Consider the following 51,296-nt stretch of genomic DNA (forward strand, 5'->3'; position numbering starts at 1 on the left):
CTGATTGCTGATTGCTGATTGCTGATTGCTGATTGCTGATTGCTGATTGCTGATTGCTGATTTAGAACAAGAACAACTATTCAAATTATCAACAGTATATTTAATAGAGTTTATCCAGCATATAGCTTTATTAATAAGTACATTAGATTCGGGAAAATCCCAGGTCATAGGAATAGCCTGTCGTTTGAATGTCTGCATTACCTGTTCACCTGAAGGTTTCCAAGTCGCTGTAGTGCTATTGAAATCTGCCAGTCTATCTACCGCAAACGCCAAATACACCGCCACTGCTTCGGCAAAAGCTGTGGCGCCTGTGCCGCCTTGCGCCAGACCGATGCCGTCGTCCGTCATCCCGGCAGCGCGGGCGTCGGCGCTGATGCGCTCTTTGGCTTCCTGCACCAAATCGGAAAAGGTGGACAACGCGGTCAGTTGGCGGGCGGTAAAGAGTTCCGACCATTGCGTGATGCCGTAGCCGCGTCCCGATACCAAATCCTTGCAATCCTGATTCATAGCCATATCCGGCTGCCAGCCCGGTTGGGCGCTGTGGGCAATGGCTTCCATTTCGGCAGTTGGTGACAGATAAACACGGCCATTTTTCCCTTCGGCGACGATCGCCATCAGGCGTTGCCCGACGCGTTTTTGCTTGAACTCTTCGCGGATATGCGCCTGATTGAGCGGGCTGCCTGAGAGTAGGCAGGTGAAATTGGCGCCGCGCGCCGCTTTGGTACCGTTTTTTGCCGCTGCCGGCGGTTTACCCATCTTGACGGTGAAGCGGTAGTCATCGCCGCTAATCACCGGCTGGACATACACTTCTTTGTCTTTTTTGCTCGACAGGATGAAGCTGGACACCAGCGGCACCTGGCAATGGGAAAAGGCGGGGTTGGCGCTTTTTACGGTGCGCGCCCACAGCCAGGCGATGACGGTGAGTTTTTGGCCGAGCAGGGGTTTGAGGTCGGGACGCGTGGCGCACATCTCGGCGGTGATGGTGATTGTCGGGTAGAGGTGGCCGATGCGCTTTACCGCTTCGTCGCGCATCCAGTGGCCGTAGCGGCGCACGGTTTCGGCGAGGCCGCTGGCGCCCGGCCAGTCTTGTGTGGTGCCGCATGGTGTTTCGCCGACGGGTAGTGGGCCGATGGGGGCAATGCCGGCAAAACGCGGCGGGATGTCGAGCATGGCTTTGTTGATCATCACCGCCACGGGGTTGAGGTCGCTGGCGTAAGCGGCAAGGCCGAGGCGCTGCGCTTCCAGTGGCAGGGCACCGCCACCGGCGAAGGGATCATGGAAGGCGGGCAGGACTTCCGGATTAAAGAGGGTGGCGGCCTGCGGGTGTTTTTTGTTGAGCTCGCAGGTTTCGCGCCAGCTCGCCCAAATGGCGTCGTTGGCGCGCTTGAGGACGTCGGGGTTGTTGCTGTTTTCCCATTTCACCAGCTCGCGGATGATATCGAACAACTGCTCGCGACGGATTTCAGCGGCTTTTTTGTTGACGCCGCGCCGAAAGCCCTTGCCGACCTCATAGCCGGGATCGTTCACCATCTGCGCGAAGATCACGGCGCGGGCGGCGGCGAGCGGCCGTCGTGCCCACCACAGATGGATGCCGCGCGGATGTGCGCCAATGCCGGGCATCTTTTCGTATGCACTGGCCTTGTTGATGTCATCCAGCGGCAGGGCGACTTCGATCAGTTTTTTCGGGATGTGGATGGGGTGCATGGTGCGGATCCTGGTGGGCGGGCGGCTATTGTAGCCCTGTGCACGGGTGGGGCAATGATGGCATTGGGGCGAGAGCACGACAGATGGACATATGCCGGTGGACAGCCGTTTTTCTATAATGCCAACCGTGACATAAACCAAGCGTTTTATATGGATTTTATCTGTAAAGATACTGCTGCTTTATTCGAGGGCAAGCGGGTCAAGCGGTTTGAAGCCTTTGCCCGTATCGCGCAGCGGAAACTGAATGCCCTGGCACAAGCGACATGCCTTGATGATTTGCGCGCACCACCGGGCAATATGCTGGAAGCGCTCTCCGGTGACCGGGTCGGGCAATACAGCATCCGTATCAACCGCCAGTACAGAATCTGCTTCAAGTGGGCAAACGGTGCCGCTTGTGCAGTAGAAATTGTTGACTACCACTGAGGCCATCACATGACGATTTTTCATGCAGAAAACGGTATGCGCCCCATTCATCCGGGTGAGCATTTGCGCGAAGATTTCCTGATTCCGCTCGGTATGAATGCGGCGACGCTGGCTGCCGCCCTGCATCTGCCCGCGCCTTTTATCAACGATATTGTGCGGGAACGGCGCGCCGTTACGCCGGAAGCCGCCCTGCGGCTGGGCAAATATTTCCGCACCAGTCCGCAATATTGGCTGAACTGGCAAAACGCCTACGATTTGCGCCTGGCGCAGGTGAAGGAGGCGGATGCCCTGGCTGCCATTGTCCCCTGTCCCGCCATTCCCGCCTGAATCCGCTGCTTAAGCGCTTGTTGCCGGGGAAGAAGCAGGACGCTGCCAAGCGGCGTAGTCGCTGGATCCGGCAAACGGCATAAACACCGGGCTCACTATTAGCCTTGTTGCGGCGGGCTGGAGCCCGCCCTACGGCAGATTATTTGGGGTTTTGGTATCACAGGGTTTCTGCGGGCGGCACGGATTTGGCCAGCAGTTTGGCGAGGTCGTAGTCGACGCCGGTAACGCCGAAGTCGGGTTCGGCGGTAAAGGGGTTTTTGATGTAGCGCGGCGCTTCCGCCTTGTCGCCATCGACGATGACGATGGCGAGGAGGTATTTGTCGGCCTGGTTGAGGGCATACATGATTTCGTTACGGCTGACGGTGATGGTGGTTTGTCCTTTGGCGCGGCCTTTGACTTCGATGTGGCGGTCGTCGGGCAGGCTGCCGTCGGCGTGCGGGGCGGGACGGGCGGTGATGTCCCAGCCGCATTTTTCGGCGCTGACGTCGGTAACGGCATGGCCGAAGGCGGCTTCGGTGTCCATCACGGCTTGCATGGCGAGTTGTTCAACGCGGGCGCGGGCAGCGGCGTCCACGGTGTTTTCTGCGGCTGCGGCGCCGTCCTCCGCGAACCAGCCCTGTGGCAGCACCAGTGCGCTGCTGATGATGACGGGCGTCGCCGAGGTGATGTTTTTCATGGCCCGCAAGGCGGTCGTGCGCTGTTCGAGGCGGGTGGTGAGTTCGTCAATGCGCTGGCGCAGGGTTTCCGGCTGCTGGCGCGGATGTTTACCCGCCTTGATGTCGTCTTGCAGTTTGAGGTAGCGGTCCTGCTGGTAGTTGATTTCTTTGACCAGGCGTTCGTGTACGGCGGCGAGGGTTTTGTCTGCCTGGACGTTGCGGCGTGCCTGAATTTCCCGGTAGTGCGCCGGGGCGATGTGGGTGGCGGCGTAGTGGATGGCGCGCTGTTCGCCATCGCCGTGGTTGAGCCAGTCGCTGTGCAGTAGTGTCCGGATGTGCGGGTCGTCAGCCGGTTTTTTGAGCGGGACGAGGTCGAGGTGCGGCGCCCAGCCCGCGTAGCGGGTGTTGCCGTGGCGGTCAATGTGCACGAATTGCAGGCGGCGCGAGATGTCTGTGCCGTCGCCGTCGCGCACGACGTGTTCGATCATGTAGAGGATGCCCGGCTCGCTGCCCATGTCATTGGGATCACGCAGGATGGCGCCCTGTTTGAGTTTGCTGCGGTGCTCTTGCAAGGTGAGGTCGATGATGCTGTGCAGCAGCGGGTGAGCGGGGTGGATGAAATCCGCCAGGGCTTTGCCCACCGGGCGGATGTGCTGTTTGTCGAAGCAGATGCGCGCGTATTTTTTCAGCACGGGGGTGCGGCTTTCGCTGATGACGCGGTCGTTGTCGCGGATGCGGGCGGGGACGTAGGTGATTTCGTAGCGCCCCGCTTCGCGCGGGTGCAGGCTGCCGCCGAGGGCGGCGAAGGCTTCCTTGAAGAAGGCATGAATGAAGTAGGGTTGCAGGCGGCGCGCTTCGGCTTTGTCCATTTCTTCTTTGATGTGATAGAGGTCTTCCAGTTGCAGGGTTTGTTCGGCGAGGGCGTTGCGGCGAATGATGGCGTGCAGGTGTTCGATGTCCAGCGCGCCGGCGATGACTTCGTCCATGCGCGCCTTGACTTCGGGCTGCTCGCCGTAGCGGATAGCTTCCAGTAGCAGTTCGCGCAGCGGTTTGTCGGCAAAGGCTTCGCCGAGGATGTCGAAGACTTTGCCTTTGAGGGTGGCGCGCACGGTTTCGATTTTGTCGAAGAGTTTTTGGAAGACTTCGCCTTCGCGGGTTTCTTTGGCGACGAGATTCCACAGGTGGCAGACTTCGGTCTGGCCGATGCGGTGGATGCGGCCAAAGCGCTGTTCGATACGGTTCGGGTTCCAGGGCAGGTCGTAGTTGATCATCAGGTTGGCGTTTTGCAGGTTGACGCCTTCGCCGGCCGCATCCGTGGCAATCAGGATGAGCACAGCGGGGTTGTGGCGAAATTCTTCCTGTATTTTGCGGCGTTCGTCGCGGTTGGTGCTGCCCGAGATGGTGCGCACGCCTTCCGCACTGCCAAGCAGGTTGGTGATGCGTGCGGCGAGGTAGTGCAGGGTGTCTTTGTGTTCGGTAAAGATGATGAGTTTGCGCCGCTGCCCGTTGGCATCTTTCATGTGCGGCGCATCCTGCAACAGGGCGGAGAGTTGTTCCCATTTGGTGTCGCTGCCGCTTTGCACGACTTGCTGCGCTTGCCGTTCGAGACGTTGCAGGCTGTGGATTTCTGCTTCCAGTTCGGGGATGGTTTCGGAGGCACTCGCCTGATCCACGACTTGTTCGATGTAGGTCTCGTATTCGGCGCCACCCAGTTCTTCATCCAGCTCGTCCATGCTTTCCGGCAGGTCGATTTGCCGCGCAACGTAGTAGGTGCCGAGGGTTTCGGAGAGGTGTTGCCGCACTTTTTCACCACGCGCCAGCAGTCTGGCCTCGCTCAGGCGGTTTTCCAGGCGTTCACGACGACGTTTCAGCGATTGGTAGATAGCTTCGGGGCTGGAGACGAGGCGGCGTTGCAGCATGGTAAGGGCGAAGCCGACGTTGTTTTTTTTCTGCCCGTCGAGGTTGTCGGCGCGATTCATTTCTTCGCGGACGTAGGTGGTGACTTGTTCGTATAGCGCAGCTTCTGGCAGCGACAGGGTGTAGTTGGCAGTGTAGGCGCGGCGTTCAGGGAAGAGCGGCTTACCATCGAATTTCAGCAGTTCTTCTTTGACCATGCGTCGCATCATGTCCGAGACATCAACTTTGTGCACGCCTTCACGGAATTTGCCGTAGAAGCGGTCGCCATCAAGCAGCGACAACCAGATTTGGAAGTCGGCTTCTTTGCCGTTGTGCGGGGTGGCGGTCATCAGCAGGAAATGGCGGCTGATGCTACCGAGCAGCTCACCCAGCTGGAAGCGTTTGCTTTTGTTGATTTTGTTGCCACCATAGTTGGCGGAGAGTTTGTGCGCTTCGTCAACGATGATGAGATCCCAGGTGGTGTTTTTCAGTTTGGCCTGATAGTCGGCATTGCGCGACAGTTGATCAAGGCGGCAGATCAGGCGGTCGCTGTCGGCGAAGTAGTTGCCCGAGGGGGATTGTTCCTGTTTTTCGCGGCTGAACAGGGTAAATTCCACGTTAAATTTTTCCAGCATTTCATCCTGCCACTGCTCACACAGCGAACCGGGGGCAACAATCAGGATGCGTTGCGCGTCTGCCCGTATCAGTAATTCGCGGATAAGCAGCCCGGCCATGATGGTCTTGCCCGCGCCGGGGTCATCGGCCAGCACGAAACGCAGTGGTTGTCGGGGCAGCATCGCTTCATAGACGGCGGAAATCTGGTGCGGCAGCGGTTCAACGTTGGAGGTGTGCACCGCCATCATCGGGTCAAATAATGCCGCCTGCGCGATACGGTAGGCTTCCAGTGCCAGCCGGAATTTCGCCCCGTCGGCATCAAAGGCGTATGCCCAGCCTTCCTGTGCGAGACTCAAGCGCGCTTCATCACTGCGAAAGAGCAGCTGCTCGCCCAGTTTGCCTTGGCTGTCTTTGTAATAAATGGTCAGCGCATCTGTCCCAACCCATGCGGTGGTGATGATATGCACGATGTCGTTGGCAAGGATGCCGCCCAGCTGCGCGGATGGGGTGATGGCTTCGAGTTTGAGCATGGCAGGCTCCGATGTTGATGTGAAAAGAGACGCGGTGAGGCGTCTCTTCGGTGAGTGATGGGGCTTAACGCAGCGGCGGGGCAAACATGATGCCGCCCTGATTCCACAGGCGGTTCAGGCCGCGTTCGATGGCAAGCGGCGAGTCTTTGCCGACGTTTCTGTCATAGGCTTCGCCGTAGTTGCCGATGTTTTTCACGATGTGGTAGCAGAAATCCCGGCCAACGCCGAGTTTGTCCGCGCCGTTTGCTTCCACGCCGAGCAGGCGGCGGATGTTCGGATTGTTGCTGTTTTTCATCTCGTCAACGTTCGCCTGGGTCACACCGTATTCTTCAGCGTTCACCATGCAGTGATGCGTCCAGGCAGCGAGGTCTTTGAAAGCGGGATCTTCCTGGCGCACCAGCGGGCCAAGCGGTTCTTTGGAGATGACTTCCGGCAGGATGTCGTGCGCATCGGGGTTGGCGAGCAGTTTGCGCTGCACGTAGAGGCCGGAGACGTCCGAGGAGTAGGCGTCGCAGCGGCCAGCGTCGTAGGCACTTTTCACTTCTTCGGATTTTTCGAAGATGACGGGTTTGTATTCGAGGCCGTTCGCCTTGAAGTAGTCCGCCATGTTGGTTTCGGTGCTGGTGCCGGTGTTGGTGCAGATGGAGGCGCCGGAAAGCTCTTTCACGCTTTTGATGCCGAGGTCTTTGCGCACCATGAAACCCTGACCGTCGTAGTAGTTGACGCCGATGAAGTCAAACGGCATATCGACGTCGCGCGAGGTGGTCCAGGTGGTCACGCGCGCCAGCACGTCAATTTCGCCCGATTGCAGTACGGTAAAGCGTTCTTTGGATGAGGTCGGGCGGAAGGTGACTTTTTCCGGATCGTGGAAGATGGCGGAGGCCAGCGCGCGGCAGTAATCGACATCAAGTCCGGTCCAGCGGCCTTTGTCATCGGCGACGGAGAAGCCGGCAAGCGCTTGGGTGACGCCGCAGCGCAATTCGCCACGTTTTTTGATGTCATCCAGCGTGCCCGCATGGGCGGCGCAGGTCGCGAGTGCCGCGCAGGTGATGGCGGCGGTGAGCAGGGTGGTTTTCATGGGTGGGTCCTTGTGTGGGGATGGATGGGAGCCCCGCTGCCAGGCGGGGCGGCGGTAGTCTATCAGGCTTTTCCCGCCGCAAGCGGGCGAGCGGATGTCCCTGATTTTTCTTCTACCGCCTGCGCACAAGCAGGGCGATGAGCGGCACGCCCAGGTTGAGCATGCCCTGCGCGGTGACGAGCCGGAGGATGTCTTCATGGTGCGTGGTCAGCCATGTGGTTACGCCCAGGTTCACCTGAATGCCGGCCGGGATGGCGAAGCAGGCCAGCAGGGTGGTCGGCCAGAAGAGGAGGCGTTCGGTGAGCGGTGCGCGGGTCAAAATAGGCGCGGCGGCGCAGATAGAGGAACAGGCCGTAAGTACCCCACAGCGGCAGCCACAGGCCAACCCAGGGGGTGAGGAACGGCCCGGTGGTCGCGTCGTACATCGCGGGCAGCAGCACTGCGGTGACGATAACCCAACAAGAAGCATGCGAGGGGTCGAGACAAGCGCCGCCCCAGCCGCGCGTACGCGGGTCGGCGAGGTTGAGCGGGAAACGGGGCATGGTTTCTCCTTGAAAAAAGATGTGGCGACAGGCGGCCAGTCTCGCATGATTCACCGAAAGACGGCGGTAAAGCGTGCATAATGCCGCCACCATTGAAACCATCAATAATCATCAGGAGAAACACACATGACCCGCACCTGCTTCACCCGCCTCCTCGCCGCGCTGTGCCTCCTCGCCGCGCTGCCCGCCCACGCCGCCATCAGCGTCGCCGACATCACCGCGCAACTGCGCCGCCAGCCCGAACCGGCCGGCACCTTCACCCAGACCCGCTACCTGCGCGGCATGAACCGCCCGCTGGTTGCCAGCGGCCACTTCGCCCTGCAACAGGGCGCGCTCTACTGGAATCTGGAAAAACCGTTTGCCAGCAGCCTGCGCATCACCGCCGAGGGCGTCAGTCAGTGGCAGGGCGACGCCTGGCAACCGGCCGGCAGCACGGCGGCGAACGAAGCGCAAAGCCGCCTCTTCCTCGCCTTCCTCCGCGCCGACGAAGCCACCCTGAACGAATATTTCAGCATCACGGCGGGCGGCGAAGCGGCGGCGTGGACGCTGCAACTGCTGCCGAAAAACGCGCTGATGCGGCAAATTTTCGAGCGCATCGACATCCGGGGCGGGGCCTATGTCGAGCAGGTCGTCCTCGAAGAGGCGCAGGGCGACAAAAGCGAACTGCGCTTTCACGTCGAACAGTAGCCGCCCGTGAACTTCCTCGGCCACGCGCTGATTTCCCTCGCGCTGGACGACGCCCACCGGCAACAGACGCTCTACGACAACTTCGCCGGCGACTTCTACAAAGGGCCGGTGGCGGCGCTTCCCCTGCCCGCCGCCCTGCGTGCGGGCGTGGTGCTGCACCGCCGCATCGACAGCCTCGCCGACCGCGCCGACAACCCGCTCTACCCGCTGCTGGGCGGCTTCGGCCGCTGCAAGGGCATCGTCGCCGACATGTTCATCGACCACTTCCTCTGCCGCGACTTCGAGCGCCTCTTCCGGCAAGACCTGGCCGGCGTCGCGGCGGACATCCTGCGCCGCGTCGGCGCATACCGCCCGCTTTTCCCCGCCGCCTTCGCGCGCACCTTCGCCTGGCTGGAAGCGGATAACGTCCTGCCCCGCTACGGCGACCGCGCCTTCCTCGCCCGGGCCTTTGCCGGCATCGCGCAGCGGCTGCGCCGGGGCGACATCCTCACCACCGCCACCGCCGTGCTGGACGCGGATGAAGCCGCCTTCGCCGGGCGGGCGGTGCAGGCGTTTTTCCGGGTGCGGCGGGAAAGCATGGTGCCGTTCCTGCGTGGCGATGATGCCTGCCGCCTGCCACCGCCCATGTAGAGGCGCTGCCTGTGGCGACGTCCCGACAACAAGCGGATGATTTGGGGGATTTGCCGTCAATCATAAAAATCTTCTTCCCTTGCCGGCAAAAACGGGCGGGCAAAGAAAAGGCACCAGCCGGAAAGGAATTTCAGAGACGTTACAAGCAAGAGGTATATCACCAATAATTCCCCTGCACCCTTATTCCAGTACCGGATACCCATAATCCAATTATCGGTTGGCAAAGACGGTATTGATTTAATAGCCATGGCGCCCCCTGTCAATAAGAACAATAAGGGCAGGAACCAAAAAAATGATTTACAAAAAGCGGCAACGCTGTTGATATAACGCGGGTCAATTAACACAAAACCCAAATAATCCAGAATGCGCGAAAGCCACAGATAATAACAGACGATAAAGAGCGGGTGCATACAGAGCAATACCACATGAAAAAAGAGCTGGCTGTCGCCCAAAGGTGAGGCGAGAAAAGCATGATCATCGGGAAATATCCCGGCAAACACCGTATCCCTGCGGTCAATATAAAAAAGCATCTGCCACTGTTCTTTATCCCATGCCCCGGTATGTGCCCGCATCCAGTCGATAATGCCGTCCACCCAGGCGGGGCGCCATATCAAGATGCCGTCCTGCATCCAGACACCGATAACGAACAACTGGCACAACAGCAAACAGACAATCACCGCCAGCGCATATTGCTGCCGCGCCGCAGGCGGCACATAACCATTCAGCGCCATTTCCTGCAAATACGCCGCGCGCTCCTCTTCATCGTCTATTTCTGTTTCGCTATACGCCAACATGGCATCGCGTACAGCATTCATGCCGGTAAAAGGGTAACGCGCCAGATAATTCAGCAAGGGCGGCACGGCGAGGCTGGCGGCACAGAGCAGCAGGAGGATAAAAAATTGCGCCAGCAAATAAACCTGCGTCGATATGCCGATGACGCGCAGGGAAAATAAAATCTCGGCAAGCACGACAATGCCGAGAGAGGCCAGCATCTGATAGCCGAGATAGGTTTCCATCGTGCGGCCGGGGCCATACTTCCATGCATAAATAGTAGGCGGGTGAATCGGCGGGCGCTTGACGGGGCGCATGATTTTCTCCTGAATGATGCGGTAGAAGGACAGGCGGCATGACGTGCCCTGCCGCCGCTTGCCACCCATCATATGGGCAAATTGCCGCACCAGGATAGCGGCGCAAGCGGATTTCAACCCGCCGCAATAATAGTAATGGTGGGCTGAAGCCCACCCTGCGAACTATTTGAAGCGGCTATATAGCGGCGAAAGAAACAGGGCGGGTTTCAGCCCGCCCTGCACCTGTGTTTTTCTCCGCCGGCTGGGTGTCATGCCGCCCAGAAATCGCGCGGCGGGTCGAGCACGGGTTTGACGATGCCGGCGCGGATGGCGTAGTCGCCGAAACCTTCATCCGTTTCGCGTTCCCGTGCCCAGGCACCAATCCATTCGTCCAGGATGGCGAGGATTTCCGGCTCGGTGATGTTTTCTTTGTAAAGGCGCGGGATGCGCGTGCCGATGCGGTTGCCGCCCGCGAAGAGGTTGTAGCGTCCGATGGCTTTGCCGACGAGGCCGATTTCCGCCAGCATCGCCCGACCGCAGCCGTTCGGGCAGCCGGTCACGCGCAGCACGACGTGTTCGTCCGCCATGCCGTGTTTGGCCATGATGGCATCCACCTGGTCGATGAGGCCGGGGATGAAGCGTTCGGCTTCGGCCATGGCGAGCGGGCAGGTCGGCAGTGAGACGCAGGCCATGCTGTTTTCCCGCTGTTTGGTGACGGTGTCGCTGATGAGGCCGTATTCGCGCGCCAGTTTTTCGATTTTGGCTTTGTCTTTTGGTGCCACACCCGCGACGATGAGGTTCTGGTTGGCGGTCAGGCGGAAGTCGCCTTTGTGGATTTTGGCGATTTCGCGCATCCCGGTTTTCAGCGGTTTGTCGTCAGTGTCGATGAGGCGGCCGTTTTCGATGTAGAGGGTGAGGTGCCAGTTGCCTTCTTCGCCTTTGACCCAGCCGATGCGGTCGCCCCGGGTCGTGAAGTGGTAGGGGCGGATGGGCTCGAATTTGATGCCCATGCGTTTTTCGACTTCGGCTTTGAAGACGTCCACGCCGACGCGTTCGAGGGTGTAGCGGGTGCGCGCGTGTTTGCGGTCGCTTCTGTCGCCCCAGTCGCGCTGGGTGCTGACCACGGCTTCTGCGCAGTGCAGGGTGTGACTGAGCGGCACGTAGCCGAATTCGTAGGAAGTGTTGGGGTAGGTGGTGGTGTTGCCGTGTTCGCTGGAGAGACCGCCACCGACCAGCACGTTGAAGCCGACAAGGTGGCCGTTTTCTTCGATGGCGACGAAGCCGAGATCGTTGGAGTGGATGTCCACTTCGTTATCCGGCGGGATGACCACGGCGGTTTTGAATTTGCGCGGCAGGTAGTTTTTGCCGAGGATGGGTTCGACGTCGTCGGCCACTTCTTTGATGAGCGGTTTGGGCGGCTCGGTGGTGAACACTTTTTCGCCGTCCAGCCAGATGTCGGCATAGGCGGTGGTGCGCGGCAGCAGCTGCATGCTGATTTTTTTCGCCCATTCGTGGGCCTCTTTGTGCAGGGCGCTTTCCACCGGGTTGGTGGTGCAGAGGACGTTGCGGTTCACGTCGCTTGCGGTCGCGATGGAATCGAGCCCCAGTTTGTGCAGCCATTGGTGCATGGCCTTGATGTTGGGTTTCAGGACGCCGTGGTACTGGAAGGTCTGGCGGTTGGTGATGCGGATGGAGCCGTAGAGGGTGTGCTCGCCGGCAAATTCGTCGATGCCCAGCCATTGCTGCGGGGTGATGACGCCCCCCGGCAGGCGGCAGCGCAGCATCATGCTTTTCAGCGGTTCGAGTTTCTGCTCGGCGCGTTCGGCGCGCAGGTCGCGGTTGTCCTGCTCATACATGCCGTGGAAGCGGATGAGCTGGAAGTTGTCGCCGCGAAAGGCGCCGGTGATGCCGTCTTTGAGGTCGGCGGCGATGCTGCCGTGCAGGTAGTCACTTTCGTCTTTGAGGCGTTCGTTGTCGGAGTAGGGCACGTCGGGCAGTTTGGCGCGCGGGTCGTGGGTGTGGCTCATGATGGGTTCCTTATGGTTTGTGTGGATGGGTGGTAGTCGTCAGCCGCGCCTGTGCGGGCGGCGGGCTGAAGCCCGCCCTGCGGTTACAGATACCCCCAGGCGCGCTGGTATTCGACATAGAGATGGTAGTCGTAATCGGCAAAGCCGGCGGTGCGCAGGGCGGTTTTGTGGTCGTTGCCTTCGCCGTCGCGGCTTTCCGCCTGCCAGCCGCGTTTGCCGACACGGATGGTGTAGTGCGCGCGGTCAAGGTATTCACGCAGGGCGGCGTTGCGCGGGTCGTGCGGCGGGTAGGCGCTGCGGATGGTGGTTTTGATGTGGATCATGGTCGCTGTGGCCGGTTGCGGTTGGCGGAAGGGCGGGATTGTGCCGCCTGGCGGTTGCTGCTGTTGGTTATCCGCGTGGGCGACAAGTTGCCCACCCTGCGCGTCAGGGGCGTTTTGCATCACGCCCCCAGGCTGCGCCAGTAGCTGTCGAAGACGTGGTTCGAGAGCCAGTAGCCGAGCGGCAGGTTGATGGCGACGCCGATGGCGAAAGCGAAGCAGGGTTTCAGGCCGACGGCGGCGAGGTCGCGGAAGCGCGTGGTCAGGCCGATGCTGAGGAAGGTGAGGGTGAAGAACCAGCCGCGCAGGTCTTTCAGGGTTTTCAGGGTGTCGGCGTTATAGGCTTTGGCGGCATCGGCGCTGAGGGTGGTGAGGACGAGGGTGGTGAGGATGGAGGCCACGAAGAAGCCGAGGATGAACTTGGGGAAGCGTTGCCAGATTTCGCGGCGGTCGATGCGTTCGCTGCTCGCGGCTGTCTGTCTTTCCCACACAGTGACGGACAGGATGGCGACGAGAAAGGCCCAGATGCCGACGAACATGTCGCGCCCGACGACTTTCATCAGGGTGAAGGCTTCGGTGGCGGCGTCGTGGCCGATGGCTTCGGCGGCGGCAAAGCCGGCGGCGTCGGCAAATTCGGAGGTGCCGATCCACGCGCCCGCCACGCCGGGGTGCAGGCCGAGCCAGCGGCTGGCGGCGGGCAGGAAGAAAATCATGACGACCGCCCAGACGATGACGATCGAGATGGCCATGGAGACGTGTTCTTTTTGCGCGCGGCAGGCACCGCCGATGGCAATTGCGCCGGAAACACCGCAGATGGAGCCGCCCGCGCCGAGGCAGGCGGCGAAGCGGCGGTCGAGGCGGAAGAGGCGGGTGGCGGCGAGGTAGATGCTGGTGAAGGTGACGATGGAGACGATCAGCGCCTGGCCGATGGCGGCGGGGCCTGCGCGCAGGATGATGGTGAACGGCAGGGTCGCGCCCATCAGCACGATGCCGGTTTTCACGTAGTACTCGGTGCGCAGCGCTTCGTTGAACCAGGCGGGCAGGCGGGCGGCGTTGCCGATGACGAGGCCGATGAAGAGCGCGACCAGCGGGCCTTCCAGTTGCGCGCTTTTCGCGGCGCTGTGCGCGCTGGCGAGCAAAACGGCGATGGCGAGCAGGTAGAGCGCGGTAAATCCCGCCAGATAGCGCTGCACGTGGTAGCCGAGGCTGCGCGCGCCAAGGCTGAGGACGGCGGCGAGCAGCAGGTAGAGGCCGATGGCGCCGGGGATTTTCGCGGGCAGTTGCGCGGCGAGTTCGGCGGGCGTCGTCCAGCCCTTCACGCCGAAGCTGAAATAGGCGGTGATGCCGCTGCCGCCCGTGAGAAAGAGGGCGGTGGTGGCGATGACGAGGCCGAGGCCGATGATAATCGCCCAGCTGTCTTCTTTTTTCAGCCAGACGGGCGGCGGGGCGGAGGGGCAGGTGTCCGCTTCTTCGCGCGGCAGGGTCAAGGTGTCGGTGGTCATGGTGGGTACCTCTCTCTATCGAAGAAAAAATCAGGCGGCGATGCCGGATAGCGCCTCGCCGAACCAGGCGAGCTGTGCGCGCAGGCGCACCACTTCGCCGATGACAATCAGCGCCGGGCGCGGGGCGGCGGCAGCCAGCGCCGGCAAGTCGCGCAGCACGCCGGTCTGCACCGCCTGCGTCGGCAGCGTGCCGTTGCTGATGACGGCGACGGGGGTCGTCGCGGCGCGGCCGTGGCGCATCAGCTCGGCGCTGACCGTAGCCGCTTGCAGCGTGCCCATGTAAATCACCAGCGTCTGCCGCGCCCGCGCCAGCGTCGCCCAGTCGGGACGCGCGCCGTCGCGGCAGTGGCCGGTGACGAACAGCGCCGATTGCGCGTAGTCGCGGTGGGTGAGCGGGATGCCCGCATAGGCGGTCGCGCCGAGGGCGGCGGTGATGCCGGGGATGACGCGGTAGGGCACGTCCGCCGCCTGCAACGCCGCCGCTTCCTCGCCGCCGCGCGCAAAGACAAACGGGTCGCCGCCTTTCAGGCGCACCACCCGCTTGCCGAGGCGGGCGTGGCGCACCAGGAGCGCGTTCGTCTCCGCCTGCGCCACCTGATGCGCCCCGGCGCGCTTGCCGACGCAGACCTGCTCCGCGTCCTTGCGGATCAGGCGGCGGATGTCGTCCGAAACAAGGGCGTCATAAAAAACAATGTCGGCGGCCTGAATCGCCTGCAAGGCGTGCAGGGTGAGCAAGCCGGCATCGCCCGGCCCCGCGCCCGCCAGCACCACCTCGCCGCGCGACGGCACGAAGGCATCCAGCTGGGCGGCGAGTTCGCGTTCCGCTTCCGCGTGGCGGCGCTGCGCCACCAGCGTGTCGAAACGTCCGGCAAAGAGCTTTTCCCAGAAGGCGCGGCGGGCGGTGGCGGGCAGTTTGCGTTTGACCAGCGCGCGGGCACGGCCGGCGATGGCCGCCAGCTTGCCGGTGTGCGCCGGAATCAGCGTCTCGATGCGCTGCCGCCAGTAGCGGGCAAGCACAGGCGCGGTACCCGCGCTGCTGATGGCGATTTGCAGCGGCGCGCGGTCAACCACGGCGGGGACGATGAATGAACACAGGGCGGGGCTGTCCACCACATTGCACAATTTCCCCGCCGCTTCCGCCGCCCGGAACACCGCGCCGTTCAGCGCCGGATCATCGGTGGCGGCGACGGCGAGAAAGACGCCGTCAAGCTGGGCGGAGACAAAATCCGCGCCAATATGTTCCATCTGCCCGGCGGCAAGCCAGTCCTGAAACGGTGCGGACAAGTCACGTGCGACCACGCGCAGCCGCGCGCCGGCGCGCAACAGCGCTTCGGCCTTGCGCGCGGCGACGTGCCCGCCGCCGACGAGCAGCACCGCCCGCCCGCGCAAATCGGCAAAAAGGGGAAAATGTGGCGTCATGATGAGGTTCCTGTTGGTGTGTTGGCCGCATCATAAGAAGCCCGCGCCCCGCTGTGAAATAGCGGTTTGGAGGGTGGTTATGCGTTTTGGGCATATGGGCGGCAAGGCTTTTCCCGGCCGCGATGGTATAGTAGGGGCGGCGGTCGCGGGCGGAGCGTGCGGCGGTTTACCTCCTTTCCCGCCGGATGCCGAACCTGCGGCCGTCATTCCTTCACGCAACCGGAGAATCCGATGTTCAAGCAAACCGCCCTGCTGTTCGCCTGCGCCCTGGCGCTTGCCGCCTGCGACAGCGAGAAACCGAAAACCACCCCGCAGGAATCTGCCGCCCGCGCCGACAACCCCCTGCTGAAATACCAGGACGAGACGGTCAACAAGGCCGAGAAGAAAATCGGGGCGGGCGTCGCCCATACGCAGCAGCAGCTCGACGATGCGGACAAGCAGTAAATCCCGCCAGCCTGCGGGCACGGCGACCGCCGCGCATAAAGACCGCCCATAAAAAAACCGCCCAGAGGCGGTTTTTTTATGGGCAGCGGCTTCGTACACGACAAAAATCCATCGCCCGCCGAAATAGTGGATATCAATGCCTCGTCAAGCGGCGTGGTTATCAGGTTTGTCGCTTCGCGGATTTATCAAACCCTCTCCCCAAACCCCTCCCCCAATGGGGGAGGGGCTTTTTTGTCGTGTACGAAGGGGCAGCGGTGTCAGCCGACGTTCACGCCGTACTGCTGGCACAGCGCATACAGACCGCCGGAGTAGCCCTGGCCGATGGCGCGGAATTTCCATTCGCCGTCGCGACGGTAGATTTCGCCGAAGACCATTGCCGTCTCGGTGCTGTAATCCTCGGAGAGGTCGAAGCGCAGCACTTCCTGTCCGGTTTCGTGGTTGACGAGGCGGACGAAGGCATTGCTCACCTGGCCGAAGTTCTGGCGGCGGATTTCAGCGTCGTGGATGGTGACGGTGATGAAGAGCGAGCTGATGTTCGCCGGCAGTTTGTCGAGCTGGACGAGGATGCTTTCATCGTCGCCATCGCCATCGCCGGTCAAGTTATCGCCGGTGTGCTCCACCGCGCCTTCCGGCGAGCGCAGCTGGTTGTAGAAGATGAAGTAGGCGTCGGAGGGGACTTTCTTGTTGTCGCCGGTCATGAACAGGCTGGCATCAAGGTCGAAATCGGCGCCGTCGCTGCTGCGCGCGTCCCAGCCGAGGCCGATCATCACCTGGCGCAGGCTGGGGTCGGTTTTGCTGAGGGAGACGTTTTGTCCTTTATTGAGGGAGATAGCCATGGGGATTTCCTTGCAAGTGGTGGGTTATTTTTTCTCTTCCGCTTTTTCCGGGTAGAGCACCGAGGCGACAACGCCTGCGGCCAGCACGACGAGGACGACGATGAGCGAGGCCACCGGCGAGATGTCGAAGCCGTGATGGAAAAGGTGGTTGGTGGCGGAAAGGGCCAGCTTGGCGGCGATGAAGAAGAGCAGGACGATCACCGCTTTTTCGAGGTGGACGAGGTAGCCTTTCAGCGCTTCCAGCACGAAATACATGGTCCGTAGGCCGAGGATGGCGAACATCATCGCGCTATAGACAATCAGCGGCTCGCGTGACACGGCAATCACAGCCGGGACGCTGTCGAAGGCGAACATCACGTCGGAAATTTCAATCACCGCGAGGCAGAGCAGGAGCGGGGTGGCAACCCAGGCGCCTTTTTTCATCGCATGCGGGTGGCTGCGTTCGGGGTGCTTGGTGTCTTCGCCGGCGAGTTCAAGGTGCTCCGTCGGCGCTTCCGCCTTGGCTTTTGCCAGTTCCTGCGCGTTCAGGAAGAAGTTGTGTCCGAAGAGGCGCGGCCACACGGGGAAGAAGCGGTGCACCCAGCGATAGGCGATGTGGTCGGAATAGTCTTCGATTTCCTCACCGTCATCGCCGCCGCTTTTCAGCATCATCACCGCCGTGTAGGCGACGACCAGGGCGAAGATGATTTCGACGTAGGGGCCGAGGGCAAGCAGACCGGTACCGATGGCGACAAAAATCATGCGGAAGATGATGGCGCCGATGATGCCCCAGTAGAGGACGCGGTGGCGGTAGCCTTCGGGGACTTTGAACCAGGCGAAAATGGCCATCATCACGAAGAGGTTATCGACGGAAAGCACTTTTTCCAGGGCGTAACCGGTGATGAAGAGGCTCGCGGCCGTCGCGCCGTGGTGCCAGGCGAGGAAGCCGGCGAAGGCGAGCGAGATAATGATCCAGAAGACCGTCCACAGCGAGGCACTTTTCAGGCTCATCGGCTTGTCGTCGCGGTGCGCATGCAGGTCGATGAAGATGGCGCCAATGGAAAGGACGGCGAAAACGGCCACGGTTTCTATGGGAAAACCGAGGTGGTGGGTGGCATCAATAGGGGTTGTCATGAGGTTCCTTGGCAAAAGGTGGGGAAAAAACGCCGCCGGGCGGCGGCGGGGCGGGCATTATACTGAAAATGTACGGGTTTTCGTGCAGGCCATCGCGCCCCCGCCGGGGCCGCGAACGCGCGCCGGGCGGTGGTGTCATTACCGGGCCCGCTCAGGCGCGGCAGGCGTCGATGGCGGCGCGGATGGTGGCGGCCGGGACGCCGCTGTCGATGCCGCTCGCGCAGAAGTGTTGCGGCAGGACGAGGCGCAGGGTGCCGCCGCGTGTTTTTTTGTCGAGCTGCATTTTGTCGAGGATGGCGGCTGTCGTGATGTCTGCCGGGACGGTGGCCGGCAGGTCGAAGGCGGCGAACAGCGCGGCGGTGCGCGCGGCGTCCGCTGCGCTGACGCGGCCGAGGATGACGCCAAGGCGGGTGGCGATGATGCTGCCGATGGCGACCGCTTCGCCGTGTTTCCAGCGGTTGTAGTGGGTGAGCGCTTCGAGGGCGTGGCCGAAGGTGTGGCCGTAGTTGAGCAGCGCCCGTTCGCCCTGTTCGCGTTCGTCGGCGGCGACGATGGCGGCCTTGTTGGCGCAGCAGTGGGCGATCATTTCTGCAAGCAGGGCGGGGTCGTGGGCGCGGATGCCGTCGCGGTTGGCTTCCAGCCAGGCGAAGAAACCGGGGTCGTTGATGAGGCCGTATTTGACGACTTCGGCCATGCCGGCGGCGAACTCGCGCGGCGGCAGGGTGGCGAGGGTGGCGGTGTCGATGAGCACGGCCTGCGGCTGGTGGAAGGCACCGATGAGGTTCTTGCCCTGCGGGTGGTTGACCCCGGTTTTGCCGCCCACCGAGGAATCGACCTGCGCGAGCAGGGTGGTCGGGATTTGCAGGACGGCGACGCCGCGCTGGTAGGTGGCGGCGGCGAAGCCCGCGACATCGCCGGTGATGCCGCCGCCGAGGGCGATAACGAGGCAGTCGCGGTCGAAGCGGGCGGCGACGAGGGCATCAAGGATGTGCGCGTAGCCGGCGAGGTTTTTGTGCGTCTCGCCGTCGGGCAGGTGCACGGTGATGACGGTTTTGTCGGCAAGGGCGGCGGTGAGCGGCGCGAGGTAATGCGCGGCGACATTGTCGTTGCTGACGATGCAGACTTGCCGCTGCGGGATGCTGGCGGCGATGAGCGCGCGCTCGTGCAGCAGGCCGTGGCCGATGTGGATGGGGTAACTGCGCGCGGCAGCGGCGGGCAGGTTGACGGTGAGGGTGTGCATGGGGTGCCTCCGGGGTTGGGGTGTGGGCGGGCGGGGTTGTCCCTCGCGGCAAGACGGGCAGGCGCTGTCCCGCCCGCGCAGCCGCCCTCAGCGCAGCGTAACCAGTTCTTCGCTGCTGGTCGGGTGGATGGCGACGGTGTTGTCGAGGTCGCGTTTGCGCGCGCCCATGTTCACCGCCACCGCGAAGCCTTGCAGCATTTCATCGACGCCGTCGCCAATCATCTGGATGCCGACGACGCGTTCTTCCGCGCCGACGCAGACCAGTTTCATCAGCGTTTTCGCCGCATGGGCGGCGAAGGCGCGCGCCATCGGGTTGAAGGCGGCGCGGTAGGTTTTGACGTTCTCCGCGCCGTATTCCGCGCGCGCCGCCGCTTCATCCTGACCGACGACGCCGATGGGCGGGTGGGTGAACATCACGGTCGGGATGTTTTCGTAGTCCAGACGGGCGTCCGCGTCGCCTTTGAAGAGGCGGGCGGCGAGGCGGCGGCCAGCAGCAATAGCGACCGGGGTCAACTCGACAGCGCCGGTGATGTCGCCAATGGCATAGATACCGGGCACGTTGGTGTTCTGGAAGGCATCGACCGGGATTTGCCCGTTGTCGCGCGCGCTAACGCCGGCAGCGGCGAGGTTGAGCGCGGCGGTATTGGCGCGCCGCCCCATCGCCCAGAGGAGGAAGTCGGCGGTGAGCGTGCTGCCGTCATCGAGGGTGATGCTGTAATCGGCGCCGTTTTTTTCCACCTGCCGCACCTGTGTGCCCCGGTGGATGGTGATGCCTTGCGCGCGCATGGCGTCTGCCAGTGTCTCGGCGATGTCGGCATCGTGGGCGCGCAGCAGGCGTTCGCCCCGGATGACGATGTGGCACTGCGTACCCAGCGCCTGCAAGACGCCCGCGATTTCGCAGGCGATGTAACCGCCGCCGACGATGACCGCGCGCTTGGGCTGGCGTTCCAGGGCGAAGAAGTCATCCGAGGTGCTGCCGAGTTTGGCCCCTGCGATATGCGTGGGGATTTCCGGATAACCGCCGGTCGCGATAACGATGTGCTTGCCGCGATAGGTGGCGTCGCCAACGCACACGGTATCGGCGGACGCAAAGCGCGCCGCGCCACGGATGAGGGTGACGCCGCCTTTGTCGAGGTTAGTGGCATAGATGTCGTTCAGACGAGCGATGTAGGCGTCGCGGGCTTCTTTGAAGGCATCCCAGCGGAAAGCGGGCTGCGCCGGGATGCCGTCGAAGAAGCGCGGTGCGTTGGCGAGCGCTTCGGCGGTGTTCGCGGCGTACCAAAAGAGTTTTTTCGGCACGCAGCCGACGTTGACGCAGGTACCGCCGAGGCGGGCGCTTTCGATGACGGCGACTTTCGCGCCGTATTCGGCGGCGCGGCGGGCGGTAGCGATGCCGCCGGAACCGCCGCCGATGCAGATGAGGTCGAAGGTTTGCATGAATTGCTCCGTGGTTGGGGGCGGGCATTATAGGGGCGGCGGCAGCGCCTATTTCCCTGCGGCGAGGCTTTTCGCCTTTTCAATCAGGGTCAGGAGTCCGGCGCGCTCGCCATAGGGGTCGTCGCCTTGTGCCGCTTGCGCGAGGCGGTAGATGCCGTCCCAGTCGAGGTTGCCGTTTTGCGCCCCGCCTTTCAGCGCCTGCGCGTAGCTGGCAGCGGCGACGGCGAAGCGGGTCGCTTCACTCGCGTCCGCGAGCGGGATGCTTCGGGCGGGAATGGCGAATTCGAGCAGTTGGCTGTCTGCCGCGCCGGGTTTTTTGTAGCGCAGTTTCAGCCAGCCGTATTCGTCCGTTTTGCCCTGCGGTGCGGCGGTCTTTTGGTAGCGGCTGTCGTCCAGCCAACCCTGCTTGCCCTGCGGGATGATTTCGTAGAGGGCGGTGGCGTTCATGCCCGCGCCGATGTCGCCCGCGTCCACCTTGTCGTTGTTGAAGTCTTCCTGGCGCAGCACACGGTTTTCATAGCCGACCAGGCGATATTCTTTGACGGTCGCCGGGTTGAATTCGACCTGGATTTTCAGGTCTTGTGCAACGGTGGCAAGCGTCGAGGTGAGCTGGCGCACCAGCACTTTTTTCGCTTCATCGAGGCTGTCGATGTAGCTGTAATTGCCGTCGCCCGCGTCCGCCAGTTGTTCCATCAGTTGGTCGTTGTAATTGCCGCTGCCGTAGCCGAGGGTGGTGAGGCTGATGCCGCTTTTTTTCTGCTCGGCGACGTAGGTTTTCAGCGCTTCGGGGTCGCTGATGCCGACGTTGAAATCGCCGTCGGTGGCGAGCAGGATGCGGTTGATGCCGTCAGCGCGGTAGTGTTTTTTCGCAGCGTCGTAAGCCATGCGTAGCGCTTCGCCGCCGGCGGTACTGCCGTCGGCATAAAGGGTTTTCAGCGCGGCGACGATTTTTTCTTTTTCGCTGCCGGCGGTCGGCGGCAGCAATTCTTTGGTAAAGCCGGAATAGGTGATGAGGCTGAGGTGGTCGTCCGGGCGCAGGGCTTCCGCAAAGCGGCAGACGGTTTGCTGCACCAGCGGCAGTTTGTCGGGGGTATCCATCGAGCCGGAGGTGTCGATGAGGAAGACGAGGTTGGCGGGCGGGCGTTTATCGGGGTCGAGGTCGGCCGCCTGCACGCCGATGCGGATGAGTTTGGCATCCGCCTGCCACGGCGAATCAACGGTTTCGGTGTGCACGGCGAAGGGTTTGCCGTCCGTCGGCAGCGGGTAGTGGTAGGCAAAATAGTTGATGATTTCTTCGATACGCACGGCGTCGGCAGGCGGCAGACGGTTTTCTTTTTCGATCATGCGACGCACGTTGCTGTAACTGCCGGTATCGATGTCGATGCTGAAAGTGGAGACAGGATTATCGGCGGTGCGCTGCACGGGGTTGATATCCTGATGCGCGTATTTTTCGGTGTTTTCGGGGGCGGCTGTCGGCACAGCGCGACGGGTAGATATTTCCGGGTGATAGTGGATAGATGGTAGTTCGCGGGTGGCGGCTTCCGGAGCGGGCGCGGGGGCACTATCTCCCATAGCGATTTCATGTCTGATCCCGCGTTTGAAACCGGGGCTTTGGGCGGCAGCAGGCGCACTTTTCATCGCCCTCTGCGGGGCGGGCGCGACGCTGTACGCGATATCGTGTTCACGCGGCGCATCGGCGGGGCGCAGATCGTCGCAGAGACCGGCGGCGTGGGTGATGCCGCAGGCGGCAAGCAGGGAGAGGGGGAGCAGGGCATTTTTCATGAGGATTTCTGTGCAGGTTGAAGAGGTGTGCCGTGTGCCGTCGGGCTTTCGTTCAATCGCTGCCGCCGTCACCGCCATCGCCACCGTCGCCGTCATCCCGGTCGTCAAAAAGGTCATCATCCCGCTCGCGGCGCTGCGGGCTGCCGATGAAGCCGAGCTTTTCGCAGAGGAGATACAAGCCGCCCAGCAACAAAACAAAGAAGAAAGAGGATGAGGCGGCGACAAGATCGTTTGGCATGGTTTTATCCGGTGGCGATGGCGGGCATACAGTACCACCTTTCCCGCCGGGCGGGACAACCGCCCGCGCAGGGCTGGTGTATGATTGCCGCCTTTTCATCGAGCAATTTCAGGAAACCCCATGCAGCCGCACTATCAACCGCAGACCCTCGAAGCCGCCATCCAGCAAAGCTGGGCGGAGAACCGCACCTTTGCAGTCAAAACCGACCCGGCGCGCGAAAAATTCTACTGCCTGTCGATGTTCCCCTACCCCTCCGGGCGGCTGCACATGGGGCACGTGCGCAACTACACCATCGGCGACGTCATCGCCCGCTACCAGCGGATGCTCGGCAAAAACGTGCTGCAACCGATGGGCTGGGACGCCTTCGGCATGCCCGCCGAAAACGCGGCGATGAACCACCAGGTTGCCCCCGCCACCTGGACTTACAGCAATATCGACTACATGAAAAACCAGCTGAAAGCGCTGGGCTTTGCCATCGACTGGTCGCGCGAAATCGCGACCTGCAAACCCGACTACTACCGCTGGGAACAATGGCTCTTCACCCGCCTCTTTAAGAAGGGGCTGATTTACCGCAAAAACGGCACCGTCAACTGGGATCCCGTGGACCAAACCGTGCTTGCCAACGAACAAGTCATCGACGGGCGCGGCTGGCGCAGCGGCGCGCTGGTAGAAAAGCGCGAGATTCCGATGTACTACTTCCGCATCACCGACTACGCCGAAGAACTCCTGCGCGACCTCGATACGCTGGACGGCTGGCCGGAGCGCGTCAAAACCATGCAGCGCAACTGGATTGGCAAATCGCGCGGCATGACCATCCGCTTCGCCCTGCGTGAGGACAGCCGCCAAGGCCTGCCGGACGACCTGCGCCATATTCAGGTGTACACCACCCGCCCCGACACCCTCATGGGCGCGACCTATCTCGCCGTTGCCGCCGAACACCCGCTGGCAACCGCTGCCGCAGAGGACAACCCCGCGCTCGCCGCCTTCATCAACGAATGCAAGGCCGGATCCGTCGCCGAGGCGGATGTCGCCACCATGGAAAAAAAAGGGATGGCGACCGGGCGCTACGTCATCAACCCGCTCAGTGGCGAAGCACTGGAAGTGTGGGTCGCCAACTACGTCCTCTGGGGCTACGGCGACGGTGCGGTCATGGCCGTGCCCGCGCACGACGAACGCGACTTCGCATTTGCCCACAAATACAGCTTGCCCATCAAACAAGTCGTCGCCAAAGACGGCGAACACTACGACCCCGCCGTCTGGCAAGAATGGTACGCCGCGAAAGAAAACACCCGCCTTATCGCGAGCGGCGCCTTTGACGGCCTCGACTTCGCGCAAGCCTTCGACGCCATCGGCGCGGCGCTCGGCAAAAGCGGCGCGGGCGAAGAAAAAACCCAATACCGCCTGCGCGACTGGGGCATCAGCCGCCAGCGCTACTGGGGCTGCCCCATCCCCATCATTCACGACGCCGCAGGGCGCGACCTGCCGGTGGACGACCGCGACCTGCCCGTCGCCCTGCCGGAGAACATTATCCCGGACGGCAGCGGCAGCCCGCTCGCCAAAGACCCCGCCTACTACCAGACGACCGACGCCAACGGCCAGCCCGCGCGGCGCGAAACCGACACCATGGACACCTTCGTCGAATCCAGCTGGTACTTCTTCCGCTACATGTCGCCCAACTACACCGGCGGCATGGTTGCGCCGGAAGACGCCGCCTACTGGCAGGACGTGGACCAATACATCGGCGGCATCGAACACGCCATCCTCCACCTCCTCTACGCCCGCTTCTTCACCAAACTCATGCGCGACGAAGGCCTCGTGCAAGTCAACGAACCCTTCAAACGCCTGCTGACCCAAGGCATGGTGCTCGCCGCGACCTGGTACCGCGAAGACACAAGCGGCAAAAAAACCTGGTACAACCCTGTGGATGTCGAAGCGCAGACCGACGACAAAGGCCGCGTCACCGGCGGCACCCTGATAGCCGACGGCCAGCCCGTGCAATACGGCGGCATGGAAAAAATGTCCAAATCCAAAAATAACGGCGTTGATCCCGAAGCGCTCGTCAAAAAATACGGCGCGGACACCGCCCGCCTCTACACCATGTTCACCGCGCCGCCCGAATCCACCCTCGAATGGAGCGAAAGCGGCGTCGAAGGCGCGCACAAATACCTGCGCCGCCTCTGGAGCTACGCCTACGAGCACCGCGACGCGCTGGACGCCACGCCCGTTGACCCGGCAGCCCTCAACGCCAAACACAAAACCATCCGCCACACCATCCACAGCGAACTGCGTAGCGCCCGCTACGACTATGGCCGCAACCAGTTCAACACCGTTGTCTCCTCGGCGATGAAAATCCTCAACGCCCTCGGCGACATCGACGCCGGGAATAACCGCCTGCGCTACGAAGGCCTGCGCATCCTGCTGCTCGTCCTCGCGCCGATCGCGCCACACATCACCGCTGCCTTGTGGCAGGAGCTCGGTTACACAGGAAACATCCTCGACACGGCCATTCCTGAACCGGACGCAGCGGCGCTGCAACAGGACAACATCACCCTCGCCGTGCAAGTCAACGGCAAACGCCGTGCGGAAATCAGCGTGGCAGCGGAAGCGGATAACGATACCATCATTGCCACCGCCCTCGCCCATCCCGACGTCGCCCGCCACACCGACGGCAAAACGCCGAAGAAGAGCATCGTCGTCGCGGGCAAACTGGTGAACCTCGTCGTCTGATACCCGCTTTCTGCACCAAAAAAATCCCGCTGCGGCGGGATTTTTTATGCGACGGGTGCGTCAATGATGCCCGCGCAGATAAAGGATGCGGCCGTCGCCGCCGCTGATAATCATGCGGCAGGCGGGGCTTTCGATGCCGTAGCAGCCGTTTTCCTCGGCGATGACAAGCGGCGCGGTCGGCAGGTGGTGGCGGGCAAGGATGGCGGCGGCAAAGCGGCGGGCGTCGTGAATGGTGGGCAGGAGGCGCATGGTTCAGTCCTCTTTTTTGGCTTTCAGGTTGTACCAGTCGAAGTGGCGCGTGCCGTACATGGTCGCGGCAAGCGCGGCGAAGAGCAGCAGGCTGCCGGCGAGCAGGGTGTACTCGCGGCTTTGCAGCAGGAGGTAGAGCACGGCGTAGGCGAGCGCGAGGATGCCGCCGAGGGTCAGGGCGCGCGGGGCGCTGCCGAGCACGGCGCTGAGGTAGCCCGTGATGAGGCCGTTGCAGGCCAGCGCGGCGAGGGCGTAAGCGGCAGCGAAGCCGAGATACTCGCCGAGCGAGAGCAGGAGCAGATAGAAGACGCAGACCGCCGCGCCGACGAGGAAGTATTGCACGGGGTGGATGCGCAGGCCGCGCAGGGTCTCGAAGAGGAAGCAGCCGCCGAAGGTGATGAGCAGGAAGAGGACGGCGTATTTGCTGCTGCGCTCGGTGAGGCGGTAGAGGTCGAGGCGGTTATCCAGGGTTTGCGCGGCACGGGACGGGCTGTCCACCTGGCTGACGCGCTCGCGCGCATCGGCGGCGTAATGCTCGCGGTCGTTGATGAGGCCGCTGAGCAGCTGCACGGCAATCAGCAGGATGGCGCTGATGGCGGCGATGAGGATGAGTTTTTGCGTGGTGTTTTCCATGCGGGTTTTCCGGTGGGGGTGTGGCGTTAGTGTCGCGCTGTCGGCCCCGCCGTGCTTGAAGGCTGCGTGAAGTGTCGGTGAATTTTCGCGCGGCAGGGTGATGAGGGCGGCGACGGCGTGCAGCAGGGCAAGGAAGGCGGCGGGATACATGATGGCGGTGCTGTTGGGGCGGGTGCCGGTCATGAGCATAAAAGCGATGAGGACGGCACCCCAGACGCAGACACCGCTGGCGGCGGCAAGTAGCAGGCCGCGCGGGTCGGCATAAGCGCGGCAGCGGGCGAGGCAAACACCGCTGAGCATGGCGGGGACGAGGTAGAGCAGGGTGGCGGTGCCGGAGAAGACGACGGTTTCCCGCGTGCCGGCACCGATAAAGGGCAACAGGATGAGTGCGGCGAGCAGGATGCCGAGGCAGGCGGTGAGGGTGAAGCGGCCGGTGATGCCGCCGGGATAGGGGGTTTGATCAGACATGACAGGCTTCCGGTGAAGGGGAAACCAGTATGGCGCGGCACGCTCGGCGCTGTGTGAAGCGGCGGTGAAGTATGCGGGGATTTTTGCGGGGATTTTGCCGCCGCAGGCGGGGGAAGGGTTTTCCTGCATGCACCCGGCTTCTTGACGGGCGCTGTTTGTCGCGTACGCAGGAAACGCCTATAAAAAAACCGCCGTTGGTCGGACGGCGGTTGGGGCAGGCGGCGGATCAGCGGCGGCAGCGGGTGAGGTCGTGGCTTTCGCGGTCTTCCAGAATGAGGCGGTGCGCATTGAGGAAGATGATGTTGGAGGCCACGGTCTGCTGCGGTTTGCCGTTGACGTCGCGGGCGATGTTTTCCGCCGCCTGCCGCAGCAGCGGGGCGGTTTTCGCGGCGGTAGCCAGATGCGGCTTGATGGTTTCGATGAGGACGTTTTCATCGCTGCGCTGCCAGTTGCCGTCCGAGACGTAGATGAAGTAGAGGCGGGCAGGCGGGTTTTCCTTGCCGTGGATGCGTACTTCGAGGGTGCCTTCGCCGTGCAGGGTGCCGTCTTCTTTGTGCTGCCAGCGGGTGTTGTCGATGAAGATCAGGTAGTTGTTGCCGTATTGCTGGTAGCTGACGGTGCGGCATTGCCAGTCGCCGCTGACGGCGACCGGCGGCGCGGCAAATGCCGCCTGGGCGAGGAGGATGAATGCGGCGAGGAGTCGCTTCATGGAGGTTTTCCTTTGTTGTTTTTTAACAGATGGTAATTATACTGCTTCCCCGCCGCCGCTGTGGTTTTGCCCACTGGCACCGGCGGGGAAGCGTATTTCAGGACAGTGCCTGCAAGGCTTCCTGCGCGGCGGCAAAGCCTTGTGCGGCAGCTTTTTCAAACCAGCCTTTCGCCGCGTCAGGGTCTGCCGCGACGCCGAGGCCTTCGCGGTAGAGGATGCCGAGGTTGGTCTGCGCTTCGGGGTCGCCGCCTGCGGCCGACTGCTCCCAGTAGGTGCGCGCCTTGCCGTAGTCGCGGGCGACGTCGATGCCGCGCGCGTAGCGGATGCCGAGGGCGTTCTGCGCGCCGCTGTGGCCCGCAGCGGCGGCTTTTTCCAGCCAGAGCAGGGCGGTGGCGGGGGTCGGCGGCAGGTCGAGTTCTTCGCTGTGGCCGTAGAGGATGCCGAGGCCGTATTGCGCGGCGGCGTGCCCCTGCAAGGCGGCTTTCTCAAACCATTCGCAGGCTTTTTTGTTGTCCTGCGTCGTGCCTTCGCCGTGCAGGTAGCAGACGGCGAGGTGGTTCTGCGCGTCGGCGTTGCCCTGTTCGGCAGCGGTTTTCCACCACTGCCAGGCCTGGGCGGGGTCCGGCGCGACGCCGAGGCCGTCGTGGTAGAGCCGGGCGAGGTTGTTTTGCGCGGTGGCATCGCCCCGGGCGGCGGCCTGTTTCCAGTAGTCGTGGGCTTTTTTGTAGTCCTGCACCACGCCTTCGCCGCTCGCATAGAGGACGCCGAGGTTGCGCAGGGCGTCGTTGTCGCCCTGGGCGGCGGCTTTTTCAAACCATTGCCGCGCCTTGTCGAGGTTCTGTTCGCCACCTTCGCCGTTGTAGTAGTACAGGGCGAGGACGCTTTGCGCTTCGGCATCGCCGCGTTCGGCCGCCTGGGTGTACCAGTCGCGCGCTTTGGCGTGGTCCTGGCTGACGCCGAGACCGCCGCCGTAGAGACGGCCGAGCAGGGTTTGCGCGGCGGCAATGCCCCGGGCGGCGGCCTGTTCGCACCATGTCCGCGCGGCGGCGTAGTCCTGCGCGACGCCGAGGCCGCCCGCATAAAGCAGGCCGAGCTGGTATTGCGCTTCCGCGTCCTGTTGCGCGGCGGCTTTTTCCCACCATGCGCGTGCCTTGCCGTAGTCCTGCGCGACGCCGTCACCGGCGGCATAGTGGCTGCCGAGGGCGGTTTGCGCGGCGGCGCAGCCCTGCGCGGCGGCTTTTTCCTGCCAGGCGTACGCGGTTGCGCTGTTTTTCGCCACGCCCTGCCCGCGCAAATAGAGATTGCCGAGTTGGTGCTCGGCTTCGGCATCCTGCTGGGCGGCGGCTTTTTCCAGCCATTCGCGCGCGTTGTCGTAGGCGGCGGCGGCGAGGCAGACCTCGCCGAGCTGGCGCTGCGCGGCGGCATCACCGCTTTTGGCGAGGGTTTCCAGCAGGCGGCGCACGGTGGCACTGTCATGCTGCGCGCGCGCCTGTTCAATCTGGCGGCGGAGGACGGCCGGGTCGTCGCTGCGCCCGAAGAGTTTGCTGAGGAGGCTCATGATTTTTTCCTTATGTTGCGGTTACTTGGGGAGGACTTCGCTGTTGCGCCAGGCGGCGAGCGCGGCTATGTGTTCGGGGCCGATGCCGCAGCAGCCGCCGATGATGTCCGCCCCGGCGGCGCGCCAGCTCTTGGCGAGGGCGAGATAGGCAGCGGGGCTGAGGTCGGCGCGGATGTCGTCCAGGCCGTCGTTGGCGGGCAGGGCGGCTTCGTCGGCGTCGTGCGCGCAGAAGGCGTTGGCATAGACGCCGAGGCGCATCGGGCTGCCCGCCGCATCGAGGGCGGCGCGGGCGGCGGCGACGGCGTCCGCCATGATTTCGGGGTGGCTGCAATTAAAGAGCAGGGCGTCGGTGCCGAGGCCGGTGACGGTGGCGACGGCGGCGGCGATGGTTTCGCCGCTGCGCAGGCACGGCGGGTGGGCGGGGTGTTCGTCGTCGAGGGTGAAGGAGGCCCAGAAGGGGCGGTCGTGCGGCGCGAGCGCGTGCAGGGCGCGCACTTCGGCGGTGCTGCTTTGGGTTTCCGCCAGCCACAGGTCGGCGTAAGGTGTTTGTCCGTCAATGAGCGGGCGGGCGATGGCCGGGGCCCGGGCGGCGTCGAAGAGGTCGGGGCGGTAGGAGCCGAAGAGCGGCGGCAGTGAGGCAGCAACGCGCACTTTTTTGCCGCTGTCGCTGACGGCCTGCCGCGCCAGTTGTCCGGCAAGGGCGGCGAGTGTGCCGCCTTGCGTGCGGAAGTCGTCGGCCCCGATGTGGAAGGGGACGAGGGCGTAGCTGTTGGTGGTGATGATGTCGGCACCGGCGTCGATGTAGGCGCGGTGCACGGCGGCGACGGCGGACGGCTGCCGCATCAGCGCCAGCGCCGACCACTGCGGCTGGGCAAAGGGCGCGCCCCGGCGCAGCAGTTCGCGGCCCATGCCGCCGTCGAGGATGAGGAGGGGTTGTGGCATCGGGATTCCTTGCGGTGGTGGTTGGTGTCCTTATTATAAAGGTGGCAATAAAAAACGGCGGTTGCCCGCCGTTTTTTGCTGTCCGCAAGCGCCGTTATTGCGCCGCCTGTCCATCCGCTGCCGTTTCCTCCGCCTGCTGTTTGGCAACAAAGGCCTGCGCGTCGGCGAGGGTGCCGAGGTTGGTGACTTTTGTGTAGCCGAGGCCGGTCAGCGTTTCCTGCGCGACACCGGCGCGACGACCGCTGCGGCAGTACACGTAAATATCAGCGTCTTTGTCAGCGGTCACTTCGCTGATTTTTGCTGCCACGTCTTCCACCGGGATGTTGACGGCGCCGTCGGCGTGGGCTTCGGCGTATTCTTCCGGGCTACGCACGTCGATGAGGTAGGTTTCCGCCCAGGCACCGAGGACAGGTGCGGCAAAGAGGGCGGCGAGAAGGGTTTTTTTGAGCATGGCGGGTTCTCCGTCCGGTTGATGAAGGCGGCGATTGTAGTGAGCGGGAAAGCCGCCTGCCAGCGGGGTTTGGCGCATTTTTCTGCGCGCCCGTCGCGTGTTGCCCTTGCAGGGTGAAGGCAGTACCATAGCCGACCTTCTTCATTTGTAATGTTTTTATCATGTTTAATAAAGAAATGACCATCACGGGCTTTGATGACGAACTGGCGACCGCGATTGCCGCCGAAGCCCTGCGGCAGGAAACGCATATCGAGCTGATTGCTTCGGAGAATTATGCCAGTCCGCGCGTGATGGAAGCGCAAGGCTCTTGTCTGACCAACAAGTACGCCGAGGGCTACCCCGGCAAGCGTTATTACGGCGGCTGCGAGCACGTCGATGTCATCGAGACGCTTGCCATCGAGCGCGCCAAGACGCTTTTCGGCGCGGATTATGCCAATGTGCAGCCGCATTCCGGCTCGCAGGCGAATGCCGCCGTCTTCCTCGCCCTGCTCAATGCGGGCGACACGGTGCTCGGCATGGATCTCGGTCACGGCGGCCATTTGACGCACGGCTCGCCGGTCAGCTTTTCCGGCAAGCTCTACCACGCCGTTCACTACGGCCTCGACCTGAAAACCGGCCTGATCGATTACGACGCCATGCAGCGCATCGCCAGCGAAACCCGGCCGAAGATGATTATTGCGGGCTTTTCCGCTTATTCGCAGGTGCTGGATTTCCAGCGCTTCCGCGAGATTGCCGACAGCGTCGGCGCGTATCTCGTGGTGGACATGGCGCATGTCGCCGGGCTGGTCGCCGCCGGGCTGTACCCCAACCCGGTGCCGATTGCCGATGTCGTTACCTCCACTACGCACAAAACCCTGCGCGGTCCGCGCGGCGGCCTCATCCTCGCCCGCGCCAACGAAGAGCTGGAGAAGAAGCTCAATTCCGCCATCTTCCCCGGTGTGCAGGGCGGCCCGCTGATGCAGGTGATCGCAGCGAAAGCGGTTGCCTTCCTCGAAGCGCTGGATCCAGCTTTCACCAAATACCAGGAACAGGTGCTAGATAACGCCAAGGCGATGGTGAAAGTCTTCCTCGCGCGTGGCTACGATATTGTCTCGGGCGGCACCAAGAACCACCTGATGCTGCTCAACCTCGTCAGCAAAAATATCACTGGCCGCGCCGCCGACGCCGCCCTGTCGCGCGCGCATATCACCGTCAACAAAAACGCCGTGCCGGACGACCCGCAGCCGCCCTTCGTCACCAGCGGCATCCGTATCGGCACCCCGGCGATTACCACGCGCGGCTTCAAGCAGAACGAAGCAAAACAGGTCGCCACCTGGATCTGCGACATTCTGGATGACATCGACAACGAAGAAACCATTCTCGCCGTGCGCGAAAAAGTCGGCCGCCTCTGCGCCGAATTTCCGGTGTACGCCTGACGGGGACGCGCCTTGCACTGCCCCATCTGCCACCGCCCCGACACCCGCGTCGTCGATTCGCGCCTCATCGCCGACGGCAGCAAAATCCGCCGCCGCCGCGAATGCATCAACCCCGACTGCGCCACCCGCTTCACCACCTACGAAACCGCAGAACTGTCGCTGCCGATGGTGGTCAAGCAGAACGGCGAGCGCCAGGCCTTCTCGGCGGAAAAACTGCGCAACGGCCTCCTGCGCGCCATCGAAAAACGCCCGGTCAGCGCCGACAAAATCAACCGCCTCATCGAAGACATCGAAAACCGCCTGCGCGTCGGCGGCGAGCGGGAAATCGCCTCGCGCAAACTCGGCGACTGGGTCATGCAGGGGCTGAAAACCATCGACCACGTCGCCTACATCCGCTTCGCCTCCGTGTACCTCAGCTTTCAGGACGTGGAAGCCTTCATCAACACCATCGCCGAACTGCGGCAAGACTAGCCGCCATGCACGACGATACCCGCCGGATGCGGCGCGCGCTGGAACTCGCGCGGCGCGGCCTCTACACCACCTCCCCCAACCCGCGCGTCGGCTGCGTCCTCGTCAAGAATGACGCCGTCGTCGGCGAAGGCTGGCACCAGTACGCGGGCGAGGCGCATGCCGAAGTCCGCGCCCTGCGCGCAGCGGGCGACGCCGCCCGTGGTGCCACCGCCTACATCACCCTCGAACCCTGCGCCCATCACGGCCGCACCCCGCCCTGCGCCGACGCCCTCATCGCCGCCGGCATCGCCCGCGCCGTCGTCGCCTGCCGCGACCCCAACCCGCTCGTCGCCGGGCAAGGCATCGCCCGCCTGCGCGCCGCCGGGGTTGCCGTCACGGAAAACATCTGTGCCGCCGAAGCCGCCGCCCTCAATTGCGGCTTCTTCCGCCGCATCAGCAGTGGCCGCCCCTTCGTCACCCTCAAACTCGCCGCCTCGCTCGACGGCCGCACCGCGCTGGCAAACGGCGACAGCCAATGGATCACGGGCGCAGCGGCGCGGCTCGACGCCCACCAGCAGCGCCTTGCCGCCGACGCCGTCATCGCCGGCACCGGCAGCATCATCGCCGACAACGCCCGCCTCACCGCGCGCTACCCCACCGACCTGCCCGCCCGCCAGCCGCTGCGCGTCATCATCGACAGCCAACTGCGCACCCCGCCCACCGCCGCCGTTTTCAGCGAGAACAGCCCCATCCTCATCGCCTGCGGCGAAGCGGCGGGCGCGCCCGCCTACCCCGCCCATGCCGAACTGCTGCGCCTGCCGCTCGCCGACGGCCATGTGCCGCTGCTCGCGCTGCTCGACGCGCTGGGGCGGCGCGGCATCAACAACGCGCTCGTCGAGGCAGGCGCGGGACTGGCGGGTGCCTTCCTGCGCGCGCAACTGGCCGATGAAATCCTCTACTACCTCGCGCCCTGCCTGCTCGGCCCGGATGCCCGCCCGCTGGCCGCCCTGCCGCCGCTCACTGACCTCTCTGCTAAAATGCAGTACACCATCACCGATACCACCCCGCTAGGCCCTGACCTGCGCCTCACCCTCACCCCAGAAAACCCATGTTCACAGGCATCATAGAAACCACCGGCACCCTGCGCGCCGCCGACAGCCACGGCGACGACAGCACCCTCACCATCGCCTCCCAGGCATTTGATTTTGCCCGCTGCGCCCCGGGCGACAGCATCGCCGTAAACGGCGTCTGCCTCACCGCCACCGCCCTCGGCGCGGACAGCTTCAGCGCCGACGTCTCCGCCGAGACCCTGCGTCTTACCACCCTCGGCGACCTCAACCCCGGCGATGCCGTCAACCTCGAACGCGCCCTGACCCTTGCCACCCCGCTCGGCGGCCACCTCGTCAGCGGCCACGTGGACGGCGTCGGCGAACTCATTGACCGCGTCCCCGAAGCGCGCAGTGAGCGCCTCACCATCGCCGCGCCGCGCGCGCTGATGCGCTACATCGCGGCGAAAGGTTCCATCACCGTGGACGGCATCAGCCTCACCGTCAACGGCGTGGATGGCGACACCTTCCACGTCAACATCGTGCCGCACACCCAGGCGCGTACCACCCTTGCCGACGTGCGCCCCGGTGCACACGTCAACCTCGAAGTGGACCTCATCGCCCGCTACCTCGAACGCCTGCTGCACGCGCCCGCCACAAACGGCCTCACCCTCGACACCCTACGCCAACACGGATACTAAAATGCCCCTCAACAGCACCCAAGAAATCATCGACGACCTGCTCGCCGGCAAAATGGTCATCCTCATGGACGACGAAGACCGCGAAAACGAAGGCGACCTCATCATGGCCGCCGAACACATCACCCCCGAAGCCATCAACTTCATGACCAAATACGGGCGCGGCCTCGTCTGCCTCACCATCACCCAGGCGCGCAACGACCAGCTCAACCTCTGGCCGCAATCGCGGCACAACACCTCGCCGTACCACACCGCCTTCACCGTCTCCATCGAAGCCGCCGAAGGCGTGACCACCGGCATCAGCGCCGCCGACCGCGCCCGCACCATTCACGCCGCGACCGCCAAAAATGCCCGCCCCGAAGACCTCGTCCAGCCCGGACACATCTTCCCCATCGTCGCGCGCGAAGGCGGCGTTCTCGTCCGCGCCGGGCACACCGAAGCCAGCACCGACCTCGCCCGCCTGGCCGGTCTCGAACCCGCCGCCGTCATCGTCGAAATCCTCAAAGAAGACGGCTCGATGGCGCGCCGCCCCGAACTCGAAATCTTCGCCGCCGCACACAACATCAAGATCGGCACCATCGCCGACCTCATCGCCTACCGCCTCGAACGCGAGCAGACCATCGCCCGCATCGCCCAATGCGAACTGCCGACCGAATACGGCACCTTCACCCTCACCGCCTACCAGAACATCTACGACAACGACCGCCTGCACTACGCCCTGAGCAAAGGCAAAATCCAGGCGGCGCGGCCGACCTTCGTCCGCGTTCACGTGCAAAACACCCTCGGCGACCTCTTCCACGCTCGCCTCAGCGAACGCACCCACAGCCTGCAAAGTGCCCTGCAACGCCTCGCGCAAGAACCGGACGGCATCATCGTCGTCCTTGATGAAGCCGAAAACAACAACGACATATTGAGCCGCATGGTCGCCTTCACCCACAACAACCCACCGCCGAAGCGCCCGCAAGAACAAGACCTGCGTACCTACGGCATCGGCGCACAAATCCTCATCGACCAGGGCGTCGGCAAAATGCGCCTGCTCTCCGCGCCGTACAAACTCACCGGCATCTCCGGCTACCAGCTCGAAGTGAGCGAATACCTCAGCGAATAAACCTGAGAAGCCGCCAAGCGAGACAACCACGCGGATTTCCCCCCCTTAACAAACCCACAAGGAAAACACCATGACCTCTAACGACGTCAACCGCCTTGAAGGCGACTACATCCTCGACAGCGCGCGCTACGCCATCATCTGCTCGCGCTTCAACGACTTCATCGTCAACAAACTCGAAGCCGGTGCCATTGACGCCCTGAAACGCCACGGCACCGAGCTGACCAACATCGACGTCGCCTACGTCCCCGGCGCACTCGAACTCGGCATCGCCGCGCAGCGCCTCGCCGCAACCGGCCGCTACGACGCCATCATCGCCCTCGGCGCCGTCATCAAAGGCGCGACCGCACACTTCGACATCGTTATCGGCGAAAGCGCCAAAGCGCTCAGCAGCGTCGCCCTCAAACACGACCTCCCCGTCATCAACGGCGTGCTGACCACCAACAACATCGAACAGGCCGTCGAACGCGCCGGCACCAAAGCAGGCAACAAAGGCGCCGAAGCGGCACTGGTCGCCATCGAAATGGTCAGCCTGCTGCGCCAGATCGGCTGAACCGCATAAACTCTTTCCCGCCGGCCACCCATCCGCAGGCGGGATAGCCGCGCTGTTTCCGCAGCGCGGCTTTTTCGTTGCCGGGGTTTGTGAATGCCGGACATGAAAAAGGGCGTGCCGCGCACGCCCTGTGGTGTTGCTGCCACCCGGCGGTCAGTGAATCTGGCTGCCGATGACGCCGCCCAGCGCGGCCCCGCCGAGAATCGCGCCGGTATCGCCGCCGATCATGCTGCCGGCGGCACCGCCGACGGCGGCACCGATGGCGGTATTGCGTTGTGCCGGGGTCAGGCTGCTGCACGCGGTGAGGGAAGCGAGCAGGGTAAGGGCAAGGATGCCTTTGTTCAGTACGGATTTCATGAGCGTCTCCATGTAAGTGCGGTCTGCACGAATGTGCGCGCTAAGTATCGCACAGCACCGCGCGCGCAAAGCTGAACGCTGTCTTACTTTTCCGCAAGCCGGATTACGGCGTCATGGGTTCGACGGCGATGGCGGCGGGTTCCGGCGCTTCCCTGATGATGCCGTGTTCTTTGAGGAAGGCGGCGAAGCGGCGGTAGCGGGCATTGTCCAGCGCGCCGGGGCGCAGGGCGAGGCGGCGCAGGGTGTCGCGGTAGGCGCGGCGGTTCAGTTCGTCGTCAAGATCGGGCCTGGCCTTGATGATGCTCTGCCAGGCTTCGTCGGGATGGTTCAGGGTGTATTGGGTCGCGCTTTCCAGCGCCCGGTTGAGGCGGGCGCTGCGGTCGGCGTCGTATTGTTCGCGGTTCGCAACGAGGATGAGTTCGTCGTAGGCGGGAATGCCGTGTTCTTCGAGGTAGTAAGCGCGGCCGGGGTGGCCGTCGAGGGTCATTTGCGTCAGCTCGAAGTTGCGCATGCCGCCGATGGTGGCGTCCACTTGCCCGCTGATGAGCGCGGGGTTGAGGTTCCAGTTGACGTTGACGAGTTCGACGTCGGCAGGCGCGAGGCCGTCGTTCGCGAGCAGGCCGTGCAGGATGGCTTCGTCCACACCGGCGACGCTGTAACCGATTTTTTTGCCTTTGAGGTCGGCGATGCGGCGGATGTCGCTGTCGGCGCGGACGATGAGGCTGTTGAGCGGGGTGGCGATGAGGGTGGCGGTGCGGATGAGCGGCAGGCCTTCCTGGTGGTGCAGGTAGAGTTGCGGCTGGTAGCTGACGGCGTAGTCGGCTTTGCCGGCGGCGACGAGTTTCGGCGGCAGCGACGGGTCGGAGGGTTCTTCGAGGGTGATGTCGAGACCGTTTGCGGCAAAGTAGCCGCGTTCCTGCGCGATGATGAGTGCGGTGTGGTTGGGGTTCAGGAACCAGTCGAGGATGATGGTGGCTTTGTCGGCGGCGCTCGCGTGGAGGGCGGCGGTGGCGAGGACGAGGATCAGGATGAGGTGTTTCATGAGGGTTTTCCGGTTAGTCAGGAGACGGGTTGCCAGCGGATGAGGCGGTTGAGGAAGCGGTCGGTGGCGGTGTAAAGGCCGAGGGTGATGATGACGAGGACGGTCAGGGCGGCGAAGAGCAGGGCACTCTGGCTGCGCGCGTTGGCGTAGGTCATGAGATAGCCGAGGCCTTTGCTGCCGCCGACCCATTCGCCGATGACGGCGCCGATGGGGGCGATGGCGACGGCGACGCGCAGTCCGGAGGCAAAGGAAGGCAGGGCGGCGGGCAGGCGGATGTGGATGAGGGTGCGCCACGCGTTTGCCCCCATGCTGTGCGCGAGGTCGAGGTAGCCGGGCGGGGTACGGCGCAGGCCGTCGTAGGCGGCGGTAGTGATGGGAAAGTAGATGATGAGCACGGTCATGAGGATTTTCGGCAGGATGCCGAAGCCGAACCACAGGGTCAGGAGCGGGGCGAGGGCATAGACGGGGATGGCTTGCGAGGAGACGAGCAGCGGCGCGAGCAGTTCGCGCAGGAGGCGGCTGTATTGCAGGGCAAGCGCGGTGAGGCTGCCGAGGGCGGTGCCGATGAGCAGGCCGAGGCCGATTTCGCCGAGGGTGATGGCGGCGTGGGTGAGCAGTTGCGCGCGGGCGCTGTATATTCTGGCGAAGACGGCGGCGGGCGGCGGCAGGATGTAGGGCGGCGCGGCGAGGGTGGCGAGTTGCCACAGGGCGAGCAGGACGGCGGTTACGGCGCAGGTTTTGCCGAGGCGGCGGACGAAGGTCATGTGCCGAGTTCCTCCATGAGTTGCGCGGGGTCGCGGCCCGGCGGCTGAGCGTGCAGGCCGGTTGTGTCGAGGATGTAGAGGTGGTCGGCGAGGCGCAGCGCTTCGCCGGGGTCGTGGGTAATCATGATGACGGTTTTATCCGTGAGCAGGCGCAGGGCGAGGTCTTGCAGTTGTTTGCGGGTAACGGCATCGACGGCGGAGAAGGGTTCGTCCATCAGGAGCAGGGGGCGATTTTCGTAGAGGGTGCGGGCGAGGGCGACGCGCTGCCGCTGCCCGCCGGAGAGTTGCGCGGGCCATTTGCCGGCGTGGGCGGCTAGGCCGACTGCGGCAAGCAGGGCATCCGCGCGCGGCAAATCAGGCGGTTCGCCGCGCAGGGTTGCGCCGAGGGTGGTGTTGGCGAGCGCCGTGCGCCACGGCAGGAGGTCATCCTGCTGCGCCATCAGGCTGTACGGCGGGCGGGTGATGTGGCCGTCATAAGCGGTGAGACCGGCAATGGCGCGCAGCAGGGTGGTCTTGCCCACGCCGCTTTTGCCGAGGATGAGGTGGCGGCGCCCGGCGGCGAAGGTGTGGCTGAGGTCGCGGATGATGACCGTGCCGCCGTATTGCACGCCGAGCCGGGCGAGGGTGATATCCACATTCACCACCAGCGGTGGAAATGGTGCAGCGGGCCGTGGCCGTGCCCGACGTGCAGGCGGTCGGCGGCGGCGATGGCGGCGCTGATGTAGTCCTTCGCCGCCTGCACCGCTTCGTGCAGCGGCAGGCCTTTGGCCAGTCCGGCGGTGATGGCGGCGGAGAGGGTGCAGCCGGTGCCGTGCGTGTTTTTACCCGGATAACGGGCGGCAGTGAGCCAAGTGGCACCGGCGGCGGTGAGGAGCAGGTCGTCGCTGCCGTCACCGGCGAGATGCCCGCCTTTGAGCAGCACCGCGCCGCAGCCGAGCGCGAGCAGGTCGGCGGCGGCCTGCGCCATGTCGGCGCGCGTGGTAACGGCACGGCCGAGCAGCTCGCCCGCTTCGGGCAGGTTGGGGGTGATGAGGGTGGCGCGCGGGATGAGGCGTTCGCGCAGGGTGGCAATGGCGGCATCCGCCAGCAGCCGGTCGCCGCTTTTCGCGACCATCACCGGGTCGATGACGAGATACGGCGGGGCGTAGGCGGCGAGGCGGTCGGCGACGGCGTCGATAGTGGCGCTGTCGCCCAGCATGCCCGTTTTCACCGCCTGCGGCGGCAGGTCGGTAAAAACGGCGTCCAGCTGGGCGCGGATGAGGGCGGGGCTGACGGCTTCGGCGGCGGTAACGGCGCGGGTATTCTGCGCGGTAACGGCGGTGATGACGGAGGCGCCATAGACGCCGAGAGCGGAAAAGGTTTTGAGGTCGGCCTGGATACCGGCACCGCCGCCGGAATCGGAGCCGGCGATGGTGAGGGCGATGGCTGTGCGGGTCATGCAGGTTCCCTGTGACTGGATGAATAAAAACGGGAACCGGCAGGCGGTGCCTTGTTCCCTCCGACGGTACTAACCGTTTCAGGTTCTACGGGTATTTCTCAGTTCCCGCCACCCCGGAAGGCAGGGGAACACCCCGACAAGCGGCACGGATTATATAGCGCGCCCGCCGCATGAAAAAGCCCCGCATCGCGGGGCTTTGCCTTATCCGAACAGGCTCGCGTCCGGCTCCTTGCCGCCGACGATTTTCGGGTTGAGTTGGTACATTTCGTGCAGGAATTGCAGGATTTCCGCACTGATGTCTTTCGCACGCACGGCGGTCAGCGCGGAATGCCCGAAGGCGCGTTCCAGCGCGGGCACGGGCGCAGGCATGTAGTTGGCGGCGATTTCCGCCGCGCTTTTGTTGTTGGCGGCGACCCAGTCCACGGCGGCAAGCAGGTCTTTGTCCAGCGCGGCAAGAAACGCGGCCTGCTCTTTGGCAGCGGTTTCCGATACCAGCAGCCCCGCCTGGGCAATGCCGTTCTTGCCGCCAAAGTATTCGTTCCAGCTGTGGTCCAGCGAGAAACTACGCTGCACCTCCACACCTTCCTGTTTGCCTTTGAGGATGGAAGCGCTGGCGAGCGGTTCGGGCAGCAGGGCGTTGGGGAAGTCTTTTTGCAGGAAGAGGGTCACGGCTTCCGGCGGCGTGGCGGTGTAGGTAACGAGGTTCGCAAGATCGATGCCCGCCCGCTTGGCGAGGATTTGCAGCACGAGGTCGGGCATGTCGCCCTTGAACGGCATGACGATTTTCTGCCCGGCGAGGTCCTTGATGCCGGCGATGGTTTTGCCTTTGCTCATCACGGCGAGCAGGCCGCGCGTCATGATGTTGTGCAGGATGACGGGCTGGCCCTGCGCGCGCAGGTTGGCGGCGACGTAGCTGGGCACGATGCTGATTTCGATGCTTTTGTTCAGCAGACCCGCGCGCAGTTGGTCGGGGCTGCTCCAGCTTTTCACGGTGAAGGGGCGGATTTTGCGCGCCTCGCCCATCTCGGCGGCGACGGCGAGCAGCACGGTCGGCGTAACCGGCGGCCCCCACAGGGTAAAGGTGCTGTCGGCGGCGCGCAGCGGCAAGGCAGTGGCAGCAAGGGCGGCAGCGGTGGCGCTGATGAATTGGCGGCGTTTCAACATAGGGATGCTCCGGTGTGAATGTCCGGGACATTATAGGAATGGCGGCAGCAAATAGGAATGATTCCTGTCAATGGCCTTGACAGGCATTGGGCATAAAAAAAGCGCCTTGCGGCACTTCTCTGTTGATGGGGTGGGTGATGGGAATCGAACCCACGACCTCCGGAATCACAATCCGGCGCTCTAACCATCTGAGCTACACCCACCATTGTTTGTTATGGCGCACCCGACAGGACTCGAACCTGTAACCTACGGCTTAGAAGGCCGTTGCTCTATCCGGTTGAGCTACGGGCACTTAACCTTGCTGGTCGGAGTAGAGGGATTTGAACCCCCGACCCCCTGGTCCCAAACCAGATGCGCTACCAGACTGCGCTATACTCCGACGCGGGATGAGGCGCGCATTCTAGTGAGCGCCCCCCGCATCGTCAAGCGCTTTCTCGGCGGCTACGAGGCGGGCGCGCCGTCGCTACCGCTGTCGGGCAGGTTGCTGAGATCGTCGGGTTTGGCGGCGGGTGGCGGGGCGGCGGATTTTTCCACAACCGGCGCGGCGGGGGCGGGTTTCTCTTCCGGCGCATGGCGGATGTGCAGCGGCGGCGCGTTGCCGTCCTTGTCCTGGCCGAAATACACTTCCATATGCGGGAAAGGCATCTCGATGCCCGCCGCGTCGAAATACATCTTCACCAGACGGTTATAGGCGCGGCCGACCGCCCACTGATCGCCCGGCGTCGTCTTGATCGACACGCGCAGCATCACCGCGCTGTCAGCGAGCTGGGAAACCCCCTGAATATTAATCGGTTCCAGAATGTAGCGTTTCATCTCGCCCTTGACCAGCTCGTTGAACGCCGCGCGCAGCTGCTCCATCGCCTCATCCACATTCTCGCGGTAAGCGATGCCGTATTCGGCAATATGATTGGCGTGGCCGCGCATATAGTTCGACACCCGCGTCACATTGGAAAACGGAATCAGGTGATACGTCCCCGAACTGTCGCGGATGCCGACCGAGCGGATGCCCACCTGCTCGGCGCGGCCGGTGATGCCGTCCACCGTGACAATATCGCCGGTATTGATGGCATTCTCGATCTGGAAAAAAATCCCGGTAATCACGTCCTTTACCAGCGTCTGCGCGCCGAAACCGACCGCGAGGCCGAACACCCCGGCGCCGGCAATCAGCGGGCCGATATTGATGCCGACCTCCGTCAGCACCATCAGCGCGGCGCAGGCGAACACCACTACCGCCCAGCCGCTGCGCAGCAGCGACAACAGCGTCTGCGTCCGCACCCCCGGCGCGCCGCCGCCGATTTCCGGACTCAAAAACCGCTCGATCCACACTACCGACACCAGCCACACCACTACCGCCACCGCCAGAATCAGGCAGACATTCCAGAAGCGGGCGAGCAGGGCGTGGCCAAGCGCCGACTGCTCCCACGCCGCCACATCCACCACATGCCATGTCGCAAGCAACTCGACAAACACCAGCCACACCAGCACCAGCCGCACGAGGCGCAGCGCCAGCGGCACAAAAAAATTCAGCCGCTTTTCCAGCCCGGGCAGACGCCGCGCCATATCCGACGCAAAACGGATGGGGCGGCGAATCCACTGCGACAACAACATCGACGCCAACAGCCCGCCGCCGACCAATAACAGCGAATACAGCGTGCCGCGCAGCACGAACGGCAGCGACTTCTCGCCGCTGAGCAGCGTCAACACCAGCAACATCGAAAAATACACAATCGCCAGCCAGTGCCACAGCGGGGCGAGCACCCGCAGCGCGCCGGAAAAAATCGCACTCTCCGCACCATCCGCCGCCTGACGCAGCGCGAGGCGCACCGCCGTGCGCTGGCGGATGACCACCACCACACCATAAAAAAACGCACACAACGCCAGCAGCGCCGAAAACACCTGCCCCAGCGACGGCGACAAAAAAATCTTGATCAGCGGCAACACCACTAAATACCCATAACCGAGCAACTGCACCAGCGTCGCAAACCAGCGGTTCCAGAAACGCGCCGCCTTGTCCGTGCACGGCAGCAGGCGCAGCCCCGGAAAACGCGGATAAAACACCATGCGGATCCCGATCCGCAGCCCCTCCACCGCCACCAGCGCGCGCACAAAAAATGCCGCCTGCGTTGACAGCACCCCGCTCTCGCCGACCACAAACACCGCCAGCACATTGGCGCACACATACGCGCAAAACAACAACAACCCGTCGCCGAGTGCCACCGCCGCCACCCCCAGCAAACGGCGCGACAGCGGCGACAACCGCGTCCCCTGCAACACCCAGTCCTGCAACCGCGCCTTCCCCCCGCGCGTGGCGCGGTGCAGCACCCACAAAAACGACAACGACACCGCCACAATCAAGGCCAGATTCAACGCCGTCTGCCGCAGTACCGCCCAATTCACCGCCTGCAACATCAAATCGCGGCCGCTGAACGCGCCCACCAGCGCGTCCCAACTCTCGGCAAAACGCGAACCCACCTCGCGCAACACCTGCACCCCGGCCTCCGCGACCTTCTTCGGCCAGGCGGCGGCAGACACCACCGCCGCGCGCGCATTCTCGGCGACCGACTGCAACGCCGCCGCCTCCGCCTGCCCCTCATCCTTCTTCTCACCCGCATCACCCGCAGCCTCCTGCCCGTCCGCCTGCGCATCCGCCGCCGCAGCGCCTGCCGCATCAGCCGGTGCCGTTGCTGCCGTTGCGGCAGCATCACCCGCCGCCCCGCCCTTCGCCGCCTGCGCCTTGTCCGCCGCTTCCAGCCGCCGCAACTCCGCAACAAGCGCCTTGCGCTGCGCCGGATTCTCCAGCACATCGGCGAGCGCCGCCCAGGCGGTGCCGTCATCCGTTTTGGCGGCACTATCCTTGCCGCCATTCGCTGCCCACACCGGAGCCATCAACAAACCCAATACCAATACCAGCCACCGCATCGCGCGCTCCAACAAAAACCAAAGAAGCGCATACCATACACCAAGCCCGATGACGCCAAGCGGCATCGTTGCCGAGTGCGTGGCAAGCGCCGCAAACCGGCTCCAAAAGCGATGTGCGCCGACCCGATCAGGCGGGGAAAATCCCGCTTGGCGCTTTCCCAACCCTCACCCGGCGGCGGAGGGGCAGCTTTTTCGCGCCAGGCGGTGTCAATACGGGCGTTACGGCAGTTTTTCCGCCGCCTCGGCGAGGCGTTTCGGTGAGACTTTGAGAGTGCTGCCGATTTCCTGGGCGTAGGTCTGGATACGGTAGGCTTCGAGCAGGCGGTGGTAGTCCTGTATGGCGGCGTGGTGTGCGGCGGAGAGTCCGCGCGGGGTTTCCTGGTAGGGGTGGGCGATGCCCGCTTTTTGCATCGCCTGTTGCAGGCGGCTTTCCCACGGCGCGAGCTCTTGTTGGCGTTGCAGGTCTTTGCGCGGGTCGAGGCGGCTTTTTTCCAGGCGTTTTTGCGTCGCGAGCAGGGCGCGTTCGATGCTGTCCAGTTCGGCGGTCGGGGTATCGCGGATGAATTCAGGGTAGATGAGGCGGGCGAGGTGTTGTTCGATGTCGTCACGGATGGCGGGTTGTTTGTGTTTGCCCAGTTGTTGTTTGGCGTCGCTGTAGGCGGCGAGGATGCGGGTGAGTTGGGCGGCGAGCCGGTTGGCGGCGGGGACGAGTTCGGCTTCTGCGCGCGCGAGGGCGGCCTCAAAGGCGGCGCGGCTGCGCGGTACGCCGTTGGCGAAGCAGATGTGTTCGAGCAGGCGGGCGGTGATGTCGTCGGCGAGTGTGCTGTCGCTGCCGATTTTGCGGTAGTGCAGCGCCATTTGGGTGTAGCCGGGCAGGTTTTTGCGCAGGTATTTGAGTTTGTTTTGGAGTTTGTCGGCGAGCAGGCTGTGTACGCCAGCGCGGTGCGCGGCGTCGGCTCGCTGTGGGTCGTCGTGCAGGCGCAGGCGGCGTTCGCCGTTTTCGAGGGTGAGGGCGGGGTAGCCGGTGATGCCGTTCGGCAGGGTTTCTTGTGTGGGCAGTTCGTCCCAATGCCAGTCGTTGACGGGCTGGTCGTCGCCGTAGCGGCTTTGGCTGCGGCGGCGGAATTGGGCGGCAGCGCTGTCGCTGTACTGCGCTTGCAGGGCGGCGAGGTCGCGGCTTTCGGCAATAGTCTGGTTTTTGCCGTCAAGCAGGCGGTAGTTCATGCGGTGGTGGTCGTCGATGTTGAGGTTGTCGAAGGCGTCCAGCGGGATGTTGGTGCCTTTGATGGTGTGGATGGTGTCGCGGATGGCGGGCATGAGCGGGGCGTCGGGGGTGTCCTGGATGCGCGCGGTGACGGCGGCGGCGATGGCGGGGATGGGCACGAGCTGGCGCCGCCATTGTTTGGGCAGGGCACGCAGGATGGCTTCGATTTTGGCGGGCAGCATGGCGGGGACGAGGCGTTCGTAGTCGGCGGCGTCAAGCGCGTTCAGAGCAGGGAGTGGCACGCAGAGGGTGACGCCGTCGGCGCTGCCGCCCGGTTCGAAGTGGTATTCGAGGCGCAGTTTTTGTCCGTGGTGGGTGAGGCTTTCCGGGTAGTCAGCGTCACTGGGAGTGTCGTCCACCAGCAGCAGGTCGGCTTCAGTCATGGTGAGCGCTGCTTCGCCGTGTTGTTTGAGCCATTGTTCGAGGGTGACGGTGCTGTGCACGTTTTCGGGCAGACGGGCGTGGTACCACGCGGCTTGTTGGGCTTCGTCCACCAGGATGCCCCGGCTGCGGGTTTTGTGTTCGCGCTCTTCGAGGGTCTCGATGAGGGCGCGATTTTTGGCGATGACGCCACTTTTGGTGTGAATGTCGCCGGGGACGAGGGCGTCCTGGATGAAGATGTCGTGGGCAAGCGCCGGGTCGTGGCGGGCGTAGGGGACGTTGCGTCCGGCGACGATGGGCAGGCCGTAGAGCAGGGTGGTTTGGGTGGCGAGGATGTTGCCGGCTTTTTTGCTCCAATGGGGGTTGGTGTAGGTGTGTTTGACGAGGTGGGCGGCGATCTGTTCGAGGTCGGCAAGCTGGATGGGGGCGCAGGTGCGCGCGTAGGTGCGCTGGGTTTCGACGACGCTGGCGGCCATGATGGCTTGCGGCGGTTTTTTGGCGAGTACGGAGGCAGGGTAGATGCTGTAGCGGGCGTGGCGCGGGCGCAGGTAGTCGCGGGTTTGTTCGTCCCAGAGGCCGACTTGGTCGAGGAAGCCGGTAAGCAGGGCGCGGTGCAGGGTGTCAAGCTGCGGGTTGTCGTAGGCGAGGCGGCCTTTGGCGCCGTCCGGCAGGTCGTTTTGTGGTGCGGAGGGGGCTACGGCGTCGAGGTGCAGTTTTTGTTCGCGCAGGTCGCGGATGAGCTGGTTGGCGAGTTCGCGCCATTCGCGCATGCGTTGTGCGTTCAGGTAGTAGTTTTTGCACCAGGCGCGCAGGCGGTTGTTGCTGGCGGTGCGGCGTTCGCGCTGGTAGGCGGCGAAGAGGTTGAGCAGGGTTTGGTAGTCGCTGGTTTTGTCGGCGAATTCGCCCTGTTTTTGGTCGGCGCGCGCTTCTTGGCCGTAGGGGCGTTCGCGCGGGTCCTGGATGGAGAGGGCGGCGATGAGGATGACGGCGTCTTGCAGGCAGCCGGTTTTTTCGGCGGCGTAGATGATGCGCGCGAAGCGGGGGTCAACCGGCAGGTGCGCCATTTGTCGCCCAAGCGGGGTGAGGCGGCGCGCTTCGTTGGTGGCGCCCAGTTCGAAGAGCAGGCGGTAGCCGTCGTTGATTTGCCGCGCGTCAGGCGGGTCAACGAAGGGGAAGGCGGCGATGTCGCCCAGTTTGAGGACGAGCATTTGCAGGATGATGGCGGCGAGGTTGGTACGCAGGATTTCCGGCTCGGTGTAGGCGGGGCGCTGGCGGTAGTCGTCTTCGCTGTAGAGGCGGATGCAGATGCCGCTGGCGGTGCGGCCACATCTGCCGGCGCGCTGGTTGGCGGCGGCTTGCGAGATGGGCTCGATCGGCAGGCGCTGGGTTTTGGTGCGCAGGCTGTAGCGGCTGATGCGCGCGGTGCCGGTGTCGATGACGGCTTTGATGCGCGGCACGGTAAGCGAGGTTTCGGCGACGTTGGTGGCGAGCACGATGCGCCGCGCCGCTTGTGGGCGGAAGACGCGCTGCTGGTCGGCGAGCGAGAGGCGGCCAAAGAGGGGCAATATGTCCGTGTCGCGCAGTTGTTCGCGGCGCAGGCGGTCAGCGGCTTCGCGGATGTCGCGTTCGCTGGGGAGGAAGACGAGGATGTCGCCGCGTCCGTGCTGGTCGAGTTCGGCGACGGCGCGGAGGATGGCGTCCGGGCTGTCTTCGTCTTCGCTTGGCGGGCGGTAGCGGATTTCCACGGGGTAGGTGCGGCCGCTGACGTTGAGGATGGGCGCGTTTTTGAAGTGGGCGGCGAATTTGTCGGCGTCGATGGTGGCCGAGGTGATGATGATTTTGAGGTCGGGGCGTTTGTCGGCGAGGCGGCGCAGGTAGCCGAGGAGGAAGTCGATGTTGAGGCTGCGTTCGTGCGCTTCGTCCACGATGATGACTTCGTAGCGGGCGAGGTAGGGGTCGGACAGGGTTTCGGCGAGCAGCATACCGTCGGTCATCAGTTTGATGACGGTGTTGTCGCTTGTTTTTTCGTCGAAACGGACTTGGTAGCCGACGGCGGCACCAAGCGGTTCGTCCAGTTCTTCGGCGATGCGGGCGGCGACGCTGCGCGCGGCGATACGGCGCGGCTGGGTGTGGGCAATCATGCCGCGCGCGCCGAGGCCGAGGGCGAGGCAGAGTTGCGGCAGTTGTGTGGTTTTCCCCGAACCTGTCTCACCGCTGATGATGACGACCTGGTTGTCGGCAATCAGGCGGCGGATTTTGTCGGCAACCGCCAGCACGGGCAGGTTTGCGCTCAGTTTCGGCGCGGGCAACGCGGCACGGCGTGCGGCGACCGCTTCTTGTGAAGCAGCGTAGTCGGCGGCAAAGCGTGCCCGCATCCGGTCGGCGGGCTGGCCGCGCCGCTCGCGCTCGCGAATCTGGCGGTAAAGCTGTTGCAGGGGGTGGCGGTCTTGACAGAGGACGGTGGTGAAATCGGGGGCGGTCATGAATAAGTCGGCAAAAAAGAAAGGGCGGCATTATAGCGGGCTGGAAAATAATTATCCGACACCGTCAGGAATTGCTGATAGGGAAAGACGACAAGATGCGCGGTTTATGCCAACCATCTTTGAATACAACAAGAATTTACCGCCAATTCCATAACGCTTCATTATGCTGTGCGGATTATGACCGTAAGGCCGCGCCCTGATTCGGTCCTGCTGCAAACGGAAATCCCCACCTTAATTGACGGTATCATACAAAATAATGGCCCGACATCGGTCAATGGCATTTCTGCCGATACTTTGCGCGATATTTACCGTGATGCCAAGGTTACCGACAAGAAACGGATATTGAGTAATATCATGCTGCTTTCGGGCAGCAAGCATACCCGCCCGGCCTTACCACCAAAACGTAAAGCCAAGTGGTGCGGATATGGATTGAGGGTTGCAGCTGCTTTAGCATAGGTGTAGTATCAGGAGTGCCGTTTCAGGCAGAAGATTGTGTTGTCGTCCATGATGGAGGAGAGAAGATGACTTTCATCGCAGAGTTTATCAGCGAAGCGGACAAAGAAAGATACAGGCTGGATTCTTATATGCCCAAAGCGAGAGGGAATAATTGGGTTATTGATAGAGAACGCGACTGTTTTCTCAGATATTTAGACCGTAATTCTAGTAGGCTGGATGTAGGAGGAACCGAAAATCCTTATGAACATTGGTTATTCTATTATCAGGGGGCTCCTATAATACTTGATATGTGTTTTAATGGTTCTAAAGAACACAGACCTTGTCTTACATATTAAATAGATCATATATATATCAAGGGCTATCCAAGATAGCCATTTCTTTACCAAGTCTGCTAAAAGAAATTGAAGTCAAGAAGGATTATTTTGCTTCTTTATTAAAAGAAGCAATGGATATATTTAAGCTGTATCGCTATGGCCTAAGTGATAACCCATATCCTAATTGCTATTTTTTTTGTTTTTAATGGAGAATTGATGTAATGGCTACCAATCCTTTTTATACGAAAGAACAGGCCTTATCTATTCTGGAAGAAAGATTTAAGGGATTAGACTGGCAAAATCCCGCCGATCAGCAGAAAATGCGGAATATTATTCGCGAGGTTCTTGCAAAAACCTCTGTAGAAGTCGGCGGCAAAACAGGCAAAACAACGTTCGTTATGCCGGTTATGTTAACGACAAATCTACCGGTGATATTGCCGCACAAATTGTGCCTGATCCTAACACGCGTATTCTCAATAAAACAGATGCTTTCGACTTGCTTGATGAAAAGAGTATTGACGATTGGTTCAAAAATATTCTGGCACAATCTTTAGGTTACGAAGAGTACGAAAAGTTAGAAGATGGGATAAAAGAACTAATGGCCGAAGGCACTTATTACACAAGCCTACCTTCCACTTTCCGTTTTGATAGTCAAAACGGTTTGTGGGCGATTATTTCCCGTCATTTTGCCCGCGAGACGACGGGTGAGGTGCGGGTCATGACGCAGGCACCGCGTCCCGGCGCTATTTTGCTGCAAACGGAGATTCCCACCCTGCTCAAGGGCATCAAGGAGCGCAGAGGGGCAACGATACTCAACGGGATTTCTGCCGATGCACTGCGCGTTATTTATAATAATCATGCGGACAGTGAACGGCGGGAAGAGGAATTGCCGCATCTCGCTTTGCTGTCCGGTGTCAAGCCTTCCCACCTGACGGCACCGACGGAAAAGGATTTCGATAATTTCGTGCATATGGAGATTACGGCGGAGAACTACGGCAAATTAGTACAGGGATATGGACGCGATATTCCCGAGGAAATTCTTTATAACCGTCATCAATTCGATAAGGGCAAAGGGGAATTCGGCACGAATCACTATGATTTTGCCGACAGCACGCTCAGGCTTCTGCGCAAGGCCGGGGTGATGGGCGGGCTGATCGATTTTGCCGCCACAGCGACGCGGGCGGTAAAGGATGCCGCCGATGCCGGCAAGGCCAAGGCGGCGTGGATGGACTGGGCGATGGATATGGACGGCGCAACGGTGCAAAGCCGCTCGACGTTCACGCCGCTGTTTGCCGCCATTCTCGGCGCGGATCGCTATGGTTTTGCGCCGGAAGTGAGCCGGGCGGCGGGACTAGCGAACGCGGTTTTCACCGGTCTGTACGGCGAGGCGTTCCCGCAGGGTTTGCGGCAGCTCACGCATTCGCTGGATGCCGCGCGGCAGCAGGCGCTGTTTGATCATCTGGGTGGGCAGGTCTTCGGCAAGGATGGCGGTGCCGCGCAGATTCCCACCGCGCTGGCGGAGCAGAAGGTCGTGCTGCGCGACAGCGAGATGGCGGTGGACGAGCTGGTGCGGCAGGCAAAGGGGAATATGGCTTACCGCCATGCCCTGCGGCATCTGACTCCCGTGATTGCCGCCGGTGCGGATGTGGCCGCCGATAATGCGGACGGCTCGCTGGCGCTCTGGGATGCGCAGCATCCGCAGGGGATGACTACGCCTTATCTGCGCGACCGCGCGACGATGCTGCTGTTGCAGGCGCGCTATTTGAAGAACGGGCAGCAGGCGCTGACGGCGGCGCAGGTGAGCGATGTCGCACGCGGGGAGTGGTCGTACGTCGATCTCGGCTCCCATCCTTTTGTCAGCGATGCGGAAAGCTGGAAGATTTCCGCCGGACAGGGCAAGCCGAGGCAGGATCTCAACCGTGTCGTATTCGGCAAACCGAACGAGCGTAATGCACTGGGCGGCGGTACGGACAAGGATCATTTGTACGGCGGCAATCAGGATGATGTGCTCGACGGCAAGGGCGGCAGGGATTATCTGGAAGGCGGCTTGGGGCAGGATACGTATGTGTTCGCCAGCAGCTACAGCGATAAGAGCACGGTTTTTGATGCCGACGGCAAGGGTTTGCTGCAAGTGGACGGCACGGCTTATCACAAACTGGTGTTCAAGCCGCGCGGCGGTTATTACACGGACGACAAGCGCTTCAGTTTCCGCAATTTGATGAATGACCGCTGGGAGATTTCCGTGTTGAAGGACGGCAGCTACAAGGCGTTTGCCGATATTCAGCACTGGAAGAACGGGGATTTGGGGCTTTTTGTCGAGGAAGACGGGGGGCAGCCGCAACCCGCCGCGCCGGTACCGCCCGAGGCGGGGGATACGCCCGTTGTCAGCGGCGTTGCCGGCAAGGAGAATGTGTTTGCTTTCAATGCTTCCGGCAGTTTCCGCGTCGTGGGCACCGATACGCGCGACAGTATTCAGGCCGGGCCGCTGCAAGCGGGCAAGTCGGGTTATGCCCTGATCGCGCAGACCGGTGCAGGCAATGATTCGGTCTTCGGCAGTTTTGCGCGCGACTGGATCGACGGCGGCGCTGATGCCGATCTTCTGAACGGCAGCCCGTTTGTCTTGCCGGGCAAGGACTGGCGCAGCGAAGAGGACAAGAAGAAGGACGGCGATGTCATCACCGGCGGCGGTGGCGGGGACTTCATCAACGGCATGGCCGGGGATGCAGATGAAGCGGGTATTTCACGGTTCGGGAGAGGATGTCGCGGTGAGGTACAGACCTTCTTACGGGCCCGGCGGCACGACCATCATCACCCCCGAGATAGAGAAAGGGATGGCCCGCTACCCTACCTGGGATCACACCTTTACCGGCAACGGCTGGGAGTTGTCCGGCAACCAGAATACCGCCAGCCTGCCCGCAGACCGCGCCAACTGGACGATCAGCATTTTGCGTGACGAAGGGGATTACGTGATCAACGCCCCGTTCGGGCATAAAGACAAGGAAGAGCACCGCGCCGCAAGCGGTGGCGCGCAGGATTTCCTCTACGGCGGCGATGGGGACGACCTCATCATCGGTCAGGACGGCGGCGACATCCTGCATGGTGGCGAAGGGAACGACATCCTCTGGGGCGACGACAACGGTCATGCGGGCAGCGAGCTGAACGCAAACACCACGGATACGGTGGAAGACGACGGCAAG

45 protein-coding genes, 3 tRNA genes, 1 pseudogene and 1 riboswitch are annotated in these 51,296 nt (G+C 63.0%); of the genes and pseudogenes, 17 read left to right on the forward strand and 32 right to left on the reverse strand.

The window, feature by feature from the left end; genetic code table 11:
• A partial coding sequence (locus Q0562_RS00425; protein WP_298639686.1) for a DUF1156 domain-containing protein occupies nt 1–1,704 on the reverse strand: 1,704 nt, incomplete at its 3' end.
• Nucleotides 1,705–1,854: 150 nt separating this feature from the next.
• Between Q0562_RS00425 and Q0562_RS00430 the strand changes: the two genes are divergently transcribed.
• Nucleotides 1,855–2,127 (forward strand): type II toxin-antitoxin system RelE/ParE family toxin, encoded by a 273-nt coding sequence (locus tag Q0562_RS00430; protein ID WP_298639687.1) that lies wholly within the window; start codon nt 1,855–1,857, stop codon nt 2,125–2,127.
• 9 nt (nt 2,128–2,136) lie between these two features.
• Complete coding sequence (locus tag Q0562_RS00435; protein WP_298639689.1) at nt 2,137–2,454, forward strand: HigA family addiction module antitoxin; 318 nt, start codon at nt 2,137–2,139, stop codon at nt 2,452–2,454.
• 157 nt (nt 2,455–2,611) lie between these two features.
• Here the strand turns inward: Q0562_RS00435 and Q0562_RS00440 are convergent, their stop codons facing one another.
• The 3 genes from Q0562_RS00440 to Q0562_RS00450 all read right to left on the reverse strand — a co-directional run bounded on the left by Q0562_RS00440 (nt 2,612) and on the right by Q0562_RS00450 (nt 7,548).
• Nucleotides 2,612–6,151: a helicase-related protein gene (locus Q0562_RS00440; protein WP_298639691.1), complete on the reverse strand. Its 3,540-nt coding sequence runs from the start codon at nt 6,149–6,151 to the stop codon at nt 2,612–2,614.
• Between the two features lie 64 nt (nt 6,152–6,215).
• Nucleotides 6,216–7,229, reverse strand: coding sequence for an amino acid ABC transporter substrate-binding protein (locus tag Q0562_RS00445; RefSeq protein WP_298639692.1), 1,014 nt, complete (start codon nt 7,227–7,229; stop codon nt 6,216–6,218).
• A 112-nt stretch (nt 7,230–7,341) separates the two neighbouring features.
• On the reverse strand, nt 7,342–7,548 hold the full coding sequence (locus tag Q0562_RS00450; RefSeq protein WP_298639694.1) for a hypothetical protein: 207 nt from the start codon (nt 7,546–7,548) through the stop codon (nt 7,342–7,344).
• Nucleotides 7,549–7,897: 349 nt separating this feature from the next.
• Here Q0562_RS00450 and Q0562_RS00455 point away from each other — a divergent pair, with 349 nt between their 5' ends.
• Together Q0562_RS00455 and Q0562_RS00460 are read left to right on the forward strand one after the other, a co-directional pair.
• Complete coding sequence (locus tag Q0562_RS00455; protein ID WP_298639695.1) at nt 7,898–8,458, forward strand: outer membrane lipoprotein carrier protein LolA; 561 nt, start codon at nt 7,898–7,900, stop codon at nt 8,456–8,458.
• 6 nt (nt 8,459–8,464) lie between these two features.
• Nucleotides 8,465–9,088 carry an ACP phosphodiesterase gene (locus tag Q0562_RS00460; RefSeq protein WP_298639697.1) on the forward strand — a complete coding sequence of 208 codons (624 nt, stop codon included), beginning with the start codon at nt 8,465–8,467 and terminating at the stop codon, nt 9,086–9,088.
• 56 nt (nt 9,089–9,144) lie between these two features.
• Here the strand turns inward: Q0562_RS00460 and Q0562_RS00465 are convergent, their stop codons facing one another.
• The 5 genes from Q0562_RS00465 to cysG form a co-directional block, all read right to left on the reverse strand.
• The gene (locus tag Q0562_RS00465; protein ID WP_298639698.1) at nt 9,145–10,293 is read right to left on the reverse strand and encodes a hypothetical protein; all 1,149 of its coding nucleotides are present in this window, start codon (nt 10,291–10,293) and stop codon (nt 9,145–9,147) included.
• A 131-nt stretch (nt 10,294–10,424) separates the two neighbouring features.
• Entirely contained in the window at nt 10,425–12,182 is a 1,758-nt protein-coding gene (cysI, locus tag Q0562_RS00470; protein ID WP_298639700.1) for an assimilatory sulfite reductase (NADPH) hemoprotein subunit, read from the reverse strand.
• 83 nt (nt 12,183–12,265) lie between these two features.
• Nucleotides 12,266–12,625, reverse strand: coding sequence for a hypothetical protein (locus Q0562_RS00475; protein WP_298639702.1), 360 nt, complete (start codon nt 12,623–12,625; stop codon nt 12,266–12,268).
• Nucleotides 12,625–14,004, reverse strand: coding sequence for a putative sulfate exporter family transporter (locus Q0562_RS00480; RefSeq protein ID WP_298639703.1), 1,380 nt, complete (start codon nt 14,002–14,004; stop codon nt 12,625–12,627). Before Q0562_RS00480 ends, Q0562_RS00475 begins: the two co-directional genes overlap by 1 nt.
• A gap of 30 nt (nt 14,005–14,034) precedes the next feature.
• Nucleotides 14,035–15,423 (reverse strand): siroheme synthase CysG, encoded by a 1,389-nt coding sequence (cysG, locus tag Q0562_RS00485; protein ID WP_298639705.1) that lies wholly within the window; start codon nt 15,421–15,423, stop codon nt 14,035–14,037.
• Between the two features lie 231 nt (nt 15,424–15,654).
• Here cysG and Q0562_RS00490 point away from each other — a divergent pair, with 231 nt between their 5' ends.
• Entirely contained in the window at nt 15,655–15,867 is a 213-nt protein-coding gene (locus tag Q0562_RS00490; RefSeq protein WP_298639706.1) for a hypothetical protein, read from the forward strand.
• 257 nt (nt 15,868–16,124) lie between these two features.
• On the opposite strand, the gene Q0562_RS00495 is transcribed toward Q0562_RS00490, so the two are convergent.
• The 6 genes from Q0562_RS00495 to Q0562_RS00520 all read right to left on the reverse strand — a co-directional run bounded on the left by Q0562_RS00495 (nt 16,125) and on the right by Q0562_RS00520 (nt 22,513).
• Nucleotides 16,125–16,703, reverse strand: coding sequence for a TerD family protein (locus tag Q0562_RS00495; protein WP_006984429.1), 579 nt, complete (start codon nt 16,701–16,703; stop codon nt 16,125–16,127).
• A gap of 24 nt (nt 16,704–16,727) precedes the next feature.
• Nucleotides 16,728–17,816 carry a TerC/Alx family metal homeostasis membrane protein gene (locus tag Q0562_RS00500; protein WP_298639708.1) on the reverse strand — a complete coding sequence of 363 codons (1,089 nt, stop codon included), beginning with the start codon at nt 17,814–17,816 and terminating at the stop codon, nt 16,728–16,730.
• A 151-nt stretch (nt 17,817–17,967) separates the two neighbouring features.
• A complete protein-coding gene (gene aroB / locus Q0562_RS00505) occupies nt 17,968–19,056 on the reverse strand; it encodes a 3-dehydroquinate synthase (RefSeq protein ID WP_298639711.1) in 1,089 nt (362 codons plus the stop codon).
• Between the two features lie 87 nt (nt 19,057–19,143).
• Nucleotides 19,144–20,493 (reverse strand): glutathione-disulfide reductase, encoded by a 1,350-nt coding sequence (gor, locus tag Q0562_RS00510; RefSeq protein WP_298639714.1) that lies wholly within the window; start codon nt 20,491–20,493, stop codon nt 19,144–19,146.
• A gap of 48 nt (nt 20,494–20,541) precedes the next feature.
• Nucleotides 20,542–22,275: a VWA domain-containing protein gene (locus tag Q0562_RS00515; protein WP_298639716.1), complete on the reverse strand. Its 1,734-nt coding sequence runs from the start codon at nt 22,273–22,275 to the stop codon at nt 20,542–20,544.
• Between the two features lie 52 nt (nt 22,276–22,327).
• Entirely contained in the window at nt 22,328–22,513 is a 186-nt protein-coding gene (locus tag Q0562_RS00520) for a hypothetical protein (RefSeq protein ID WP_298639718.1), read from the reverse strand.
• 120 nt (nt 22,514–22,633) lie between these two features.
• On the opposite strand from Q0562_RS00520, the gene leuS reads away from it, so the two are divergent.
• Nucleotides 22,634–25,240, forward strand: a complete 2,607-nt coding sequence (gene leuS / locus Q0562_RS00525) for a leucine--tRNA ligase (protein ID WP_366144664.1) — start codon at nt 22,634–22,636, stop codon at nt 25,238–25,240.
• Between the two features lie 60 nt (nt 25,241–25,300).
• Here the strand turns inward: leuS and Q0562_RS00530 are convergent, their stop codons facing one another.
• From Q0562_RS00530 to Q0562_RS00555, 6 genes are all read right to left on the reverse strand, one after another.
• Nucleotides 25,301–25,489, reverse strand: coding sequence for a hypothetical protein (locus Q0562_RS00530; RefSeq protein ID WP_298639721.1), 189 nt, complete (start codon nt 25,487–25,489; stop codon nt 25,301–25,303).
• A 3-nt stretch (nt 25,490–25,492) separates the two neighbouring features.
• On the reverse strand, nt 25,493–26,590 hold the full coding sequence (locus Q0562_RS00535; protein ID WP_298639723.1) for an inner membrane CreD family protein: 1,098 nt from the start codon (nt 26,588–26,590) through the stop codon (nt 25,493–25,495).
• A 226-nt stretch (nt 26,591–26,816) separates the two neighbouring features.
• A complete protein-coding gene (locus Q0562_RS00540; protein WP_298639725.1) occupies nt 26,817–27,299 on the reverse strand; it encodes a hypothetical protein in 483 nt (160 codons plus the stop codon).
• A gap of 97 nt (nt 27,300–27,396) precedes the next feature.
• Complete coding sequence (locus Q0562_RS00545; protein ID WP_298639727.1) at nt 27,397–28,857, reverse strand: tetratricopeptide repeat protein; 1,461 nt, start codon at nt 28,855–28,857, stop codon at nt 27,397–27,399.
• A 21-nt stretch (nt 28,858–28,878) separates the two neighbouring features.
• On the reverse strand, nt 28,879–29,799 hold the full coding sequence (locus Q0562_RS00550; protein WP_298639729.1) for a homocysteine S-methyltransferase family protein: 921 nt from the start codon (nt 29,797–29,799) through the stop codon (nt 28,879–28,881).
• Nucleotides 29,800–29,893: 94 nt separating this feature from the next.
• Complete coding sequence (locus Q0562_RS00555) at nt 29,894–30,250, reverse strand: rhodanese-like domain-containing protein (protein ID WP_298639732.1); 357 nt, start codon at nt 30,248–30,250, stop codon at nt 29,894–29,896.
• A 161-nt stretch (nt 30,251–30,411) separates the two neighbouring features.
• Here Q0562_RS00555 and glyA point away from each other — a divergent pair, with 161 nt between their 5' ends.
• From glyA to ribE, 6 genes are all read left to right on the forward strand, one after another.
• On the forward strand, nt 30,412–31,665 hold the full coding sequence (glyA, locus tag Q0562_RS00560) for a serine hydroxymethyltransferase (RefSeq protein WP_298639736.1): 1,254 nt from the start codon (nt 30,412–30,414) through the stop codon (nt 31,663–31,665).
• A gap of 12 nt (nt 31,666–31,677) precedes the next feature.
• Nucleotides 31,678–32,136: a transcriptional regulator NrdR gene (gene nrdR / locus Q0562_RS00565; protein ID WP_298639739.1), complete on the forward strand. Its 459-nt coding sequence runs from the start codon at nt 31,678–31,680 to the stop codon at nt 32,134–32,136.
• Between the two features lie 5 nt (nt 32,137–32,141).
• Nucleotides 32,142–33,242, forward strand: coding sequence for a bifunctional diaminohydroxyphosphoribosylaminopyrimidine deaminase/5-amino-6-(5-phosphoribosylamino)uracil reductase RibD (gene ribD / locus Q0562_RS00570; protein ID WP_298639742.1), 1,101 nt, complete (start codon nt 32,142–32,144; stop codon nt 33,240–33,242).
• Nucleotides 33,224–33,862, forward strand: a complete 639-nt coding sequence (locus tag Q0562_RS00575) for a riboflavin synthase (RefSeq protein ID WP_298639744.1) — start codon at nt 33,224–33,226, stop codon at nt 33,860–33,862. The genes ribD and Q0562_RS00575 overlap by 19 nt, the downstream gene beginning before the upstream one ends.
• A 1-nt stretch (nt 33,863) precedes the next feature.
• Nucleotides 33,864–34,967 carry a bifunctional 3,4-dihydroxy-2-butanone-4-phosphate synthase/GTP cyclohydrolase II gene (gene ribBA, locus Q0562_RS00580; RefSeq protein ID WP_298639746.1) on the forward strand — a complete coding sequence of 368 codons (1,104 nt, stop codon included), beginning with the start codon at nt 33,864–33,866 and terminating at the stop codon, nt 34,965–34,967.
• Nucleotides 34,968–35,037: 70 nt separating this feature from the next.
• Nucleotides 35,038–35,517: a 6,7-dimethyl-8-ribityllumazine synthase gene (gene ribE / locus Q0562_RS00585; RefSeq protein WP_298639749.1), complete on the forward strand. Its 480-nt coding sequence runs from the start codon at nt 35,038–35,040 to the stop codon at nt 35,515–35,517.
• Nucleotides 35,518–35,670: 153 nt separating this feature from the next.
• Here the strand turns inward: ribE and Q0562_RS00590 are convergent, their stop codons facing one another.
• From Q0562_RS00590 to hrpA, 11 genes are all read right to left on the reverse strand, one after another.
• Entirely contained in the window at nt 35,671–35,874 is a 204-nt protein-coding gene (locus Q0562_RS00590; protein WP_298639752.1) for a glycine zipper 2TM domain-containing protein, read from the reverse strand.
• A 103-nt stretch (nt 35,875–35,977) separates the two neighbouring features.
• Complete coding sequence (locus tag Q0562_RS00595; protein ID WP_298639755.1) at nt 35,978–36,916, reverse strand: ABC transporter substrate-binding protein; 939 nt, start codon at nt 36,914–36,916, stop codon at nt 35,978–35,980.
• A gap of 17 nt (nt 36,917–36,933) precedes the next feature.
• Nucleotides 36,934–37,680 carry an ABC transporter permease gene (locus Q0562_RS00600; RefSeq protein ID WP_298639757.1) on the reverse strand — a complete coding sequence of 249 codons (747 nt, stop codon included), beginning with the start codon at nt 37,678–37,680 and terminating at the stop codon, nt 36,934–36,936.
• Nucleotides 37,677–38,321, reverse strand: coding sequence for an ATP-binding cassette domain-containing protein (locus Q0562_RS00605; RefSeq protein WP_298639760.1), 645 nt, complete (start codon nt 38,319–38,321; stop codon nt 37,677–37,679). Before Q0562_RS00605 ends, Q0562_RS00600 begins: the two co-directional genes overlap by 4 nt.
• Nucleotides 38,318–39,118 (reverse strand): bifunctional hydroxymethylpyrimidine kinase/phosphomethylpyrimidine kinase, encoded by an 801-nt coding sequence (gene thiD, locus Q0562_RS00610; protein ID WP_298639762.1) that lies wholly within the window; start codon nt 39,116–39,118, stop codon nt 38,318–38,320. Before thiD ends, Q0562_RS00605 begins: the two co-directional genes overlap by 4 nt.
• Nucleotides 39,119–39,156: 38 nt before the next feature.
• Nucleotides 39,157–39,264: riboswitch (TPP riboswitch) on the reverse strand.
• A 55-nt stretch (nt 39,265–39,319) separates the two neighbouring features.
• The gene (locus tag Q0562_RS00615) at nt 39,320–40,282 is read right to left on the reverse strand and encodes an ABC transporter substrate-binding protein (protein ID WP_298639764.1); all 963 of its coding nucleotides are present in this window, start codon (nt 40,280–40,282) and stop codon (nt 39,320–39,322) included.
• 126 nt (nt 40,283–40,408) lie between these two features.
• Nucleotides 40,409–40,485 (reverse strand) — tRNA-His (locus Q0562_RS00620).
• Between the two features lie 12 nt (nt 40,486–40,497).
• Nucleotides 40,498–40,574: transfer RNA gene (locus tag Q0562_RS00625), tRNA-Arg, on the reverse strand.
• Nucleotides 40,575–40,584: 10 nt separating this feature from the next.
• Nucleotides 40,585–40,661: transfer RNA gene (locus Q0562_RS00630), tRNA-Pro, on the reverse strand.
• 62 nt (nt 40,662–40,723) lie between these two features.
• Nucleotides 40,724–43,267, reverse strand: coding sequence for a mechanosensitive ion channel domain-containing protein (locus Q0562_RS00635; RefSeq protein ID WP_298639765.1), 2,544 nt, complete (start codon nt 43,265–43,267; stop codon nt 40,724–40,726).
• 153 nt (nt 43,268–43,420) lie between these two features.
• Nucleotides 43,421–47,329, reverse strand: coding sequence for an ATP-dependent RNA helicase HrpA (hrpA, locus tag Q0562_RS00640; RefSeq protein ID WP_298639767.1), 3,909 nt, complete (start codon nt 47,327–47,329; stop codon nt 43,421–43,423).
• A 177-nt stretch (nt 47,330–47,506) separates the two neighbouring features.
• On the opposite strand from hrpA, the gene Q0562_RS00645 reads away from it, so the two are divergent.
• The 5 genes and pseudogenes from Q0562_RS00645 to Q0562_RS00665 form a co-directional block, all read left to right on the forward strand.
• Nucleotides 47,507–47,785, forward strand: coding sequence for a hypothetical protein (locus Q0562_RS00645; protein WP_298639768.1), 279 nt, complete (start codon nt 47,507–47,509; stop codon nt 47,783–47,785).
• 65 nt (nt 47,786–47,850) lie between these two features.
• The gene (locus Q0562_RS00650; RefSeq protein WP_298639770.1) at nt 47,851–48,120 is read left to right on the forward strand and encodes a hypothetical protein; all 270 of its coding nucleotides are present in this window, start codon (nt 47,851–47,853) and stop codon (nt 48,118–48,120) included.
• 200 nt (nt 48,121–48,320) lie between these two features.
• Nucleotides 48,321–48,653, forward strand: a complete 333-nt coding sequence (locus Q0562_RS00655) for a hypothetical protein (RefSeq protein WP_298639773.1) — start codon at nt 48,321–48,323, stop codon at nt 48,651–48,653.
• Nucleotides 48,596–51,052, forward strand: a complete 2,457-nt coding sequence (locus tag Q0562_RS00660; RefSeq protein WP_298639775.1) for a calcium-binding protein — start codon at nt 48,596–48,598, stop codon at nt 51,050–51,052. The genes Q0562_RS00655 and Q0562_RS00660 overlap by 58 nt, the downstream gene beginning before the upstream one ends.
• 13 nt (nt 51,053–51,065) lie before the next feature.
• Nucleotides 51,066–51,296 (forward strand): annotated as a pseudogene (locus Q0562_RS00665) (hypothetical protein); the annotation flags it as partial.

The organism is uncultured Cardiobacterium sp. (assembly GCF_938028825.1).
Classification (GTDB): Bacteria; Pseudomonadota; Gammaproteobacteria; order Cardiobacteriales; family Cardiobacteriaceae; genus Cardiobacterium.

What these genes read in the sequence shown, in the direction of transcription:
- Q0562_RS00430 (WP_298639687.1), top strand. Translation starts at nt 1,855, where the DNA reads ATGGATTTTATCTGTAAAGATACTGCTGCTTTATTCGAGGGCAAGCGG.
- Q0562_RS00435 (WP_298639689.1), top strand. Translation starts at nt 2,137, where the DNA reads ATGACGATTTTTCATGCAGAAAACGGTATGCGCCCCATTCATCCGGGT.
- Q0562_RS00440 (WP_298639691.1), bottom strand. Translation starts at nt 6,151, where the DNA reads ATGCTCAAACTCGAAGCCATCACCCCATCCGCGCAGCTGGGCGGCATC.
- Q0562_RS00445 (WP_298639692.1), bottom strand. Translation starts at nt 7,229, where the DNA reads ATGAAAACCACCCTGCTCACCGCCGCCATCACCTGCGCGGCACTCGCG.
- Q0562_RS00455 (WP_298639695.1), top strand. Translation starts at nt 7,898, where the DNA reads ATGACCCGCACCTGCTTCACCCGCCTCCTCGCCGCGCTGTGCCTCCTC.
- cysI (WP_298639700.1), bottom strand. Translation starts at nt 12,182, where the DNA reads ATGAGCCACACCCACGACCCGCGCGCCAAACTGCCCGACGTGCCCTAC.
- Q0562_RS00475 (WP_298639702.1), bottom strand. Translation starts at nt 12,625, where the DNA reads ATGCAAAACGCCCCTGACGCGCAGGGTGGGCAACTTGTCGCCCACGCG.
- Q0562_RS00480 (WP_298639703.1), bottom strand. Translation starts at nt 14,004, where the DNA reads ATGACCACCGACACCTTGACCCTGCCGCGCGAAGAAGCGGACACCTGC.
- cysG (WP_298639705.1), bottom strand. Translation starts at nt 15,423, where the DNA reads ATGACGCCACATTTTCCCCTTTTTGCCGATTTGCGCGGGCGGGCGGTG.
- Q0562_RS00490 (WP_298639706.1), top strand. Translation starts at nt 15,655, where the DNA reads ATGTTCAAGCAAACCGCCCTGCTGTTCGCCTGCGCCCTGGCGCTTGCC.
- Q0562_RS00495 (WP_006984429.1), bottom strand. Translation starts at nt 16,703, where the DNA reads ATGGCTATCTCCCTCAATAAAGGACAAAACGTCTCCCTCAGCAAAACC.
- Q0562_RS00500 (WP_298639708.1), bottom strand. Translation starts at nt 17,816, where the DNA reads ATGACAACCCCTATTGATGCCACCCACCACCTCGGTTTTCCCATAGAA.
- aroB (WP_298639711.1), bottom strand. Translation starts at nt 19,056, where the DNA reads ATGCACACCCTCACCGTCAACCTGCCCGCCGCTGCCGCGCGCAGTTAC.
- gor (WP_298639714.1), bottom strand. Translation starts at nt 20,493, where the DNA reads ATGCAAACCTTCGACCTCATCTGCATCGGCGGCGGTTCCGGCGGCATC.
- Q0562_RS00515 (WP_298639716.1), bottom strand. Translation starts at nt 22,275, where the DNA reads ATGAAAAATGCCCTGCTCCCCCTCTCCCTGCTTGCCGCCTGCGGCATC.
- Q0562_RS00520 (WP_298639718.1), bottom strand. Translation starts at nt 22,513, where the DNA reads ATGCCAAACGATCTTGTCGCCGCCTCATCCTCTTTCTTCTTTGTTTTG.
- leuS (WP_366144664.1), top strand. Translation starts at nt 22,634, where the DNA reads ATGCAGCCGCACTATCAACCGCAGACCCTCGAAGCCGCCATCCAGCAA.
- Q0562_RS00530 (WP_298639721.1), bottom strand. Translation starts at nt 25,489, where the DNA reads ATGCGCCTCCTGCCCACCATTCACGACGCCCGCCGCTTTGCCGCCGCC.
- Q0562_RS00535 (WP_298639723.1), bottom strand. Translation starts at nt 26,590, where the DNA reads ATGTCTGATCAAACCCCCTATCCCGGCGGCATCACCGGCCGCTTCACC.
- Q0562_RS00540 (WP_298639725.1), bottom strand. Translation starts at nt 27,299, where the DNA reads ATGAAGCGACTCCTCGCCGCATTCATCCTCCTCGCCCAGGCGGCATTT.
- Q0562_RS00545 (WP_298639727.1), bottom strand. Translation starts at nt 28,857, where the DNA reads ATGAGCCTCCTCAGCAAACTCTTCGGGCGCAGCGACGACCCGGCCGTC.
- Q0562_RS00550 (WP_298639729.1), bottom strand. Translation starts at nt 29,799, where the DNA reads ATGCCACAACCCCTCCTCATCCTCGACGGCGGCATGGGCCGCGAACTG.
- Q0562_RS00555 (WP_298639732.1), bottom strand. Translation starts at nt 30,250, where the DNA reads ATGCTCAAAAAAACCCTTCTCGCCGCCCTCTTTGCCGCACCTGTCCTC.
- glyA (WP_298639736.1), top strand. Translation starts at nt 30,412, where the DNA reads ATGTTTAATAAAGAAATGACCATCACGGGCTTTGATGACGAACTGGCG.
- ribD (WP_298639742.1), top strand. Translation starts at nt 32,142, where the DNA reads ATGCACGACGATACCCGCCGGATGCGGCGCGCGCTGGAACTCGCGCGG.
- Q0562_RS00575 (WP_298639744.1), top strand. Translation starts at nt 33,224, where the DNA reads ATGTTCACAGGCATCATAGAAACCACCGGCACCCTGCGCGCCGCCGAC.
- ribBA (WP_298639746.1), top strand. Translation starts at nt 33,864, where the DNA reads ATGCCCCTCAACAGCACCCAAGAAATCATCGACGACCTGCTCGCCGGC.
- ribE (WP_298639749.1), top strand. Translation starts at nt 35,038, where the DNA reads ATGACCTCTAACGACGTCAACCGCCTTGAAGGCGACTACATCCTCGAC.
- Q0562_RS00590 (WP_298639752.1), bottom strand. Translation starts at nt 35,874, where the DNA reads ATGAAATCCGTACTGAACAAAGGCATCCTTGCCCTTACCCTGCTCGCT.
- Q0562_RS00595 (WP_298639755.1), bottom strand. Translation starts at nt 36,916, where the DNA reads ATGAAACACCTCATCCTGATCCTCGTCCTCGCCACCGCCGCCCTCCAC.
- Q0562_RS00600 (WP_298639757.1), bottom strand. Translation starts at nt 37,680, where the DNA reads ATGACCTTCGTCCGCCGCCTCGGCAAAACCTGCGCCGTAACCGCCGTC.
- thiD (WP_298639762.1), bottom strand. Translation starts at nt 39,118, where the DNA reads ATGACCCGCACAGCCATCGCCCTCACCATCGCCGGCTCCGATTCCGGC.
- Q0562_RS00615 (WP_298639764.1), bottom strand. Translation starts at nt 40,282, where the DNA reads ATGTTGAAACGCCGCCAATTCATCAGCGCCACCGCTGCCGCCCTTGCT.
- Q0562_RS00635 (WP_298639765.1), bottom strand. Translation starts at nt 43,267, where the DNA reads ATGCCGCTTGGCGTCATCGGGCTTGGTGTATGGTATGCGCTTCTTTGG.
- hrpA (WP_298639767.1), bottom strand. Translation starts at nt 47,329, where the DNA reads ATGACCGCCCCCGATTTCACCACCGTCCTCTGTCAAGACCGCCACCCC.
- Q0562_RS00645 (WP_298639768.1), top strand. Translation starts at nt 47,507, where the DNA reads ATGACCGTAAGGCCGCGCCCTGATTCGGTCCTGCTGCAAACGGAAATC.
- Q0562_RS00650 (WP_298639770.1), top strand. Translation starts at nt 47,851, where the DNA reads ATGACTTTCATCGCAGAGTTTATCAGCGAAGCGGACAAAGAAAGATAC.
- Q0562_RS00655 (WP_298639773.1), top strand. Translation starts at nt 48,321, where the DNA reads ATGGCTACCAATCCTTTTTATACGAAAGAACAGGCCTTATCTATTCTG.